The organism is Cobetia sp. BMC6, from assembly GCF_029991385.1.
In the GTDB taxonomy this organism is placed as follows: domain Bacteria; phylum Pseudomonadota; class Gammaproteobacteria; order Pseudomonadales; family Halomonadaceae; genus Cobetia.
In genome coordinates this window covers 402,273-459,679 of sequence record NZ_JAKUMF010000002.1, presented here as the reverse complement: position 1 = coordinate 459,679, position 57,407 = coordinate 402,273, and the positions used below count along the sequence as shown (strand labels likewise).

The following is a 57,407-nucleotide window of genomic DNA, read 5'->3' as shown; positions in this document are numbered from 1 at the left end:
GCAAGCACGAAGAACACAAGCACCAGCGAGCCGGACGGTTCCACCGCCGCGATCACGACGCCCAGATAGACCGTCAGACCCAGCACGATCATGTTGATCAGCTGCTGACTCGGGAAGTTGAACGCCTTCTTGAGGCGCCCATCCAGCTTGGCCCAGGCCACGATGGAACCGGAGAAGGCCACCGCACCGATCATCGCCCCGAGCACGCCCAGCCACAGCGCCAGCGAGCCGTGCTGCTCGATCAATGCCGGGTTGTCGCTCATGCGCATCAGCTCGACCGCAGCGATCGCCGCTGCCGCACCGCCACCCATGCCGTTGTAGATGGCGATCATCTGCGGCATGTCGGTCATCTCGACCTTGTTGCCGGAGTACCAGGCGATACCGCCACCGATGACGATGGCCAGCAGCATCAGACCATAACGACCATCAATCTGCGGATGCAGGAAGGTGAGCAACGTTGCCACGACCATCGCGATACCGGCCCAATGGATGCCGCTGCGTGCCGTGGAAGGATGTGACATGCGCTTGAGACCGAGGATGAAGACCACCGCCGCCGCGAAATACCCTGTTTCGACCAGCCAGTTCATCAGCGAGCCTCCTTGTCGTTGATGCCATTGGCAGCGTCTGTGCCCTTGCTGCGATCACTGGTCTTGAACATTTCCAGCATGCGCTCGGTGACCACATAACCGCCGACCGCGTTGCCGGCGCCCAGCAGCACGGCGATGAAGCCGATGAACTGCTGCATGCCGGTCTCGGCCTGACCGAGGGCGATCATCGCCCCGACCAGCACGATGCCGTGGATGAAGTTGGAACCGGACATCAGGGGCGTGTGCAGAATCACCGGCACACGCGAGATGACCTCGTAGCCGACGAAGGCCGCCAGCATCAGGATGTATACGGCAGAAAGTCCTTCGATCATGCGGCGTCCTCCGCGCGAGCGCGTACGTCATCGTGGGTGATGCGGCCGCCATCGGTCAGACGCATCGGGCCGAGCACCGCATCTTCGAAGTCCAGCGTCAGTTCGCCGTCCTTCATGAAGGGGGTCAGCAGGTTGAAGAGGTTCTTGGCGTACATCTCGCTGGCATTGACCGCCAGGCTCGAGGCCATGTCCAGCGGGCCGAGTATCGTGACGCCGGCGTGCTCGACACGCTTGCCTGGCTCGGTCAGTTCACAGTTGCCACCGCCTTCGGCGGCGAGATCGACCAGCACGGCGCCGGGCTTCATGCCCTCGACCATCTCGCGGCTGATGATGCGCGGCGACGGACGCCCAGGAATCGCGGCGGTGGAGATCACCACATGCGCATCGCCCATGTGACGTGCCAGCGCATCGGCCTGCTGGGCGCGCTCGTCATCGGTCAGCTCGCGGGCGTAGCCGCCCTCGCCGGAGGCATCGACGCCGGTATCGATCATCTTGGCGCCCAGCGATTCGACCTGCTCACGCGCGGCAGCGCGAATGTCATAGGCCCACACCTGGGCGCCGAGACGCTTGGCAGTCGCGATGGCCTGCAGACCCGCGACGCCGGCACCGACCACCACGACACGCGCCGGACGCACGGTACCGGCAGCAGTCGTGAGCATCGGGAAGAACACCGAGGACTCGTTGGCCGCCAGCAGCGCGGCGTGATAGCCCGCGACACCCGCCTGCGAGGACAGGGCGTCCATGCTCTGGGCCCGCGAGATACGCGGCACGAATTCCATGCACAGGCTGGTCAGTCCCTGACTGGCAAGCTTGCTGATCAGCTGCGGATTCTGGTACGGCGTCATCAATGCCACCACCACCGCACCCTCACGGAACTCGCTGATCTGTGACTCGCTGGGCGTGCGCACGCACAGCACGAGATCCGCCGCGGCACGCGCCGCCGCGATATCGGCCTCGGCAACGACCGCCACCCCGGCCTGGGCGGTGTAGGCCGCATCGTCGAAGTGTGCATGACGTCCGGCACCGCTCTCCACGTGCACGATGGCGTCACTGGTGTCACTGACGCTGCTGTCCAGGTGACGCGCGAGCTTGCCGGCCGTCACCGGGTCCAGCGCGACGCGGCACTCCCCGCGCGCCAGTGTGCTGCTCACGCCCTCGTCGGGTGTCACCAGGTCCGGTGCACGCATCTCGCGCACGACTAGAATATTCAGCATCGCGCACCTCGTTTCACGTCCGTGTTCATGCCTGAGGCTGCCAGCCTTGAAAGGTTCATGGCGTCGTTCCTGTTGAGCGCTGATTCGCGCCATCCTGCCTGCCGGAGGCGCTTTCAGCGACGTTATTGCCTGTCACAGGTGAGACTTGCCTGAACCGCAAGCCGTGACTCACGCATGGCCAGAAGGCCTGACATCACCCGCGACACGATGAGTGTCCAGCATCAGTCTTTTCTTGTCGGTGCATCAGGGTCAAGCGCTGCAGTGCAAAAAAAGCAATAAAATCAAGCATAAAGCTATCGTTATGACAGCCATAACAGCCACCTTATGCTGACAGGCGCCTTGCGGCACTACCAAGTGACTGATTTGCAATGAGTTTACAAAAGGCACCTCACCAAGAATAGCTCAGCTTTGTGTTATGCATCGCATAATCTCGAGCTTATGGCTGCGACAGCGGCTGCCATGAAAAATGGGATACCGCCGCAGCAGCATCCCATTTTCGTGACGATGACTTGAGTGTCAGCGCGTGTTTCCTGCATTGCACCAAGCGGATGCTCGGCCGCGGCTTGCGCTGTCAGCGATGCAGTTCAGGCCCCCTTCAGGAGATCCGCTCAGGAAGAGCAACTCATGCAGATCGGCGCTGCATTTGCCGCCGGTGGCCGTGTCCAGTCATCGACGAGTTCGGCATCGACGCCCTGCGCCTGCCCCAGCTCCTGCGCCGCCTCCAGACTACCCTCCTCGGGGCGGAAGAAGGGTGCCGTCAGACGCTGACGCAAGGCCTTTAGCGTAGCGTCATCACCCTGCTCGACCCGTGCGATCACCTCCAGCAGCAGATGCGTGCGCGGCACATAGAGCGGATTGCAGCCGAGCATGGCCAGACGACGCTGGCGCTCATTCTCGGCAGAGAGCCCAATGACCATGACGCGCGCCTGATAGCGTTCGAGCCACGCCGAGGCTTCATCGCGCGCCTGGGCCGAATTGCCATGCGGCCCACGCTCGCCGGCCAGGCGCACGACCAGCGTTTCCGGCACGGGCTGCGTGACATCCCAATGACTGAGCAGACGGTAGGCATGGGTGTGGTCGACCTTACCGGCCGCCAGCAGCTCTCGCCACTGCTGCACCAGCGTCATGTCCTCATCGCGAGCATCCGGCAACCCGAGACGCGCGCGCATCAGGCGGGCATATTCACGCTGCAACTCGCCCTCATAGGCGCCCAGCGCAGCGGAGAGCGCTTCGACATCGATCAGCGGCGACAGCGCGATCCCCAGACGCTCCAGATTCCATAGCCCGATGCCCGGCTGCTGGGCGAAACCATAGCGCCCGGCCTGATCGGTATGATTCGGCACCAGATTCTCTTCATAGCCATCGAGGAAGGCGTAGGGCCCGTAATCGAAGGTCAGCCCCAGCAGCGACATGTTGTCGGTGTTCATTACCGCATGCACGAAGCCGTAGGCCTGCCAGGCCGCGATCAGTTTTGCGGTGCGAGTGATCACTATCTCGAACATGGCCAGCGCGGCGGCGATACGTGTCGCTTCATCCAGCGGCTCGCGCCCGATCTCGCCCATGTCGGAAGCCTCATCCGGCATCTCGGGCAGGCTCTCGGGGAAGTGCTCCCGCAGGGCGTGATCGATCAGCGTCTTGAGGTCTTCATGCCGGCCGGAGTGGGCCAGCCACTCGAAATGCCCGAAGCGCAGGTGGCTCTCGCAGACGCGCAACACGGTAGCGCCGGGCTCGACGGTCTCGCGCTGGACCCGCTCGCCATTCACCGCCAGCGCCAGCGCGCGGCTGGTAGGAATGCCCAGCGCCGCCATGTACTCGCTGGCCAGGTACTCGCGCACGCTGGAGCGCACCACCGCCTGACCATCACCGAAGCGCGAGTAAGGCGTACGACCGGCGCCCTTGAGATGCAGATCGAAGGTCTTGCCGTAATCAGCCTCAAGTTCGCCGAGCAGAATGCCTCGCCCGTCGCCGAGCTGCGGATTGTAGTGACCGAACTGATGGCCAGTGTATTTCTGGGCCAATGCGTCCATGCCCGGCAACAACTGCTCACCGGCCATCAAGAGTCGCAGCTGCTCGAGCGCCTCCTCGTTGGAGGCGTCGGAGGTCAAGGGCGCCTCCAGCCCCAGCAGACGGGCGCAGTCAGGACTCACATCGGCAAGGCGCGTGCCTTGTCGCGGCTCTGGCGTGACACGCGTGAAGAAGTGCTCAGGCAGGCGGGCATAACGGTTGTTGAAGCGCAGCGCCGCCAGGTCGTGCATGTGCGCGGCGGACGTAGGGGCAAACTCACTCATCAAGAGGCTCCGTCGGGCCGCCGGGGGTCGGCGACTCGCTGGGGGAAGAAGTGGACGCGGCGGCATCACTCGGGGTCAACAGGCTGCGCAGACCGCCGGAGGGTCGCCCGGGCGGCAGCTTGCTGGCCATTTCATACAGCTTGCGCGCCGTCGTATCGGTGCGTGCCTGACGCTTGAGCGCCTGCAGGGCATCGTCGGAGCCCCGGGCATGGCCCAGGTGCTGATCATGGCCCAGGTGCTGATCATGGCTGGCAGAGTCGACCGAGGCTTGCGCCTGATCGCGCGTGCCAGCCGAGGGCGACACTGCGGCAGACGTGCTCTCAAGCGATGTCTCATGGCGGCGCAGCAGCAGTCGCTTGCGCGGTGTCAGCGCCAACTCCGACAGACGTGCCTTGCCCCACCACGGGTGGGGTGCATGCACGCCATGCGTGGACTCGCTCAGCCAGGCCTGTGGCAGTGCCTCGAGCAGAGGGAAGCGCTCACTCTCATCCTGAGCCTGCCACCAGTGGCTCAGGCGCTCATTGAGTACCAGCAGCTGGCGTGCCCGCGTGGCGGCGGTGTAGCTGAGATTGGTGACCAGCACCTGATTGGGCAATTGCTGGCGCTCGCTTGGCAATGCCAGATCATCGGCCAGCACCACGCAATCAAATTCGAGACCCTTGGCGCGGAACACCGTCCCCAGCATGACCGTGGGCAGCTCGACCGACTGTCCCCGCGCGTGAGCACTGACGATGGCGGCCTGCAGGTCGCCATCGTGCTTGCGCAACTCCCCGATCCATTGGTCGAGTGGCGCCTGGGCATACCAGGAGGCCAACTCATGCAGACTGCGCGCCTGATGATCATCGAGACGCGCCAGAGCCCCCAGTACCTGCGCCGGAGTCTGACCGAGCCGCGTCAGGGAGGGGGGCAGCAGTCGCCAGCACTCACGCTGACTGGCCCTGTCGCCCTGCTCGGCCAGCTGATGTGCGCGCCAGAGTCGCCAGTGATCCAGCAGCCCCGCCAGAGGATAGCCTTCGATGCCATCCAGCCAGGCCACCGCGATGCCGCGCTGGTGCAGTGCCAGCGCCTCCCCCAACGCCGCCACCGGGCCGGCACTGATCACCGCGTGGCGCTTGCCGGAGTGCAGCAATGCCTCACGCACTGCGGGCAGCGCCAGACGGGTCGCCGGACCGAGGCCGCTCATGGCCTGTTCACGCGCGGTGGGTGAACAGGCCGCCAACCGCGTGCCCAGCGCCGCCAATGCCGGCCCGAAGCGCCAGGCGCCGGGTAGCGAGTAGACGGTGGCATCGGCCAGCAGCGGCGAATCCAGCGAACTCATGCCTTCCACCTGGCGCGACAGGCTCTGATGCGGGTCGCCGATCAGCAGCAGGTCACAGCGCTGGCGACGCAGCATGGCCAACAGCGCTGGCGTGGCGTCCTGCGCCTCATCCAGCATCACCAGGTCGGCCTCCAGCGACTGGCCATGCTGTGACCACAGCTTGAGCAAGGCATTGAACGACAGGCTCTGCTGATGATCGGCGGGGTCCAGCAGGCACTCCCATACCAGCCGCATGCTCTCGACCAGCTGGCGCAGTTCATTGGCGCTCAACCGTTGTGCCACGCCTTCGGGCAGGTGCTCAGGCATCGGCACCGCATCGCTTTCGGCAAAGAAGGTGTTGAGGCCCTGGGCGATCAGGCTGCGCGACTGGCTGGAAAGACTGCCCAGCCAGCTGAGACTCTGCGGCGCCAGACGACGTGTGATGTCGGGCTGCCGCTTGAGCTTGTCGCCGTACTCCTCCATCAAGGCCTGGCGCGCCAGCTGATGCAGCGACAGCGACTGGACATTGGCAGGCAGCTGACTGGCAGTCCGCCCCGCCACCGCCGGGTTGAGCGAGGTATAGATGAGGGTCTCGTCGGCGTAGGTACGCGCCAGCTCGACCATCAGTACGGTCTTGCCGCTGCCGGCGCAGGCACGCACCACCACGCAATCGCTGTGCTCGGCGCTGTTGGCCGGTGTGCGATCGCGCAGGCGCGAGGGAAAGGGATGGGCGAGAATTCGCCGTTGATCATTGCTCAGATGCATGGCGGCATGATCCCCTGTGGCAGCGCGGGGGGCAAGACCTTCGCTGCGCGATCATGACTAGGACAGGGCGCCATTGGCCGCGAGGCGCTCACGCACGGTACGTATCAGGCCACGATTCCAGCGCAACAGATCATGGAGCGTGGTGAAGTAGGCGCTGCCCCGCGTCGAGTAGGTACTCAGCGTGGGGATGAGGTCTTCGGCACGCACCGGCTGGCCCGCGTTGCGCAGACGCCCGCGCAACTCACGCAGCTCGGCATAGCTACGCTGGGAGTTGAGGTTGTCGAAATAGGCGGCGATACCGGCCTCCAGGCTCTCGAAACGCCGATATTCACGTCCCGGCGGCCCGATACCGCAGCCGCGCGAGAAGCAGCGCATGCCGAACAGGTTGTTGGCCTCACGGGCATGGCCCGACGTCCCCCAGCCCGACTCCTCGATGGCCTGCACCAGCACCATATCCAGCGGCAGGGTGTCGATACGCAGCAGCAGGCGCGTCCAGCTGACGCCGATGTCCTCGCGCGTGACATCACAGGGCAGATTGGCCTCATCACATAACCCGTTGAGGCGCTCCTGCTCACGCTCGCTGTAGTCACGCCCTCCGTCACCGGCGCGCTTGCGCATCGCCAGCAACCAGTCGCGCTGCTCGGTGATGCGCTGGTTCTCGGCCACCACCAGCGGAATCATCAGCTCGAAGAATGCGACCTTGCGCTGGTTGCCCGCGGGATAGGGTCGCAGGTCCGGCATCTGATGGGTCTTGTCGCGGGCCAGCAGCTCATCATCCAGCCGCGCCGCCTGCGCCATCGAACCCAGCCCCATCACCAGCAGCAAGGCGGCGCTGACCAGACGAACAGAGCTCGGATGGACAGAGCCCGGATGGACAGAGCCCGGACGAACAGGCCTCAGGCACCACGAACACCGCGGCCAGGCCCACGCCCACGCAGCCAGGCGTGGCTGGCCACGCACTCCGCCCGTCAGCCAATCCGCAGAGAAAGGTAGGTAAGTCATGTGCTGCGCTCATCAAGAGGGATGCAGTAGCAAGACGCGAGATACCATCAGCGTATCTCATGAGGCTGCATGAAACCCTAAAAACGCGTGGGCGAGAAGATGGCGCGGTCGGCCAAGCGAGGAAAGACACGGCAAGCCCTGTCGTCTGTCACCGACAGACCGCCAGACGGTGCCCGCCTTTTCGCGCTACTGACGCGGCGCGCTCTCTGAGCTCCCTGCGCTTCCTCCCCTTTTTTCCTTTCCCCTTCCTCCCTTCCTGCCTTGCCGCCTTCCTGACCTGCACACCTTGCACCTCGCACTGGACGCTATCGCTGACGACACACCCAACGCAAAACGCCCCCGCAGCATAGGCTGCGAGGGCGTCGTTGCGGACATGCCTGATCAAGCCAGTGACTCGATCGTTCCGCCGTCTCAGGCGCTGAGCATGCTGTTCAGGCGGCGCACGTAAGCGGCCGGATCTTCCAGCGCACCGCCTTCGGCGATGATGGCCTGATCGAGCAGCACGTGCGCCAGGTCCGTGAAGTAATCGCCTTCACCGCCTTCCAGACGCGTGACCAGGGCGTGCTCCGGGTTCAGCTCGAGAATCGGCTTCACTTCTGGCAGCGGCTGACCAGCGGCTTCCATCATCTTGCGCATCTGGTAGCCCATCTCGTGCTCCGGCAGCACCACGCAGGCCGGGGAATCGGTCAGGCGGTGCGTGATGCGCACTTCCTGAACGTTCTCGGCCAGCGCTTCCTTGACGCGCTTGACCAGATCTTCCTTGGCCTTGGCAGTCTCTTCCTGGGCCTTCTTCTCTTCTTCGTTCTCGACATCGCCAAGATCGAGATCGCCCTTGGCGACATCCGCGAAGGACTTGCCATCGAATTCGGTGAGGTGGCTCATCAGCCACTCATCGATGCGGTCGGTCAGCAGCAGGACTTCGATGCCCTTCTTGCGGAAGATCTCGAGGTGCGGGCTGGACTTGGCGGCATTGAAGCTGTCGGCGACCAGGTAGTAGATCTTGCTCTGGCCTTCCTTCATGCGCTCGACGTACTGGGCCAGTGACTGGTCCTGGGTCGCGCTATCGGTCTCGGTAGTGGAGAAGCGCAGCAGCTCGGCGATCTTCTCGCGGTTGGCGAAGTCTTCCGCCGGGCCTTCCTTGAGCACGGAGCCGAACTGATTCCAGAAGGTCTGGTACTGCTCGGGGTCCTTGGCCAGCTTCTTGAGCATGTCCAGGCCACGCTTGGTCAGCGCGGACTTGAGCTTGTCGACCTGCGGGTCCTGCTGCAGCAGTTCACGCGAGACGTTCAGCGACAGGTCGTTGGTGTCCAGCACACCCTTGATGAAGCGCAGGTACAGCGGCAGGAACTGCTCGGCGTCGTCCATGATGAAGACGCGCTGCACGTAGAGCTTCAGGCCACGCGCGGCATCACGCTGGTAGAGATCGTACGGCGCACGGCCCGGCACGAACAGCAGGCTGGTGTACTCGAGCTTGCCCTCGACCTTGTTGTGACTCCAGCTGAGCGGGTCTGAGAAGTCATGCGAGACGTGCTTGTAGAAGTTCTTGTACTCCTCGTCACTGACCTCGGACTTGGAGCGCACCCACAGCGCAGTGGCGGAGTTGGCGGTTTCCCAGTGGACCTGCTCGTTGCCTTCCTCGTCCTTTTCGACGCGCTTCATGCGCACCGGCAGTTCGATGTGGTCGGAGTACTTGGTGACCAGGTTGCGCAGGCGATAATCGTCGGCGAACTCGACGGCATCTTCCTTGAGGTGCAGCACGATCTCGGTACCGCGCTCGGCACGCTCGATGTCGGCGACGCTGAACTCGCCCTCGCCACGGGACTTCCACTCGACGCCCTGATCAGCGTCCAGGTCGGCGCGACGGGTGCGCACGGTGATCTCGTCGGCGACGATGAAGCCGGAGTAGAAGCCGACCCCGAACTGACCGATCAGACGCGAATCCTTCTGCTGGTCACCCGACAGGTTCTTCATGAACTCGGCGGTACCGGAGCGTGCGATGGTACCCAGGTTGGCGACCACATCGTCACGGCTCATGCCGATGCCGTTGTCACGCAGGGTGATGGTCTTCGCCTCGGCATCGTGCTCGATCTCGATGCGCAGTTCGCTGTCGTTGCCGTAGAGGGCGTCGTTGTCCAGCGCCTGGTAGCGCAGCTTGTCGCAGGCATCCGCCGCGTTGGAGACCAGCTCGCGCAGGAAGATCTCGCGGTTGGAATACAGCGAGTGGATCATGAGGTGAAGCAGCTGCTTCACTTCTGTCTGGAAGCCATGCGTTTCGGTGTGAGTGGCGGTCGTCATCGAAAAGGACCTCTATGTCGTGGATGCCTGAAAAGAAGATTCGCGGTGGCCAGAGCGCCCCCGCAACAATGGAACCGGCTCGCCGACGCCTGCCTTTCTTGGGCGGCAGATCGAAGGAAGCACTCGTGGATCAGATATGGGGCAAGGGTGAGGGATTTCAAGGCACTAGCGACAGATGATTGCGCCATACGCGCCAAGCATGTGCCACAGAAACACCCAAGCGGCCCCCTGGGTAGCAATGAAAGGAGCCAACGGAGGGAGCCAACGAAGCGCTGGCATTCAGGAAGGCGCTCTCAGGTGTGACGTCTGCAGAGCAGATATCGCCTGTCCATCATGGGGAGGCGATTGACTCCAGCACGAAGTGCATGCGCGCGCTGGCGACCGGTTGCTTGCGGGATTTCTGCCAGGCGCTGACGCGCACATTGGTCATGCGCCGACCTTCACGCATCACTTCACAGTCGATGCGCGTCACCTGATCACCGCGCGCCGTGGCCAGATAATCGATGGAGAAATCGATCAACTTGGGCAGGCGCGCTTCACGCCCGCCGCGCCCATGCCGCCTGAGCACCTCAAGCGTGGCGGCGGTTTCCATCGCCGCGGCCAGCACGCCGCCATGCACCGCCGGCAGCATCGGGTTGCCGACATTGTCGGGCATCGCCGCCATGGAATAGCTCAACGCCTGCTCGGGATGCAGCTCGACATCACTGGCCGCGCCCGCCTGCTGCCCGTCAATGGCACACAAGCCAAGCCCGATCGCCTGCGCGTAGGGCAGACTCGCCAGCAGCGCCGCCAGATCGGCGTGAGTGCGCTGTCCTTCGACGAAACGCCGCGCACTGAGCAGGCCGCGCGGGTCCCGGGTATCGCGCGGAGCCTGCGGCTCCGCCCTCTCGCCTGCTGGCTGTGCAGCCTGTGATGGCTGCCCGTGCGGTCCCGACTCGTGCATGGAGGGGTTCGCGGGGGCTTGAGCGTTGGCCGCCGCCAGCAGCGCCTCGGCAAAGCCGCTGGGCGTATTGCGCTCGCCGAGCCTGACGAAGTTGCCGATCGCGCGACACAGGATCTTGCCCGGCTGCTGCCAGATCTGCGCCTCGGTAAACACCATCGATTCCGTGACCCGCAGCACGCGCGCCTCGCCGACCAATGCCAGACCCTCGACGCCGGGTCGGTAGTGATCGAGGCGCAGATCCAGCGTCGGGCAGACTTCCGGTGCCGACAATCCCGTGAGCACGGCGCTGCCACACAGCGTATCGGCGAACATGGTCAGCACACCGCCATGCACCAGCCTGCGATGCGGATCGCCGATCAAGGCCGGCTGCCACGGCAGCTGCATGCGGATGGCCGGCGCGGCGACCTCCTCGACCCTGACATTCAAGCGCGCCGTGTGCGGAATGAAACTCAAGAAACCGGTCAGCGCCCGCGCCCAGCTGGCGTCATCCAACACGCCACCCGCAGCCGGCACGTCAGCGGGATTGACGGCCAGCCCCAGCAGGCTCTGCGGCACTGCATGCATCACATCCACAGCGGCATCGCCATCAACGTGAGGGAGACCAGATAGCCGACGCCCCACAGCAGTGATCGCAGCAAGGCGATATTGGCCAGATAGCAGCCCCAATAGCCCAGACGCACCAGCACGAAGACCACCGCCAGCGTGGTCGCGATGGGCGCGCCCGGCGCGGTGATCACGCTGACCAGCACTCCGGCGGCAAACAGCGGAAAGGCTTCGATGGTGTTCTGGTGTGCGGCGAGCGCCCGGGCCCCGAAGCCGGTCAGCTCACGCTGCTGTGTACGCGGGTCATGGTTGTCATAGCGACCGGTTCGCTGTTGTGCCCAGGCGACCGGCATCTTGGTCAGCACCAGCATCAGTGCCGCAAACAGCAGACAGGCATAGATCAGCATGCAGAGTTTCCTTGAAAGGCGTTGTTCAGGGCTTCGCCACAGCGGCGCGCCTTACCTTGATAAAACGACGCACCACCTGGGATAAAACTGCGCACCGCCCTGTAATGAACGGCAGACCCGACACTGACGGCACACCATTCAAACTGGTGTTTGTTAGCGTGTTACGAGCATGGCAGGGTCGCCGCGTCCCTGCCATGCGGCCAATGGCCAGTACCTATATCCAGGCTGGCAGATGAATGGCGTTTCCACGCTGGACGCCTTCAGGGAGCCGGCGGATCGGAGGGATCAGGTTCGGGAATCTCGCCACGCCACAGGCGATAGTCGACCAGCGCATCATCAAGCTTGCCGAGCAACCAGGTCACGATCACCAGATCATCGAGAAGCCCCAGCCCCACCAGCAGATCCGGGATCAGATCCAGCGGCGAGACCAGATAGATGAAGGCGCCGGCCGCCAACCCCAGCGCCTTCCACGGCACCGGGCGATAACGTCCGCTCACCACGTCGCGCAGCAAGGGCCCCATGGTGCGCAAGGCGGCGCCTGCCTTGCCCAGCACATGACGGCGGCCAAACAATCGCGTCAACCATAATGCCTTGCCCATAGTGGACTCCTCACGGGTAGCACAAATTTCGTTCACTGAGCTTGCCATCTTCGCGGCAGCACATCCGCGATGTCACTCTCGGATAATTCACCAACAGTATCAGATGGTGCTGTTATTCAGCGCCGACCACTGCCACGATAGCCACTATCGTTACTGAATCGGCAACCCCTGATAGCCAATATCGGGGCACTTGTTCAACATCGGGGCACTGAACCGCCACCACAAGGTCGCAGCCAGTCCACGCCCCTTTACCGACAGTCGCAGGAGTCCCAGGTGACACCAGGCAAGCAAATTCTTCGACCCCGTGGCAGCCGTCGCTTCGCGGCGCTGCGGCACCTCACCGGCCTAGGCCTGCTGTTGGGACTGAGCCTGCCCCTGCAGGCCGCCACCCCCAGTGACCAGAGCTTCCGCGCCGCCTTCGATGATGCACGCGCCAAGCGTTTTGACGAGATTCAGCAGGTCGCCGTCAATGGCCACGTGCTGGAGGGCTACATCGAGTATCACCAGCTCAAGGCCCGCCTGCCGTACGCCACCGCCGCGGAAGTGCTGTCCTTCATCGAGCGTCATGCGGACTCGCCGTTGGCCGAGTGGATGCGGGGCCAGGCGATCTCCGCCTACGGGCGTACCGGCCGTCATGATGCCCTGCTGGAAGTCAGCGACGGTGTCCCCGCAGGTGCGCAGCGCCAGTGCTATTACTACACGGCGCAGCTGAGCAATGATGTCGCGAGCGCATCGCAAGGCGGCCTCAAGCTCTGGCATGTGCCCGGCTCACAGGACTCGGCCTGTGACCCGCTGTTCTCGGCGTTGCGCGAGCGTGGCGTGATCGACGATCAAGCCATCTGGGAGCGCGCCATGCTCGCCTGGGCTGCCGGTCAGGGTGGCATGGTCAGCTACCTCGAGCGCCAGCTGCCCAGCAACTGGCAGCGGGCCATCGCGGCACGCGAGCAGCTTGAGGGCAACTTTGCCGCCATCACGCGCCTGCCGACCAATCTCGGCCACGGCGGTCATGCCTTCGCCGCCTTGAGCGTCGCCGCCATGCATGGTTTCGTGCGTGCCGACACCGAGGCCGCACTGGAAGCCTGGCGCAAGGTGAATCCGCACATGCCGATGAGTGATGAGCAGCGCCACACGGTCGAGCGCGACCTGGCCTGGTATTCACTGGTGCGCGACATCCCCAACAACCGCGGCTGGGTCGATCAGCGCCTGACCATCCTTGATGACGAGGAGCTGTTCGATCTGCGCATGCGCAACGCGGTGCGTGCTGGCGACTGGCCGCAGGTGCGTGAATGGGTGCTGAAGATGCCGGACCGCTTCCGCAATGAAGCCCGCTACCAGTATTGGCTGGGGCGTGCCGATGACAGTCTGGGTCGCCCGCAGGAAGCACGTGCCGCCTGGGCGCGCGCCGCGACCGAGCGCAACTTCTACGGCTTCCTGGCCGCCGACCGTATCGGCCAGGCCTACTCGCTCAATCGTGATGATCAGGACTTCTCCGACGCGGAGCTGGCCGAGGTCGCCGAGACGCCGGCCGTCAAGCGCGTCAGAGCACTGATGAACATCGACGAGATCGGTCTGGCTCGCTCCGAGTGGTTCAATGCCGTCACCCAGGCGGATGACGCCGGGGCTCGCCGTCTTGCAGCCTACGCGCTCCAGCAGCAGTGGTATGACCTGACCGTCTTCGCCACCATCCGTGGCCAGCTGTGGGATGGCCTTTCCTGGCGCTTCCCCCCGGCCTGGCAGCAGGACTTCCAGCGCTTCGGTGCCGATGCCGGCGTCGACCCGTGGATGCTGATGGCACTCGCGCGTCGCGAGAGCGCCTTCAACCCCACCGCCACCTCGCCGGTGGGGGCACGTGGCCTGATGCAGCTGATGCCGGGCACCGCCGCTCAGGTCAGTCGCGGCTTGGGACTGCCCACGCCCAGCAACGCGGCGCTGGGGGACCCGGTCACCAATATCCGCCTTGGCAGCACCTACATCCGCGAGATGCTGGACCGCTACTCCGGCAACCGCCTGGCCGCCGCCGCGGCCTACAACGCCGGGCCGGGACGCGTCGATCGTTGGCTCGCCGACACCCCGGGGGAATACGACCGCTTCGTCGAGCGTATCCCCTTCAAGGAGACCCGCGAATACGTCAAGGCCGTGCTGGCCTACCGCGTAATCTTCGAAAGCCTGGCCAAGGGCACCAGCGAGGGCGTCAAGGTGGTCAGCGACCGCGAAGTCAGCCAGCGTTACACCACCGCCCTGGTGGATCGCCGCTGAGCCGAACCGCAGCATCCCGCAACGAAAACGCCAGCCCCATGGGGCTGGCGTTTTTCATATTCATGGCATCAGGACTCATGACATCAGGACTTGTGGCGTCAGAACTCATCACGCCATCCAGCCATTCCTTCAGTCAGTCATCGCGACCTGGACGAATGGCAGACGAAGGTCCGGACTGGCTCTCGCCCTTGGCTTCTCCCGGTCGCGAGGTAGCCACACCATTGCCGAACGGCGGCTTCTGCTGAGGGGTGTAACGACCCAAGGCCTCGGCATAGCTCAGGGGGCGCCCTTCATCGCTTCCCTTGCCCTTGCCACGCCAGCCCTGACGCTTGCCGGCGGCGCCCCGAGGCCGTGATGCGTCGTCATGGGACTGAGATTCCGCATAGGCCTGAGATGTCGCATGGGAGCGGGCCCCGACATGGTGCTGCCCCCCCTCTTCGCCCTCTGCCTCGCTACTCGGGCTTGCCTGTGACACCACCGGCTCCGATGCCGCTCGAGCGGAATGGGCCAGAGGCTGGGAGCGCGTGACGCGCGGTGTACGCATCAATCGCACCATCAGCCAGACCGCCAGGGCCCAGCAGAGCGTACCCAGCACGCCATAGACGATCATCGCCCAGGCATTGCCGGGGCGGTGGCCTGCATTGATGATGATCACACGCGACAGATCGATGTCAGGCCAGCGCTCGGCCAGCAGTGAGCGCTCATCGCCCGGCAGGTCCGTCTCGGCATGCAAGACGGTGCCGAACAGGCCATCGGGGAATTCGATCAGCGGCGGCACGTTTTCCAGGCTCTGCACGGAGTCGGTTCGCACCAGCACGCCCATGCGCTCGATGCGCGGCCACTCTTCCGAGGGAATGCCATCAATGCCCCCGAAGGCGCGTGACAGACCGGCCAGCTCCAGCAGATAGGGATTCGTGTCAGAGATGACGGGATAGTAAAGCGTCTCGATCCGGCGCCCCCCGTCTGCATCGGCATCGAGGCGAAAGGTCTCGGTATGCTCGCGATAGACTGCCCAGTGATTGCGCAGCGAGACGAACTGATTGACCGGCAGATTGCCCTGCTCCACCGACTCGAGATTCAGCGTTTCGGGACGCGTGGTCACGCGGCCGACCCAGCGCCCCTCATCGACGGCGAACAGCCAGGCCGCTATCCCGGCGACCACCAGCACCACGGCACTCAACCCGCCCAGACGGCGACGAAAGGTATATGAAAGACTCATCCGATTGCGTTCCCTGCCAATGCCAGCCTTGATGGGCCGGTCTTCATGTCATGAATGCAGCACTTTACCGCTGCTGTCGTTGGCTCGGGCAGGCGTCAGCACCGGCCCGGGCATCATTGTCGTTCGAGCCGTGCTGCCAATCGATTGCTCTTGTCACAGTAGCGTTGCCGCAGACGCAAAATCTCCAGTGAATTCGAGGACAGGGCATCCAGCACGTAACGGTTGCAGGCCTGCTCGGCTTCTCGATGCGCCGCTTCGAGCGCCTTGCGCGCCTTGCGCTCTGCCGGTGTCATGCCCGCATAGGGGTCGCGCCGGGGCTTGAAGGTCGCTGCGGCCTTGCAATACATGGTGCGGGTGTCGATATGCGCCGCTCGTCCCCGACGCTGCAAGGCATGGCAGGTCTCGACGAACAGTCGGCTTGCCATGCGCGAGCACTCGCGCTGCTCGACGGCGGTACCGGTCTTTTCCAGATGTGCACAGACCGACTCATCATCGATGCGCCACAGCTGGTGGCGGAAGTCGATGGTGTAGCCGTAGTAAAGCACCCGTACCTGCTGTACGCGGGAATCGTAGACATCACTGACATCCCGAGCCTCAAGGTGCGTGACGACCTTGAGAAAGGCCGCCAGCGTCAATGTCACAGGGTCCATGTGTCATCAAGGATACGAACCGTCATCCCATGCGCTCCGTTGCAATGTCGGGAGTGGCCGCTCATCCCTAGCGACCTAGCGCCAGCCGCGCCCCCAGCAGCACCATGACGGATCCGGTGATGCCCTCCATCCAGCAGGCGACTCGCGGCCTTGCCAGCCAGCGCCCTGCACCGCCGACCATCAGCGCCACGCTGATCTGCCAGAGGTTGGCGATCACGAAGTGGACACCCGCCAGCCACAATGACTTGAGCACGGCCGGGTCGGTCGGCGCGATGAACTGCGGCAGAAAGGCCATGTAGAACACCACCGTCTTGGGGTTGAGCACATTGGACAGGAAGCCCTCTCGCAACGGCTGCCAGCACGATACCTGCTGACGTGTCACCGTGACGTCGACATTCAGCCCGCGTGCGCGCCGCGCACTCTTGAGACTCTTGATGCCCAACCAGATCAGATAGCCCGCTCCGATCAGCTTCAGGGCCGAGAACGCCCATGCCGACTGCAACAGGATCAGCGAGATGCCCGCCGACGACACCAGCGCGTGCACGAAAAGACCGGCACAGATCGCGAGACTGGTGAGCACGCCGTCACGCAGGCCGCCGCGCGAGGTATTGCGAATCACCAGCAGGGTGTCGACCCCGGGCGTGACCGTCAGCAAGGTGATGGCCACCACGAAGGACCAGAAGGCAGCATCGAACTGGATGAAATCAAACATGACGAACGTCCTTGCGACAGACCCGCTTCAGTAGCCGAATTCGTGCCCCCATGGCACTGAACAGGCGACCAGTCTAGGCGAGCACGGCCAGCCTGCAAAGCCATCCACACCAAGATGACAGCCCGGTTTGCCTCTGAGTGGTGCACTTCAGTCTTTTGTCTTACGGCGTTGCGACACAACGGCGCAGGCGCTCTCATGAGCCCGCAGCTGATGGCATGCAGAAGCCATCTCGCGTCATCAAGGATACGAGCCTGGACTCCTAAAATACGCTGCGTCGCTGTTGAGCGACCAACGCAGCCTTCAACCAACCAACCAGAACCCCGTGGCGATATCCAGCAGTAGCACCAGCAAGGCCAGCAGGATGACCAGGCCATCTTCCCCGATGAGCCCCAGCCCCAGCAGCAGCAAGGCTGCCGCCGGCAAGGCCGCGGCGAAGGGCACCAGCTCCAGCGGCACCATGGCCGTGGCCAGCAGGATGGTCAGCATCGCGATACCGCGATAGGCAACGCCGCGCGTCATGAAGCTCAGGCGTGGCTTGAGCAGACGATCGAGGCGTCGCGTCCAGGGCCTTGCCCGCTCGACGCCATGGGTCAGGCGTCGATGCTCGAAACTGAAGCGCGCCAGCCGACGTGGCAACCACGGCATCTTGCGCCCCAGCAACAGTTGACCCGCGATCAGCACGATGAACAGCGCGCAGGTCGTCGGCACGCCGGGGATCGCCCCGGTCGGCAGCAGTACCAGCAAGGCAGGCAATACCAGCAAGGGGCCGAAACCCCGGGAGTTGAAATGCTCCAGAATGTCGCCCAGCGAGATATCCCCTTCGATCTCGCGGTCCAGCTCTTCCAGCAACCCCGTGAGGTTGCCTTCATTGGCGTGCTTGCTCATGCGAGCTCCCTATCGGGAAGATGACGGAGGGTGTGAAAGTCTCGAGCCGTGGCGAGTCAGCTGGTGCCGCCCCGCCACAGTGAATCGTCAGCCGACCAGGCGATCGCCCAGCATGCCGATCATGAACCCCAGCGAGGCGCCCAATGGCGGCGACCAGTGATGCGCCACCCGCGACTGGGGCGCAATATCCTGGAAGACTAGGTAGAGAATGCCGCCGGCGGCGAAAGCCATCAGTCCGCCCAGCACGCCCGGCGCATCCGCAAGCCACAGATGGCCGGCCAATGCCGCCAGCGGGCCCAGCAGTGACAGCAGCACGAAGGCCCCAAGCCCCTGACGCGCCGTCAGCCCGGCCCCTTCCAGCTCACGATAGGCATTGAAGCCTTCCGGCAGGTTCTGGACCGCGATGAACAGTGCCAGCAACATCGCCGCGGCGGGAGAGGCAGAGGCCAATGCGCCCAGCGCGATCGCCTCGGGGATGAAGTCCATCAGCATCGCCAGCAACTGGCCCTTGGCGCCGCCCCCGCGTGCCAGCCAGCGGTCCAGTTGCATGAAGATCAGCGCGCCCAGCAGGAAAAGCCCCAATAGCGTCGCGATGGACAGCGCCTGCATGGCATGCGGTACCAGCACCAGCGACACGGCGGCCAACAGAATGCCGCCACCGAGCGCGGTGATCCCCGCCAGCCAGCTGCGCTTGACGTGACTCTCGTGACTGCGCTCCAGCTGGGCGATCACGCCACCCAGCGGCATGCACAACCCGGCAGCCCAGGCGAGCGCCACCATGGTCCATGGAATCGATGCCATCATGCCGTCGCCGAGGTCGCAGGACTCGGTCGCGCGCCCAGGACACGCATCAACAGGCTGGTGCCGACGCCCCAGGCGCCATTCAGAATCAGACCACCGACAACCATCAGCGGCGCGACCTCAATTCCCTTGAGGGGAAAGACGACCAGCATGGCCACGGCCGTCGGACCGACTGCACCGAAGATGAGGCTGATCAGCCAATGGCTGACGCCCGTCCTGCGGCGCACCAGTGCCCATAGCGGCAGCCCCCACAGCCCGCCCCAGAAGGCCAGCGAGAGCACTGACGGGACGCCCAGCGGCCCGGAAGGCGTCATGTTATAGGGCGCCTTGGGCAGAATATCGGCCAGATAGAAGAGACCGAAGAGGCCCTGATGGAAGATCAGGGTCGCCAGAAAGGCGGCGATGAAGGCTTTCAACCAGATCATGTTCACTTCCTTGTCGTCATGTTGATGGAAACATCCGAGCCCCGACACATTAGAACATGCGGAAACTCGACACTGCCTTTCCTGCTACGTCACTTCCGTCCCACTGGATGCAACGCAGGCGTGATTTCTAGCGCTGGGTGGCTGGCTTCTGCTCGGCATGGCGCAGCGATATCTGTTCGTTGAGTGTCCAGAAGTCATACAGCACCCCAATGAAGAACAGCCCGCCGGTGCACAGGTAGAGCAAGCCGGTCAGCCATTTGCCCATGTACATGCGATGGATGCCGAACACGCCCAGGAAGGTGAGCAGAATCCAGCTCAGCGAGTAATTGATCGAGCCTTCGCGAAAACGGAAGTCCGCCTCGCGGTCCATCGCCGGGATCAGGAACAGGTCGATCAACCAGCCGATGCCCAGCAAACCGAAGGTGAACAGCCAGATGGTGCCGGTGACCGGCTTGCCATAGTAGAAGCGGTGCGCGCCGAGGAAACCGAAGATCCACAGCAGATAGCCCATGGTCTTGGAATGCGTGTCCTGTACAACAGGCGATGTGGTCATCAGGTAAGCCTTAGCCGCGATGCGGCAGATCATGATTGCGAATACAGTCAATGCGGTCTTGACGTCGATGAATCAAGCCTTCTGCCACCAGAGGCCACGCCCGGAAACGACGACGCCATCCGCGCACTGGCACGGATGGCGTCGGAACAACTGTTGTCTATCCAGCAGCACCGGGAGCGCAGACAGCGCTAGATGACGCCCAGCTCGCGCAGACGTTCCTTGAGGTAGGAGTCCGCCGTGTGCTTGTCAGACAGTACCACTTCGGGACGCGGATGCAGGAACAGCGGCAGTGACAGACGTGACTGGCTGGAGCCCTCGCCGGTCGGGTTGATCACGCGGTGCGTGGTCGACGGGAAGTAGCCGCCGCTAGCCTCCTGGAGCATGTCGCCGACATTGATGACCAGCTGACCCGGATCACAGGGCACGTCCATCCACTCGCCATTGACGTCCATTACCTGCAGGCCCGGCTCGTTGGCCGCCGGCAGCACGGTCAGCAGGTTGATGTCTTCATGTGCCGCGGCACGGACGGCGCCCGGCTCTTCACTGCCGGTCATCGGCGGGTAGTGAAGCACACGCAGCAGTGTCTGACCGCTGTCCTTGATCATGTTGGAGAGCGGTTCACGGTAGAGCTCAGCCACTTCAGCAGGTGAATGGACCTCTACCCAGCTCAGAAGCTCTGCCGCGAAGGCTTCGGCCTGGCGATAATACTCCATGGCATTCTCGCGCAGGCTGTCCGGAATCTTGCCCCACGGGTAGATGTGGTAATACTCCTTGAGATCACGCGCCGTATGGCCCTTGGCGGTCTCGGAGACATCTACCGGGAAGAGTCCATCCTGGGTCTTGGGGTCGAAGCGCCAATCAAGCTTGTCGGCGCTCGCGAAGAATTCGGCCCATTCGGCGTAGATCTTCTCGACCAATTCATGAGAGATCGGGTGATTGCGGATGACACCGAAGCCCGTCGTACGCAGGGATTCGACAAATTTTTCGGCGGCATCGGCCGAGCGGTAATCTACGTTCTGGACCTTCATGGCATTTCCATCTATGTTGGCTCTGTGTGAGCATCCTACTTGAGCCGGAAGGAGTCGCCAATACGACAACTTTCTGTTCGAATGGAAGCAAGCACGTGCAGCCCAGGCTGCATGCGTAGGTCAAGCAGGAAAGGATGTCGTCGCAGGACGTAACGCGTCTCTCTGGTGGAATTCCCCCTAGCCGCACCAACGCAATCCGGTCTGATGGGCAGACCACCAACATCATCTCGTAAGCAAGGAAAGAATCATGGCAACTGGCACAGTCAAGTGGTTTAACGACACCAAAGGTTTCGGCTTCATTTCTCCGGACGACGGCGGCGACGACCTGTTCGCGCACTTCTCTGAAATTCAGGCAGAAGGCTTCAAGTCCCTGCAAGACGGTCAGAAGGTTTCCTTCGACGTCACCCAGGGCAAGAAAGGCCTTCAGGCCGCAAACATCAAGCCGGTCTGATCTTCTCGATCAGCTTGGTCAGGCCGCCCTCACCGGCGCCCTGATGATGGCAGCAAGACAGTCATGGAAAAGCCCGCCTTCTGGCGGGCTTTTTTGTGGCCATGCCTTGGCCTGACTCGCGCTTGACGAAGAATCACCGATAAAAGAACGCCGCGCCCCTCCCGGGTCGCGGCGTTCTTTTATCGGCGGCCATGTCAATCGCACTCAGCCAGTGACACGGCTTGCGACAGGCGTCACGCCAGCATGCGCTGGCCAGTGATTACTGCTGCGCTTCGTCGATGGACTCGTTGGCATCCTGCTGCGCCGCGTTGATCTTCTCGTTCGCTTCGGCAGCAGCGTTGTCGCCAGTCTGCTCAGCGGAGTCGGTCAGCTCGGCAGCCTGCTCCTTGGTGGATTCATAGGCGTTCTTGGCAGCATCGGCAGTGGCGTCAGCGGCATCGTTGACACCTTCCTTGGCAGACTCATAGGTCTCGGAAGCAGCGTTCTTGGTTGCTTCAAGGGCACTTTCGCTCTCGGCGGCAGCTTCATCGCCCATGGCATCGGCAGATTCTGCAGCGTCGTCAGCCATGTTGTCGGCCTTGTCAGCAGCGTCATCCATCTCTGCGGCCGCTTCATCAGCTGCCTGGTCCATCTCTGCGGCCGCTTCGTCAGCTGCCTGGTCCATCTCCTCGGCAGCGGCGTCAGTCGCTTGGTCGGCGCTCTGTTCAGCCTTTTCGGCGCTCTGTTCGGCAGAAGTCTCGGCGTTCTGGGCAGCTTGGTCAGTATCGCCGTTATCGCAACCAGCGATGGCCAGAGACAGGCCAGCGGCCAGTGCGGGAATCATCCATTGCTTGAGTTTCATCGTCTTCTCCATGATAGGTGGGGAGTTGCCAGCCCCTGTTTCCTGCAAGTGGCATTGCAACAAAGGTCGTGTAGTCATGCAAGCGAAAGCGTTGCTTGGCGCCTGATATTCAAGACATGGTGCCAGACCGACAGCTTTTCAAGCATTTCGCTCTTTTCACAGCAGAATAGTGTTAACGAACACCATTTTACATCAGCTACCACCAACAACCGCGCCGTGATCACTCGCCGATGTCTTCGTTCCAGACGTCCGGCTGCTCGCGAATGAAGGTCGCCATCAATTCGCGGCAGCGCGCGTTGTCGACGACATCGACCTTGACTCCCAGACCACGCAGGTGGTCTTCCGCGCCCATGAAGGTGTGGTTTTCACCGACCACGACATGCGGGATACCGTAGAGCTGGATGGCACCACTGCACATCGGGCACGGTGACAGCGTGGTGTAGAGCACGGCTTCACGATAGACGCTGGCCGGCAGGCGACCGGCGTTCTCCAATGCATCCATTTCGCCATGCAATACCGTGCTGCCCTTCTGCTGGCGCTGATTGTGGCCACGACCGATGATCTTGCCATCATGGACCAGTACCGAGCCGATCGGCACGCCGCCTGCCGCATAACCCTTTTCCGCCTCTTCAATGGCGGCCTGCAGGAAGCGCTCATGATCGGTAGTCATTGCTGTCATCGTCTTGCTCCAGATGCGGTGAATATTCAGTGGAGCGGCAGCCTACTGCCACTCACTGCTCGGCACAATACACTCAGCCCAGGCCCGCTTCGCCTGTCATCATCTGACGGGCGCGTCTCAGCCCTTCATTGCTGGCGTTGGTGGGCTCGCCGACTTCAGTGGCAAGCTCGCGGAAACTGCCCATGGCACCCAGCAAGGCAGAAGCCTCATAGGGGATGAAGACGCGATCACCTTCCCTCGCCATGTCCGGCAGGACCTGCAGATATTTCTGGCCCAGCATGTAGCCGACCACCAGCTGCGGGTCTTGCGCACCGATGGCATCGCGCAGCTGATAGATGGCCTGACGCTCACCTTCGGCGCGCAGAATCGCGGCCTGCTTGTCACCCTCGGCGCGCAGCACCGAAGACTGCTTCTCGCCCTCGGCGGTCGCGATGGCGGCTTCGCGCTGGCCATTGGCCTCGGTCACCGTGGCGCGACGCTTGCGCTCGGCCGCCATCTGCAGCCGCATCGCATCCTCGACTTCCTCGGGCATGCTGATGTCCTGGATCTCGACGCGCGTCACCTTGACGCCCCACTTGTCACCGACCTCATCCATGGTGATCTGCAAGGCGTCGTTGACCTCCTTGCGACTCTCGAAGAGCTTGTCGAGCTCCATGCGACCGATCTCGGAGCGCAGGCTGGTCTTGGCCAGGACTTCGACAGCCTGGGTAAAGTTCTCGACTTCATAGACGGCGCGCTTGGGATCGACGATCTGGAAGTAGAGTGCCCCGTTGACGGTCACGGTGACGTTGTCCGTCGTCACCACGCTCTGGCCGGGGAAGTCCATTACCGTCTCACGGCGATCGATGCGCGTCTCTTCCACCACCAACGGCAGGTTGTCACCCTTGACCTCACGATAACGACGAATGGTGATGGAGCGCGGTTTGTCGATGAATGGAATCACCAGATTCACGCCGGATTCCAGTGTGCGACTGTAGCTGCCGAGGCGTTCGATGACGACGGCTTCCGACTGCTGGACAATCATCAATCCCTTGGCCAGCAGGATTACCACCAGCGCCAGTATGAAAAGAATGATGATGAGTCCCGGACTGATAATCATATTGCTCAACTCCCTTGAACTGGGCCGTATCCGCAAGCCCTTGTAAGATATCCGATCACGCTTGACCCGCTGCCACCACGACCGCGCCGTCGAGCCGCGATCTCATGGCGTCTTTGTGCAGTTTCCTTCGAGATAGACTACTTCGAGACAGACTACTTCGAGACCGATTCCTTCGAGACAGGTTCGACACAGACGGTGATGCCTTCGACGCTGACGATCCTGACCGTGTCCCCCGCTGCCGGCGGTGTCTCCCCCTCCCAGCGTAGCGGATACTCATTGCCTGACACGCGTACGGCAGGTTTGCCACCGTTGCCGATGATCACCTTGGCCAGCTGCCCAGTCTCCGCGCCGCTGCCCAGGGTGCCGTAGGGCGTCTTGGGCAACAGATAGGGATGGATCTTGCGCACGAACAGCGGCACCAGCACCAGAGCCGTGATCGCGACGCTGATCAACTGGATGTTTAGCCCCGCCCCCAGCCCTGCCGCCAGAGCGCCCCCGAGGGCACTGACACCCAGTGCCAGCAACACGAACTGCGCCCCCAGCAACTCAAGCCCCGCCAGAGCCAACGCGAGGATGACCCAGATATGCCATGCCGCCAAACCGACCATGCAATCACTCCCTGAGGTCCTGACTCCCGCCTTGCGCGGCCGAGAGATTGGAAGAACACGCTGCCACCAACGCAACGAGCGCAGCCTGAGTAAACCTCAGACTGCGCTCGTGTACCAGCCAGCTCTCATGGCTCAGCCAGCTCTCATGGCTCAGCCAGCGCTCAATGGCTCAACTGCGGGCTCATGAGTGTGTCAGCAGGGCGGCGTCCTGCGGGGCGACCAGACGCAGAGCGCCGGGAATCAGCTGGAATTCGCTGTTCTCGATCAGATAGCTCTCGCCATCGAGATTCACCGGTAGCGACCCACCACGATAGTGCAGCGAATCAGTACGCACATACCGCACGAAATGGCCGTTGTCAGGGAGCGACTCCAGCTCCTCGATCACCTCACCCACACGCGCGATGGGGAAGTCGCGAATCACCAGCACATCGAAGCAGCCATCATCGAGCAGCGCCCGAGGCGCCAGCTCCTGACCGCCGCCCGCCTGACGACCATTGCCGATCGCCAGCACGAACAACGCCAGCTCCTCCTCCACCCCGTTGAGGGTCACGCTGCCACGATAGGGACGGAAGTCCCATGCCTTGAGCACGCCCATCAGTGAATAGGCCCCGCCACCGAACAGCTTCTTGAGGCCCCCGGGCGTCGAACGCGTCACCTCGGCACCGAAGCCCGCCGAGGCCATGTTGAGGAAGTAGGCATCATCCAGCTGCACCACATCCACAGCCCGTGCTTCCCCTTCACAGGCCAGCGCCAGCGATTCCGTCACCGGCTCGGGGATGCCGAGCGAGGTCGCCAGATCATTGGCGGTGCCCAACGGCAGGATCGCGACTTCCGGGCGCCTCGCGAGTGGATGCTGCATCAATGCATTGGTGATCAGGTTGAGGGTGCCGTCACCGCCGCCAACGACCAGCCGCGTGACGCCTTCATCGACTGCCTCGCTCACCAGCCTCGCGACGTCATTTCCCTCGAAGGTCAACCGCACTTCAAGCCCTGCCATACGCTCACGCTGAGCGAAGATGGCCTCACGCAGCTCCGGCTGCTGAGCCTTGTCCCCGTTGAGTATCACGCGCACACGCGCCGCTGATTCCATGGTGCCTCCTTGGCGACATGCGGATCGAGCGACAAGCATACTCTGGTCGGGGGCCTTCAATGAACCATCTCGGCCCTGTGACCCGCCGCGATTGTCAGCCAGCAAGTCCTTCATGCCCATCAGCCGCACCGGCCAGTCCTGACGACTAGACGCCCGGCTGACGTCGCGCGCCCAACAGCAACAACGGCAGCACCATCACCACGCTGATGAGCAGCAGGCCCTGCTGAGGGGCGAGCGGCGTATTGAGCAGCGCCGTTGCCACTACTGCCGAACCGCCGAGCTGGATGCTGCCGAGCAGCGCCGCCGCAGTGCCGGCACGCTCAGCGAAGGCCTCCAGCGCCAGGCTTGATGCCGCCCCGAGTGCCAGAGAGAAGCCGACCGACAGCACTGCCACCGGCACCATGAAGGCAGCGGCAGACAGTGGCAGCCAGGCGAAGGCTGCGCCCTGCATCAGGCCGGAGAGCAGGATGATCGCCAGCCCCAGACGCACGGTGGGCTGACGGCCGAGGCGCGTGATCACGCGCGGTGCGAAGAAGAAGGTGATGATATTGATCACGGCATTGCCGCCGAACAGGGCACTGAAGACCAGCTCGGAGTGACCGAGGCGCTCGACCAGCAGTTCGGAGGACGACGACACATACAGCAGGATGGCGCTCATCGCGGCCATCGCGACCAGTGCCTGATACAGGAAGCGCCAGCTGGTCATCACGGGGCGATAGCGCGCCCAGTTGTACAGCGGACGCTCCACGACCGTCGTGGCAGGACGCGTCTCGCCAAAGCTCTTCCACGCCATCAGGCCGACGCATAGCGCGAAGGCGGCCATGAACAGGAAGTTGGAGCGCCAGCCGAACTGCACCGCCAGCAGGCCGCCCAGCACCGGCGCCAGCGCCGGAATGATGCACAGCGCACCATTGAGATAGCTGTACATTCTGGCGCCCTGCTCCGGCGTGTAGCAATCACGCACGGCCGCGAAGGCCACCGTCACCGTGGCGCATGCCCCCAGCCCCTGCAGGATACGCCCGAGATACAGCATGCTGATGTCCTGGGCCAGCACGGCGACCATCGCGCCGACGAGATAGACCGTCGCGCCACCCAAGAGCGCCGGACGCCGTCCGTAGAGGTCCGTCAACGGGCCGACCAGAATCTGCCCGACCCCCACAGCGCCCAGAAACAGCGTCACTGTCATCTGCATCACATCGGTGGGCTGAGCGAATTCACGCGCCATCGCCGGCAATGAGGGCAGATAGATATCGATCGCCAGCGGCGAGAACATCACGCAGCCGACCAGCAACAACAGCAATAGTCGTGCGTTGGGCATGGGCCTTGCGGCAGCAGAGGAGGACACGGACATGGATAATCTCGAGAGTCAGAAGCCAAGGGCGGCCCGACAGAGGGGCCATCAAGAATCCGCAGAGCCTAGCGCCTGCGACTTATGAAGAAAAATGATATTATTTCAGGCCTGATATTCCACTGGAGAAACTCATGAGCGCGACAGCTCCGCAGACACCCGCAAGGCCGGTTGCCGCCCAGTCTTCAGCCGCGTCTTCGCTGTCTGCGTCTTCGGGCTCAGCACCAGCGGCCACGCCCTTCAACACGCGCATCGACCTCAATCTGCTACAGGTGCTGCAGGTATTGCTGGAAGAGTGCAGCGTGACGCGCGCGGCGGGCCGTCTGCACCTCTCGCAGTCTGCCGTCAGCAAGAGTCTGGCACGCCTGCGCGTGATGTTTGATGACGCCCTTTTCATTCGCGAACGCCATGGTCTGCGCCCCACGGCGCGTGCTCTGTCCTTGCGTGGTGAGCTGGCCGAGCTGCTCTCGCGTCTCGAGAATCTGAGCGCCCCTGCCACCTTCACCCCCGCCACCAGCCAGCGACGCTTTCAGCTGGCGGTGCTGGAAAGCGCCTGGGCGACCCTGATGCCATCCTGCACGAGGGCACTGACCGATGCGCTGCCGCATGGCAGCCTCGAGCTCAGCCGCTGGCAGGCCGATTGCCTGAGCCTGATGGAAAAGGGCCAGCTGGATATCGGGCTTGCCGGACACGATCATAGTGCCGAGACCCCGGGCGAGCCGCCAGCCCTCCCCGCTGGCTTCCAATCACGCCTGCTGTGGCGCGACGACCATGTGATTCTGGTGCGACGTGATCATCCGCTCACGCGGCGCCAGACACCGATGACGCTGAACGAATTCGCGGCATTGAGTCATGTGCAGGCCACCTGCGAGGGGCGCTCACGCTGGTCGCTGGATGAGCGCCTGGAACAGCACGGCGCACCACGCCGCATCAGCGTGCTGGTGCCGGATTTCCGCGATGCCCTGAGCATCGTCGCGCACAGTGAGCTGGTATTCTGTGCACCCAGAAGCTTTGCCCAGGCCAGCAGCGAGCTGCATGGGCTGGCGATCCTTGAGCTACCGATGCGACTGCCCGCGCTCAGCTACCGCTTGATCTGGCATGCCAGCCACGCGCAGGACCCCGGGCACCGCTGGTTGCGACAGTCCCTGCTGACGCACATCCGCAACGCGCATGGGGAAGACGCCGAGGCCGCTGAGCTCTAGAATGGCCCCATTGTGAATTCGCCACCCGCCCTGCGGCACTGGCGTCGATACCCGCACGTCCCATGAGGTTCTGCCATGCGCTCCATCATCCGCCTGTTCTTCCGCACCCTGCGTCTGGTGCTGGCTCCCTTCATGCTGCTCAGCGAGAAGCTGACCCGCGGCAGCGCGCTCGAGCGCAGCCCCGCCCAGCAGGCCGAGGTGGACGCCGAGACGGCCAAGCTGGCGCTGTATCAATTCTCGACCTGCCCGTTCTGCATCAAGGTGCGCAAGCGCATGCATCAGCTGAACCTGAATGTCGAGCAGCGCGACACCCAGCACAATGCCACTCACCGCCAGGCCCTCGAACAGGGTGGCGGCCGCGTCAAGGTGCCGTGCCTGCTGATCACTCATGACGATGGTCGCGAAGAGTGGATATACGAATCCGACACCATCAATGCCTACCTGCAGGAGCGCTTCGGTAGCGCGGCCTGACAATACACAGGCTGATACGACACAGACCGCAAGAGGCCGCTCTCATGAGCGGCCTCTTGCGGTCTGGTGGGCGCGATCACGCGCTTGGGAGCCCCTCGTTTCGCCTCTCATCAGGCCAGCGCCTGCGAGACGGGTGCCCGCTTGCGACGAGTCGCCTGGCGCATCTGATCCAGCGCCCATACCATCGCCAGCGTCAGCGCGACGGCCCCCAGGGTATGCGCCAGCGCCAGATCCAGCGGCAACCACCACAGCACATTGGCGATTCCCAGGCCTGCCTGCACCAGCCAACACCCCAGCGCCCAGCGCCAGGGGTTGTCGTACGCTGTCGTCCGTCCCGGCAAGTGGCGGCGCTGGCGCCAATACAGCGCCAACAGCACCGCCCCCAGTAGCACGGCCCCGCCACGGTGCGCCATATGGATGGCAGTGCGCGCCTCACCATGTAGCTGCCCATGCAGATAGCTGGGGCCGACATCCTGGGTCAGGTGGAAGCCCTCTCCCCAGTCCATCGCCGGCCAGGCGGCACCATTGCAGGACGGGAAACCTTCACAGGCAAGCCCAGCATAATTGCTCGAGGTCCAGCCTCCCAGGGCCAGCTGCCCCAGCAGCAGAGCCGCAGCCAGAGTAGCCAGCCAGGGCTGACGCCGGATGTGCCTTGCATCAGCGTCCGCATTCTGTTGCTCAGCCGTCACCTTGAGGTGCGCCGCCCGCCGTCTAAGTGATAGCCACAGCAACAGCAATAGGCTCAACACGCTCAGGCCGCCCAGCAGATGCAGCGTCACCACCTGCGGCCACAGCTTCAACGTCACGGTAAAGGCCCCGAACGCGCCCTGAACCAACAACATGCCCAACAACAGCCAGCAGCCGGCCATCGGAAAACGAGTGCTTGCCTGCGTGCCCCAGTGATCAGCAGCCTTTGCCTGACCACTGCCACCCTCGAGGACCTGCGTCTGACGCACCTCGCGACGGCGAATCCGCCAGCCCAGCGCGAGCAATGCGATCGCCGCAAGCCCGAGCAGGCTCGCCGCATAGCGATGGATCATCTCCGCCCACGCCTTGTAGCCTTCGAGCGGATGATGCGGGCTGTGCAGACTCGCGGTCCGGGCATCCGGCACGACCAGAGCGCCATAACAACCCGGCCAATCGGGACACCCCAGTCCGGCGTCCACCAGCCGCGTCCAGGCTCCCAACCCGATCACCAGGATTACCAGGCCCAGCATGCTGGCGACCAGATGCTGACTGCTGCGCCACAGGCGTGCCGTTACCCATCGGCTCGCCGCCTGCCGGACGGCAGGGCCATGCACCAGATCAGATGTCAGCTCAGGCGTCCTCATCAAGAAGGCCTGCGTGGCTGAGGCTTCATCCGCGGTGACATGACGCAGAAATGACGGACGGGGCAGCAACGCCGCCCCTCGTTGGCGAACCCGCGAGGCGGCGCAGGCCCGCGGTGGATGGCGCTTCTGTATGGCGAGGCGAGACATGGCATATCTCCCTGGTGAAGCGAAAGAAGATCACTCCCGGCCTGGCTAGGCCCGACCTGGCGAGGTCTGGCTTAGCGAGGCCCGGCCTAGCGAGGCGCGACCGGATTACGCTTGAGCAGCCGGCGCACATCCTTCATCACGGCCTGCGGGGTGATCTCGGGCCCGTAGGCGACCACGACCTGCCCGTGAGGGTCGATCAGGCGCAACTGGTGCGGCGCAGAAGTGGCATCGTTTGGCGACGGCCAGTGCCCGAGCGCCCGTTGCTCGCCCGGCACCTGGGGATGCACAAAGGCCTTTTCAGCCACCACCAGACGGCCCAGGCGCGGCGCCTCCTTGCCAAGTGCGCGATGCAGGCGCCACCAGCGCTCGGCCTGCGCCGCGGCCAGCTGCGGCTGGTTCGGCTCCGGCCAGCTGAGCCAGAAACGCTGCTCATCCGCGCCTCGGGCGGCCAGCGGCGGCATGCCGGGGGCCTCCTTCGCGCCAACAGCGCTGTCAGTCGCGTTTCCTGTGGCGTTTTCAGTGACGTTGTCAGTGGCGTTTTCTGTCACGAGGTAGTCGAGCGACCAGTCCGTAAGCGGCTTGACCTTTGGCAGCAAGGCACCGTTTGCCACCCGCCCCTCGGGGATCCCGACCTGTGCGCTCAGCATGGCCCACGCCAAGGGCAGCGGGGCGGACAACAGCCCCAGCAAGGCCACGAGTTTCAGACGCTGTCGCATCACGTGTGTCATCGCTCTCCTCCTGACGACGGCTTCCCTGCTTGCCCGGGTGTGCGGACAACAGACTCAAGACACAAGCACCGGGCGCTAGGCCTGGCGCTGACGTAGCGCGGAGTGGCGTTGACGGCGCGCACCCAGAATCATGACCACCGCCGCCCCCAGGCTGAGCCCCAGCCACTGCAGCGCATAGGCGTAATGGCGCTCCGGCGTCATGTTGCTCGGCTGCCACCAGGGCAGGAATCGCCCCTCCCCGCTCGTCTGGTGCAGGACACCCGCAAAGGCCGGTGTGCCCAGCGCCTGCCAGGCGCTCAGATCGACCTGCTGCAGACGCTGCCCCTCGCGGTTGGGGCCGAACAGTGGGCCACCGCTGGTGCCCTGACCGTTCAACCACTGCCAGCGACCACTGATCACCCCGGAGCCTGTCGGGGTCGTGAACTCCGGGTCGCTACGCGGGGCCGGCGATGCCACGAAGCCACGCTCCACCAGCCACCAGCGGCCATCCAGCGTTCGGAAGGGCGTGAGCACCGCCACGCCATGGCGCTTGTCCAGCGTGCGGTTGTCCAGCAGCAGGCTGTGTTCCGCGAGCCACTCGCCGCGCAGCTCGATCAGGCTGGCACTGGCGGGCGGTGCCGTCGGCATCACCAGCTCCGGCGCGCTGGCGGTATCCTCCAGATGCTGGGCACGCGCCTGGCCACGCATCACCTGCCAGCTGCACAGGCACAGGCCGAGCACGATCAGGCATCCCCAGAACAGCCACCAGCCGCGTCCGACCTGGTGCTCCTGCGTCGCCGCCGTTGCAGACGCCTGCGCCGCTGTGGATGACACCTGCGCCGCTGGCGCTGACTTGCGCTTGTCTGCCGGATGAGCTCGACTGTCACAAGCGAGTGGCGCGCCCTGCTCGCCCGCCACTGTCTGCGCCCGGGGAGGTGACATGCTGCTCAAATCGCTGATCGCACTGGTCTTTATCGGCATGCTGGCAAGCCTGGTCGCCGGCGCCGGTTTTCTGCTGCGCGATGGCAGCCGCAGTCGACGCCTGCTGACCTCTCTCAAATGGCGGGTTGGCCTGGCAGTGTGTCTGGTGATTCTGCTGGTCATTGGCTTCTCCACCGGAATGCTGGACTGACATCACGCCGCGTGCTGTCAGAACACATAGACGAACAGGAACAGACCGATCCACACCGCATCGACGAAGTGCCAGTACCAGGCAGCCGCTTCGAAGGCGAAGTGACGTTCACTCGAGAAGTGGCCGCGTATCACGCGCACCAGCATCACGATCAGAATCAGGGTGCCGATGGTGACGTGCAGACCATGAAAACCGGTCAGCAGGAAGAAGGTACCGCCATAGACCCCCGCCTGCAGCGTCAGCCCCAGGTGGTGCCAGGCCTCGTAGTATTCGATGCCCTGCAGGGTCAGAAAGCACAGCCCCAGTACCACGGTGCCCGCCAGCCAGTTGCGCGCGGTGCGCCGAAACTCCATCTTCAGCGCTTCATGCGCCACCGTCAGCGTGACGCTGGAACTGACCAGCAACAGCGTGTTGGCCAGCGGCAGCTGCCAGGGCGACAGCAGTTCTCTGGGCCCGGCGATGCTGGCATCCGGCGGCGTCATCAGGGGCCAGCTGGCAGTGAAGTCCGGCCACAGCAGCGCCGTCACTCCCTTGGCGCCCTCACCATCGAGCCAAGGCAGCGCGAAGGTTCGCAGATAGAACAGCGCCCCGAAGAAGGCCGCGAAGAACATCAATTCCGAGAAGATGAACCAGGCCATGCCCCAGCGGAACGAGCGGTCCATCTGATCATCGTAGAGGCCGCCCATCGACTCGCGCACCACATCCCGGAACCAGCCCGCCATCACCAGCACCACGGCCAGCAGACCGATGCCTGACAACCAGGCGGCGCTGCCGTACACCATCCAGATTCCGGTGCCGATCATCATGCCGCCCACCGCCAGCACGCCGAAGATGGGCCAGGCACTATGGGCCGGGACGTAATAGCTGCCACTGCTCATGTTTCACCTCCTGCAGAATGCTCTGCACCATCGTCCCCCGCGGATGACGGCGTCGTGACCGGATAGAGCGTGTAGGCCAGGGTCAGATCACGAATGCCCTCCGGGAGGTCAGGGTCGACCTGAAAGACCAGCGGCAGCTCGCGCCGCTCGCCTGCTGCCAGCGTCTGCTCCTGGAAGCAGAAGCACATGATCTTGCGCAAATGCAGTGAGCCCTCGGCAGGGCTGACACTGGGAACCGCGCGGCCACGCACCGGATGATCGGCGTGATTGGTGAACACGAAGCGCGCGCTGTACTGGCCACCGGGATGGATGCGGAACTGTTCATCCAGCGCCTCGAGTGTCCACGGCAGATCCTGCCCCTGCTGGGTGATGAAGCGCACCGACACCCAGCGTCTCTCGTCGATCTCCATCGCCACTGCGGCCCTGGCCTGACTGGCGGCCTTGCCATTGAGGCCGGTGAGATTGCAGAAGACGTCATAGAGCGGCACCAGCGCGAAGGCGAAGCCCAGCATCGCGACCAGCGCCAGCAGCGTGCGCCGCACGGTACGTGCCACTGCCTGTTGCTGTGCTGCGTGATCGCGTGAGGGCATGTCACTCTCCTGGCCGCTGTCCATCGCTCAGCGGATGATCTGGCCATCGCGGGTCTGCGGAGGAATCTCGAAGGTATGCAGCGGCGCCGGGCTCGGCACGCTCCATTCCAGGTCCACCGCGCCCTCCCAGGCACACGCCGGCGCCCTGACGCCGCCGCGCGCGCACTTGACGATCACGACCAGGAACAGCAGCTGCGAGATACCGAACAGGAAGGCGCCGATGCTGGACAGCATGTTGAAGTCGGCGAATTGCAGCGCGTAATCCGGAATGCGGCGCGGCATACCGGCCAGCCCCGAGAAGTGCATCGGGAAGAAGGTCAGGTTGACGCCGATGACCGAGAGCCAGAAATGCCACTTGGAGAGCCCCTCGTGGGGATAGAAGCCGGTCCACTTGGGCAGCCAGTAGTAGGCTCCGGCGAGAATCGCGAACAGCGCGCCGGGCACCAGCACATAGTGGAAATGCGCCACCACGAAGTAGGTGTCGTGGTACTGGAAATCCGCCGGGGCGATGGCCAGCATCAGGCCCGAGAAGCCGCCGATGGTGAACTGGACGATGAAGGCGATCGCAAACAGCATCGGGGGCTCGAAGCTTAAGGAGCCGCGGAACATGGTGGCGATCCAGTTGAAGACCTTCACGCCGGTAGGCACCGCGATCAGCATCGTCGTGTACATGAAGAACAGCTCCGCCACCAATGGCAGGCCGACGGCGAACATGTGATGCGCCCAGACCAGGAAGGACATGATCGCGATGGAGCCGGTGGCGTAGACCATCGAGGCGTAACCGAACAGCCGCTTGCGCGAGAAGGTCGGCACGATGGCGGACACGATGCCGAAGGCCGGCAGGATCATGATGTAGACCTCGGGATGCCCGAAGAACCAGAACAGATGCTGGAACAGCACCGGGTCGCCGCCACCGGCGGCATTGAAGTAGCTGGTGCCGAAGTTGATGTCGAACAGCATCATGGTGATGGCGCCCGCCAGCACCGGCATCACCGCGATCAGCAGGAAGGCGGTGATCAGCCAGGTCCAGACGAACAGCGGCATGTCCATCAGGCGCATGCCCGGGGCACGCAGATTGAGGATGGTGGCGATGATGTTGATGGCGCCGAGAATCGAGCTGATGCCGGCGATGTGCAGCGAGAAGATGAAGAAGCTGGTCGAAGGCGGCGCATAGGTGGTGGACAGCGGCGCGTAGAAGGTCCAGCCGAAGTTGGGGCCACCGCCCTCCATCAGCAGGGTGGAGAGCAGCAACAGGAAGGCGACCGGCAACAGCCAGAAGCTGAAGTTGTTGAGGCGCGGCAGCGCCATGTCGGGCGCGCCGATCTGCAGCGGAATCATCCAGTTGGCCAGCCCGGTGAAGGCCGGCATGATGGCGCCGAACACCATGATCAACCCATGCATGGTGGTCATCTGGTTGAAGAACTCCGGCTGCACCATCTGCAGGCCGGGCTGGAACAGCTCGGTGCGGATCACCAGCGCCATGATGCCGCCGATGAACAGCATGCTCAGCGAGAAGATCAGATAGAGGGTGCCGATATCCTTGTGATTGGTGGTCAGCAGCCAGCGCAGCATGCCGCGCGGCGCGCTGCCGTGGCCCTCGCCCACATGAGCGCCGCCTGCGGTGGCCCCCTCGCTCTCGCTGGCCTGAAGTACTGCCTTGCGTGGCTGTTCACTGGCCATGACACACCTCCTGAATGCGTCGCTTGCACGCTATTGAGACAGCTGTTCCTTGATGACGGCTGGCTGCACCAGCTCGCCGGTATCGTTGCCCCAGGCGTTGCGCTCATAGGTGATGACAGCCGCCAGCTCGACCGGGCTCAGCACATCGGCGAAGGCCGCCATGGGCGTGCCCGCCTTGCCGTTGACCACGATATCGATGTGCGCCTGCATGTCCTGGGTGACGATGGCACTGCCTACCAGCGAGGGGAACGCCGGCGGCATGCCCTGGCCGTCCGGCTGATGACAGGAGGCGCAGATGGTGGCGTAGGTCTTCTCGCCCTTCTCCATCAGCTCCTCGAGACTCCAGTCACGACCGGCATCGTTGAGCGCGGCCTCGGCTTCGGCCTTGCGCGCGATCAGCCACTCATCGAACTCGTCCTCCGGCAACGCCTCTACGACCACCGGCATGAAGCCATGGTCCTTGCCGCACAGCTCGGTGCACTGGCCACGATAGGTGCCGGGGGTCTCGATACGCGTCCAGGCCTCATTGATGAAGCCGGGGATGGCGTCTTTCTTGACGCCGAAGTCCGGCACCCACCAGGAGTGGATGACATCGGCAGAGGTGGTCAGGAAGCGCACCTTGCGATTGATGGGCAACACCAGCGGGTTGTCGACTTCCAGCAGGTAATGCTCGCCCTTGGCGGCGGTATTGTTGATCTGCTCGCGTGGGGTCGCGAGGCTTGAGGTGAAGGCGACATCCTCGCCCAGATACTCGTACTGCCAGCGCCACTGATGGCCGGTGATCTTCACGTCCAGCGCCGACTCGGAGGCGTCGTACATGTCCTTGAGCGTGGCGGTGGCAGGCACCGCCATCACCACCAGGATCAACAGCGGAATGGCGGTCCACAGAATCTCGATGCGGGTATTTTCATGAAAGCTTGCCGATACCGCGCCACGTGACTTGCGGTGCTTGATCATCGCGTAGCCCATCACGCCGAACACCGCGATGCCGATGACCACACAGATCCAGAAGATGATCATGTGCAGCGAGTGGATCTCGCGGCTGACCGCGGTGACCCCGACCGGCATGTTGTACTCGACTGCCAGCACCGAAGGGGAAAGGCCTGTCAGTGACAAGGTCGTCAGTGACAGGGTCGTCACTGTACGCCGCAAGCGCAGATGCATTGGCCTGGTGACACGGGAAAGGCATTCCGCGATCCATGACATCGGCGCCTCCTTATCATTGTTATCGAGAGCCTCACCCAGATGACGGCGCTGAGCGGCTCCCCGTGCTCCGACTTGCTTCGAGTATAGAAGAGCTTGGCGGAACACAAGGTCGCGTGGATCAACCCACTGATACTCCTTGGTCGCAAGGCAGAGCAAGGCAAAAACGGCTACCCCGCGCGTGATACCGCCTGAGCACAAGGCAATGGAGCGCTTCTGCGTTCAGTCCACGCAGGAAGGCGGCGATTCAGCAATGTCCTGCCGGTTTGCTGGCGACATGTCGGCGCGCGTCGGGGCGACCAATGGCGAAGTTATATGCGCATTTATCGATGTTAGCGTCACGCCGATCTGCACCAGCGTGTTGAGAGCCCTCCGGCACGTGACCAGACACCTGACATACGCCAGCACGCCCTACTCGATCCATCACTACGCCACTCGGAATCTGCCATGAACGCCATCTGGCTTGCCCTGTTCGGTTGCGTTGCCTTCGCCATCGGCTATCGCTTCTATTCCCGCTTTCTGGCCGATCGCATCTTCCGCCTCGACCCGAATTTTGTGACGCCGGCCCATGCGCTGCGCGATGACACCGACTACCTGCCAACCAATCGCTGGGTACTGTGGGGGCACCATTTCACCTCTGTCGCTGGTGCGGCGCCCATCGTCGGGCCGGCCATCGCGGTCTACTGGGGCTGGCTGCCGGCGGTGCTGTGGGTCGTGCTGGGCAGTCTGTTCGCGGCAGGCGTGCATGATTTCGGCACCTTGACGCTGTCGGCGCGACATCGCGGCCAGTCCGTCGGCACCCTGGCGGACAAGCTGATCGGCAAGCGCGCCAAATTGCTGTTCCTGTTCATCATCCTGATCTTGGTCCTGATGCTGAACGCGGTGTTCGCCTGGGTGATCGCCAACCTGTTCATCAACTTCCCGGCCAGCGTGATGTCGGTGCTGATCCAGATTCCGCTGGCGGTATGGATCGGCCATCGCGTCTATCGTCGCGGCGGCAAGATGCTGATTCCCTCACTGCTCGCGCTGATGGTGATGTATGCCGCCGCGCTGCTGGCGGGTCAGTTCGAGTTCCTGCAGATCGACCTGGCGGGTGCCTTCACCACCATGGCCGGTGGCGAGGATGGCACTCTGCTGTTTGGCCTCTCCCCCATCGCCAGCGCCTTCCTGGTGTGGATCATCGCACTCATGGCCTATGTCTATGTCGCCTCGGTGCTGCCGGTCTGGAAGCTGCTGCAGCCACGCGACACCATCAACTCGCACCAGTTGGTGGTCGGGCTGGTACTGTTGTATCTGGGGCTGGCCGTGGGTGGCCCGCAGCTGACGGCGCCGGCCTTCAACGCCGAGGCCGAGATGTCCTTCTACCCGCTGCTGTTCATCACCATCGCCTGCGGCGCCATCTCGGGTTTCCACGGGCTGGTCGCCTCCGGCACCACCTCCAAGCAGCTGTCCCATGAACCGGATGCGCGCCTGATCGGTTACTCCGGCGCGCTGGGCGAAGGCATGCTGGCGCTGATTTCCATCATCGCGGTGGCGACCCTGTTCGCCACCCAGGCCGATTTCAGCGCGACCTATTCAAGCTTCGCTGCCGCCGGTGCCAACGGCCTCTCCAGCTTCGTGCAGGGCTCCGGTCAGTTGATCTCGCATCTCGGCCTGCCCGCCAATGTCGGCAGTACGCTGGTCGCGGTTATCGTGGTCAGCTTCGCGGCCACGACACTGGACTCCGCCGTACGGCTGATGCGCTACATCATCGCGGAACTGGGCAGCGAATACGGCATGCCGGCACTCAGCCACAAGCATGTCGCCACCAGCATCGCCGTCATCGCCAGTGCCGCGCTGGTCATCCTGCCGCAGGGGCCCAAGGGCTTCGGCTCCGGCGGTTACCTGCTGTGGCCACTGTTCGGCACCAGCAACCAGCTGCTGGCGGGCATCTCGCTGATGCTGGTGTCGGTGTGGCTCAAGCGTCAGGGCCGCCCTGTCATCTATACCCTGGCCCCGATGGTCTTCCTGATGATCATGACGCTGTGGGCGATGGTGCAACAGGTGGTGCTGGATTGGTCGGGCATGGGCAGCAACGACCCACAATGGCTGTTGTTCACCTTCGGCAGCCTTATCATGGTGTTTGCGCTGTGGATTCTGCTCGAGGCCAGCCGCAGCCTGACGTCTCCCGCCCGGGTGAGCGCTCATGAGAGCTGATGACGATACCCTGTTGGCGTCATCACCACGCCTGCCGAGTCTGACAAGGCGCCTGCTGACAGGCGCCATTCAGCTGCGGGATGGCTGGGAGGCCATGCTGCGCGTCAACCAGCAGCGCGATCTGGCGCAGCTTGCCCGTGAGGAGGAAGACATCTTCATGATGATGAGCTTCGCGGAGCTGATGGGCATCCCCAATCCGGCGCCGGCCGTCTCGCTGGAGATGCTGCCACTGATGCTGGAACGCATGCATGACTGGCACTTGCGTCAGGGGCTTGAGCATTCACCGCTGGAGGGCATCAAGTGCTGTTGAGCAGGCTCTGGAAACGCGTGGCATCCCGCACGGCGAAAGATACGGCTGTCTGGGCAGGCACTCAGCCGTCAGCGGCTCGCGAGACTTACGAGACTCACACTCCTCAGCCTGGCCGAGCGCCGGGGCAAGCCGGGAAATCGGAGCCCCCCGAGATCTGGTTCTTCGGTGGCAAGGGCGGTGTCGGCAAGACCAGCTGCGCGGCCGCGCAGGCGCTGGCACTGGCGGAGAAAGGCGAAGCGACCCTACTGATATCGACGGACCCCGCGCACAATCTCGGCGATCTGTTCGGTGCTGTCGGTGGCAAGCCCTGCAACATCGCGCTGCGACTCGACGTGATGGAACTGGACCCCGAGCGGGAATGCGAGCGCTACCTGGAGGCGGTCCGCCAGCGGACCGCCCCCCTGGTGAGTGGCGAGCGCAGTGCCACGGTGATGCGCCAGCTCGAACTGTCACGCCACGCTCCCGGCACCAGTGAAGCGGCACTCTTCGATGCGCTGGTCGGGATCATCCTTGCTCCGCCTACCCCACTGACACCGGACAGCTCATCGTATCGACACATCCTGTTCGATACGGCTCCCAGCGGGCATACCATTCGCCTGCTCAGCCTGCCCGAAGTACTGGGCGGCTGGCTGGAGGGCATGCTGGGTCAGCGCAGGCGTGCCGTCGCCGAACGCAGCCTGTGGCTGGACAGTCAGCAGGCGTCAGAGACGCCAGGCGAAGAAGCGCCGGAAGACCCGATCAGCGAGGCGCTGGAGCAACGCCGTACGCGCTACGCAGCATTGCGTGAGCGCTTGAGCGATACCCGCCGGGCGCGCGTGATTCTGGTCAGCACGCCAGAGAAGCTGCCGTGTCTGGAGACAACTCGAACACGAGAGGCGCTGGAAGCTCATGGCCTGGCCGTCGGCGGCTTGATCATCAATCAGTGCCTGCCGGAACCCGCCGCGCAAGAGGCTGGCAAGACTCTCTCAGCGACCCACGAGCCGCAGGCTGACTGGGTCGCGACCTGGCGAGAACAGCAGCAACGCTGGGCCGCCAGACTGGAGGAGGCCTTCGCTGATCGCCCCTGCCTGCGCCTGCTGCGCCAACCACAGCTGCCGGAGGACCGCGCAAGCCTTGCCCCATTGGTGGTGCAATTCACGGCGTTCCGCCCCTGGTCACCCGTCCCTGCCGCGCCCTCTTGCGGTTGCGCTGCTCGCGCCAGATGACTCGAGAGGCTGCCCTACGCTTCATCCCATAGTGCTTCAGATCCTCAGCGCTTCCGCTCTTTCACCCTCCCGCTCTCCGGGCCTCACGCTGATCCGCTGATCCGCTGATCCGCCCTGTGCTGGCAACATGCGTTTGCGCACAGGGCCGGGGAGTTCATCATTCAGACACTTCGATCTGATAACTTATTCAGAATTTGCGCATATTGATGCACCATCACTGTCCTAGCCCCACCTGACTTGCGCACGCCCCCTGTGTGAGGCGAGACATGTGCACGCCTGCGGGCATGGCAAGCGAATTGCATCGTCTTGCATCCCCCTCCATGACGTTCAGAATGCAGCTCACATGGCAACAAACTGTTGCAACAGGGTGCGCAATAACTGCACAAAACAACCATACAGTCGCCTCGCCATTCCGATAGAATAGCGGGCTAAATATCTTCCTCTTCATGACATCGTTGCTTTGACGCGCCGCACCTGCGGTGAGTCACAATGTGGCGATAATGGTGCACTTCAGCCCCTGAATTTCGTAAAGGACGCTCCATGGCCCCGACTTCCCCCAGTCAATCCCGCTTGCAGAGACACCCATTGGCTTTCAATGCCCGACGCCTCGGCCTGCTTCCGGCAAGCCTGCTGCTGGTCGGTGCCCTGCTGGCCGGCTGTAGCGGCGACAAGGAGGAGGCTGGCCAAGGCCCCGCCGCAGGCGCCAGCCAGGCCGCTCAGGTCGATGTCGTCACCGTCACTGCCCAGGATGTACCACTCACCACCGAACTTCCGGGCCGCACGCGTGCCTATCAGATCGCGGAAGTGCGTCCGCAGGTCGGCGGCATCATCGAATCGCGCGACTTCACCGAAGGCAGTGACGTCGAGGAAGGTCAGGTGCTCTATCACATCGATTCGCGCACCTATCGCGCCGATGTCGAGAGCGCCAAGGCGAGCCTGGCGCGTGCCGAGGCCAGCCTCAACACCTCGAGCCTCAAGGCCAAGCGCTTCAAGAACCTCGTCGCGCGCAAGATGGTCAGCCAGCAGGATTACGACGATGCCGTGGCCACCGTCGGCGAAGACCGTGCCGATGTCGCCTCGGCCAAGGCCGCGGTATCCAGCGCGCAGATCAACCTGGATTACACCAAGGTCACCTCACCGATCAGTGGTCGTATCGGCAAGTCCAACGTCACCAAGGGCGCGCTGGTCACGGCCAGCCAGGAAACCAGCCTGGCCACCGTCCAGCAGCTGGACCCCATCTATGTCGATCTGACCCAGTCCGCCACCGAAGTGCTGCGTCTCAAGCGTGAGCTGGGCGAGAATCGCGATGCCGCCACCGCTCCGGTCCAGACGGAAGTCGAGCTGGTGATGGAAGACGGCAGCGTCTACGGCGCCAAGGGCAAGCTGCAGTTCGCGGATGTCACTGTCGACCAGGGGACCGGCATGGTCACGCTGCGCGCACTGTTCCCCAACGAAGATGAGCTGCTGCTGCCGGGCATGTTCGTGCGTGCCCGCCTGACCGAAGCTGTCGCCAAGGATGCCATCCTGATTCCGCAGAAGGCCGTGAGCCGTGACAGCACGGGCCAGGCCAGCGTGATGACAGTCAATGCCGAGAACAAGGTCGAGGCCAAGCAGGTCGTGATCGGTCAGGCCATCGACAATCAGTGGCTGGTGACCAGCGGCCTCGACAGCAATGACAAGGTCATCGTCAGCGGTCTGCAGAAGATCAAGCCGGGTGCCACGGTCGAGATCGCCTCGGATGAGACAGGCACTGACCAGAACGCCGCACCTCAGTCGCGGACTGCTGCCAGCAGCGACTCCTCGGAAAGTGAACAGACCAGGACCGGCGATAGCCAGTAAGCCTGCCCCCGCTTTTCGCGCCACTGTCGCCAGCCAGACGAGAGACGCTTCTCGTGTGACTGGCGACCGTCCCGAACGACGTTCCAGGAGCCTCAAACGTCATGGCCAGATTTTTCATCGATCGCCCTATCTTTGCCTGGGTGCTCGCCATCATCGTGATGCTGGGGGGGATCTTCAGTATCCTCAAGCTACCGATCGAGCAGTACCCCTCGCTGGCCCCTACCAGCATCACCATTCAGGCCACCTACTCCGGTGCCTCTGCCCAGACGGTGGAAGACACGGTGACCCAGGTCATCGAGCAGCAGATGAACGGCATCGACAATCTGCTGTACATGAGCTCGACCTCGGACTCCCAGGGCAACGCCAGCATCGAGCTGAGCTTTGACACCGGCACCGACCCCGACATCGCTCAGGTTCAGGTACAGAACAAGCTGCAGCTGGCCACTCCGCGTCTGCCGCAATCCGTACAGAACCAGGGTGTCTCGGTCACCAAGTCCTCCGGCAGCTTCCTGATGGTCGCGGCCTTCGTCTCTGACGACGGCAGCATGACCAAGCAGCAATTGACCGACTATGTCGCCTCCGACATCCAGGATGAGGTCTCGCGTGTCCAGGGCGTCGGCGAAACACAGCTGTTCGGCGCGCCGGGGGCCATGCGAGTCTGGCTCGACCCGCAAAAGCTCAACAACTTCAAGCTGACCACCAGCGACGTCACCACGGCCATCAGCACGCAGAACAACCAGATTGCCTCGGGCCAGCTGGGCAATCTGCCGGCGGAAGAAGGCCAGCAGCTCAACGCCACCATCGTGGCGCAGACCCTGTTTGAAACCCCGGAGCAGTTCGGCAACATCCTGCTCAAGACCCAGGAAGATGGCTCTCAGGTCTATCTGCGTGACGTCGGCCGCGTCGAGAAAGGCGCCGAGACCTACAGCACCGTCAGCCGCTACAACGGCAAGCCTGCTGCAGGCCTGGGGATCAAGCTGGCCTCGGGCGCCAACGCGCTGGACACCGTCCAGGCCGTCAAGGACCGCCTCGATGAACTGTCCGCCTACTTCCCGCCGGGCATGAGCTTCAAGGTCCCGTACGACACCTCGCCCTTCGTCAAGATTTCCATCGAAGAAGTGGTGATGACACTACTGGAAGCCGTGGCACTGGTCTTCCTGGTGATGCTGCTGTTCCTGCAGAACTTCCGAGCCACCCTGATTCCGACCATCGCGGTACCGGTCGTGCTGCTGGGCACCTTCGGGGTGCTGGAAGTGCTGGGCTTCTCCATCAATACCTTGACGATGTTCGCCATGGTGCTCGCCATCGGGCTATTGGTCGACGATGCGATCGTGGTGGTGGAAAACGTTGAACGCGTCATGCACGAAGAGAAGCTCTCGCCACTGGAAGCGACTCGCAAGTCGATGGGCCAGATCACCGGCGCACTGGTGGGTATCGGCCTGGTGCTGTCATCCGTGTTCATTCCGATGGCCTTCTTCCCCGGCACCACCGGTGCGATCTTCCGTCAGTTCTCGGTGACCATCGTCTCGGCGATGACGCTGTCCGTACTGGTGGCATTGATCCTGACGCCGGCCCTGTGCGCTACCCTGCTCAAGCCGACCAAGGAGAAGACCACCGGCTTCTTCGGCCTCTTCAACCGGGTCTTCGATCGCTCCAACGCGCGTTACCAGAAAGGCGTTGGCGGCATGCTCAAGCGCACCGGTCGCTCGATGCTGGTCTATGCATTGATCGTCGTCGGCTGTGGCGTGGTATTCACGCGCATCTCGACCGGCTTCCTGCCGGATGAGGATCAGGGCTATCTGTTCAACCAGGTCATCCTGCCGGTGGGCTCTACTCAGGAGCAGACGCTCGAGACGCTGGAAAAGGTCGAGCATCACTTCCTGGTCGATCAGGAAGATGCGGTTCAGGAAATGTTCGACGTCGCCGGCTTCAGCTTCGCCGGTCGCGGTCAGAACATGGGCCTGGCTTTCATCAACCTGAAGCCGTGGGATGAGCGCGAGCGCGATTCCTTCAGCGTGGTCAGTGAAGCACAGAGCTACTTCAGCACCTTGAAGGAAGCCCTGGTCTTCGCCATCAACCCGCCGCCGATCATGGAGCTGGGCAACGCCAGCGGCTTCGACATGATGCTGGTCGACCGTGGCGGCATCGGCCACAAGGCATTGACCGACGCGCGCAATCAGCTGCTGGGCATGGCGGGCCAGAATCCGGCCGTGACCGGCCTGCGCCCCAATGGCCTGGAAGACAGCCCGCAGTTCACGCTCAACATCGACGAACTCAAGGCGACGGCGATGGGTGTCTCGCTGTCAGAGGTCTACTCGACGCTTTCCACGGCGTGGGGCTCGACCTACGTCAATGACTTCCTCGACAACGGCCGCACCAAGAAGGTCTATGTGCAGGCGGAAGCCAGTGCCCGCATGCAGCCGGAAGACCTCAAGAAGTGGTACGTACGCAACACCTCCGGCGAGATGGTGCCGCTGAGCGCCTTCATCAACGGCGAGTGGACCTACGGGTCGCCGCAGCTGGAACGCTACAACGGCGTCTCCTCGATGGAACTGCTGGGGCAGGCGGCACCGGGTTATTCCACCGGTGAGGCCATGCAGGCCATGGAAGAGATGGTCAGCCAGCTCAACAATGGCGTCGCGCTGGAATGGACCGGCATCTCGCTGCAGGAATCCCAGAGTGGCGGCATGGCACCGTATCTGTATGCCATCTCGCTGGTCTTCGTCTTCCTGTGTCTGGCCGCGCTGTATGAGAGCTGGAGCATTCCGTTCTCCGTCATGCTGGTGGTACCGCTGGGGGTACTGGGTGCCCTGCTCGCCACCTGGATGCGCGGACTCGACAATGACGTCTACTTCCAGGTCGGCCTGGTGACGACCATCGGGCTTTCGGCCAAGAACGCGATCCTGATCGTCGAATTCGCCAAGGACCTTGAAGTGCAGGGTCGCTCGCTGATCGATGCCACCATGGAAGCGGTGCGCATGCGTCTACGCCCGATCCTGATGACCTCGCTGGCCTTCACCCTGGGTGCCGTACCACTGGCCATCTCGACGGGTGCGGGTGCCGCCAGCCGTCACGCCATCGGCAACGGCGTGATCGGCGGGATGATCTCGGCCACGGTGCTGGCGATCTTCCTGGTGCCGGTCTGCTATGTGGTCGTGCGCCGCCTCTTCGGTGAGCCGAAGGACCTCAAGCGAGCCCACGAAGCGGCCCGCCAGGAGGATGACCTTGTCTGATCCCTGATCACGACAGAAGCCTCATTGCTGTCACATTGCGTGACGGCCCTGCACGCCGCCCTCTCCGGGCGGCGTGCCTGTTTATGGCCTGGCAAGAAAGGCGCGCTCACGCGGCAAGCATTGAGTGCCATCAGCCTTTTGCGGCATCATGCTACTCTCGAACACTGTTTGCCTGTGCAGGCCTGGTGCTTTCACAGCTCCTATATCTTCGCAGATCCGCGTGTGCATGAGGCCAGACCAGCTGACGGCGCATTCCCGAGAGCGCTTCCCCAAGAGCGCAGCCGCAGGCGTGTTCGAGCCGCGGCTGACAAAGCCTCTACGCATGGCCCGAACACGCACGGCACAGCTATACACCACCCGATCCCGCTGGAGCGACATGCCTCGTCCCCTTGCTGCCCTGCGCCGCTACACCCGGCGTACCTTTGAAACCCGTGATCCGCCACAGGTGTTCGCGCCTGTCACATCAGGCGTATCACGGCGGCGAATGCGTGCCTGCGAGTGCTGCGACCTCGTCGTGGCATTGCCGGCGCTCAAGGCCGGCGAGCGCGCCCGCTGCCCGCGTTGCGATCATCTGTTCGCCCAGCGCCACGCCCATGCCGTGCAACGCACACTGGCACTGGCGATGGCGTGCCTGGTGATGCTGGTGCTGACGCTGCCCTTCGAGTTCATCGCCTTTGCCACCAGTGGCATCTCGGCAAGTCTAAGCCTGATCGATACACCAGCCGCCCTGACGGCCGAGTCCTATCCTTCTCTGGCCGTGCTGCTGATCCTGACCATCGTGATGTTGCCGGCGCTCTACCTGCTTGGCGTCATCTACACCCATGCGGCCATCGGGCTGAAACTGCCCTTGCCGGGCATTCGCGGCATTGCGCGCACCCTGAGCCACCTGCGCCCGTGGATGATGGCAGATGTGTTTCTGGTCGGCGTGATGGTGAGCCTGGTCAAGATCGCCGGCATGGCCGATATCAGCTTCGGGCCCTCCTTCTGGGCATTCTGCGCCTTCGCCCTGCTGATGACCAAGACGCTGGCCAGCATCGATGGGGACCGCATGTGGTTCGCGCTGGCGGGCGAGCCAGCCGCCCCCAGCGGCACGCTGCCGGGAATCGGTGCCGCCTTGCAGGGACTGGCCAGTTGCCATAGCTGCGGTCTGATCAACGCCTGCGGCGAACGGGAGTCGCACACCCACTGTCGCCGCTGTGGCGACCCTGTCCATCAGCGCAAGACGCAGAGCCTTCAGCGCACCTGGGCGTGGCTGATCGCGGCGGCGATTCTGTACATCCCCGCCAATGTCTTCCCGATCATGACCACGGTCAGCCTCGGGGAAAACGACCCACAGACGATCGCCGGTGGCATCGTGGTGCTCTGGTCACATGGCGACTGGCCCATCGCGATGGTCATCTTCATCGCCAGCATCCTGGTGCCGGCCTCGAAGATGATCGCCATCGCCTGGTTGTGCATCAGCGCCCAGCGCCCCGAGGTGCAACATGCGCGAGCGCGGGTGACCCTGTACCGCATCACCGAATATATCGGGCGCTGGTCGATGGTCGATGTCTTCGTGGTGGCGCTGCTGGCCGCGTTGATCCAGCTGGGTGCGCTGATGTCGGTGCACCCCGGGCCTGCGGCATTGTCCTTTGCCTGCGTGGTGGTGCTGACGATGCTGTCGGCGTTGAGCTTCGACCCGCGCCTTGTCTGGGACACCGAGACGGAGAAGAAAATGATGGCGAACACGCTGTTCGGTGATCTGCCGCTGACACCGCTGACGGGCTCCGCGTCTCTTGCCTCATCCTCGCAGGCCACGCCTCCGTTCACGACGCCATTCACGACCCCGAATGCCTCCCGCAATCCCCCTTCTGCTGCCGACTCACAGGATGACTTATGAGTGATGATTCTCGCGCACGTCGTGAAAGTCGACGCCGCCTTTCTCCGATCTGGATAGTCCCGATCGTGGCTCTTCTGATCGGCGCCTGGATGGTGTGGCACAACTACGCCAGCCGTGGCCCGCTGATCACGATCGAAATGGAGACGGCGGAAGGCATCGAAGCGGGCAAGACACTGATCAAGACCCGCAACGTCGAAGTCGGCAAGGTCGAATCCGTGCGCCTGTCGGACAACCTCGACAAGACCATCGTCACCGCGCGCATGTCCAAGGACAGCGAGCGCATGCTCAATGCCGACTCGCGGCTCTGGGTCGTGAAACCGCGCATCGGTCGCGAGGGGATCAGTGGCCTCAACACCGTGCTGTCAGGTGCCTATATCCAGCTCCAGCCTGGTGACAGTCGTGATGAGGAGGACTACTTCGTGGCGCTGGAGCAACCGCCGGTGACGACGCAGGACGCCAAGGGGCTGCGTATCGACCTCACCAGCAACGATGGCAGCGTGCTCTCGGACGGCGACCCCGTCACCTACGAAGGCTTCGTGGTCGGGCGCGTGGAATCCAGCGAGTTCCGCCCCAGCGAGAAGGAGATGCACTACACCCTCTACATCGACTCGCCTTACAACGAGCTGGTGACCTCCACCACGCGCTTCTGGTCCACCAGCGGGGTCAGCCTGCGCCTGGATTCCCAGGGCTTGCAGGTCGATGTCGGGTCACTGGAAAGCGTACTGAGCGGTGGCGTCGCCTTCGGCATTCCCGAAGACCTGCCGCGTGGCCGCCCTGTGGTGGAGAACACGTCCTTCACGCTGTATTCCGACCAGGAAGAGGCCCGTGAAGGCAGCTTCCATCAGGCCATCGACTACGTGATCATGGTCGACGATACCGTGCGTGGCCTGTCGCGCGGCGCGCCGGTGGAATACCGCGGCGTACGCCTCGGCACCGTGGTCAGCGTGCCCTATCGCCTGACCCACCAGCGCGTGCGGACGCTGTCGAGCTTCGAGATTCCGGTGCTGATTCGCATCGAACCCGAACGCCTTGAGGGGCAAGTGGATGATGAAGGCGTGGTGCAGTGGAAGAAGCGCCTCGAGCGCCTCTTCAAGCGGGGCATGCGCGCGACGCTGAAATCCGGCAACCTGCTGACCGGCGCGCTGTTCGTCGATCTCGACTTCTATGACAGTCCGCCGCCCTACAAGGCCGATACCTTCGATGATATCGAGGTCATGCCGAGTGTCTCCGGCGGTCTAGCTCAGATGGAAGCCAAGCTCAATGCGCTGCTCGACAAGCTCAATGGCCTGGACATCGAGCCGGTTCTGGGCAATCTCAACAAGACCCTGTCGGCCTCAGAGAGCCTGGTGAAGCGTCTCGACAAGACCGCCGGCCATGTCGATGCCCTGTTGGGTTCCGACGAGGTGCAGAAGCTGCCGAGCGATATCAGCACCAGCATCGACAACCTCAATCGCACCCTGGATGGCCTGACGCCGGATTCTTCCGCCTACCGCAAGCTGGAAGGCGATCTCGAACGACTGGACCGTGTGCTCAAGAAGGCAGAACCGCTGCTCGATACGCTGGAGAAGAATCCCTCCAGCCTGATCTTCGACAAGCCGACCACTCGCGATCCGATTCCAAGGGCCCAATGATGACGACAGCCATGAGTCTCTCGACCCGAACGGCAGCCATGCCACAAGCCTGCAGCGCGTCTGCCTCGCCGCGCACTTCAATGTCGCACAAGGGCCGCTTCGGCGGCCTGGTGGCAGGTCTGTTGATGCTCGGCACACTGGCGGGTTGCACGACCGCCGCCACTGGTGGCGCTTACCTGCTGCCACAAACGACCCAAGCGAGTGCCGCCCAGCGCAGTGTTGCCGCAGATGCCCCCCTGCTGGAAGTGATGCCGGTGCAACTGGCCAGCTACCTGGAAGGCGGCAGTCTGGTCTATCAGACAGACGACATCACGCTGGTACAGGCCAGCCAGAACCTGTGGGCCGATGATCTGCAGGACATGCTGACCCGCCAGCTGCTGACGCAGCTCAAGGCCAGCCCCGCCCAGCCGCTGAGCCAGTACCGTATCGCGGATACCAGCCTGAGCGGCCTCAAGGGCGCACGCCTGAGCGTAAGCCTGGATCGCTTCATCGGCCGCCATGATGGCCAGTCCGTCATCACCGGTCGCTGGCGCCTGCGCGGCGTGGATGGCAGCGTACTGGAGGAAGGCGACATCCAGACGCTGACTCCCCTGACGGATGACGGCTATCCAGCGCTGGTCAATAGTCTGGGCGAAGGCTGGCGTGTGACCGGCGAGCAGTTGGCGCGTGAGATCGCCAAGGCACTGCCCGCCACGGCGGATGCCAGCTGACGACCCGACGGTCTAAGAGAAAAGAGCACGGTAAGATACCCAGAAAGCTGGATGTCCAAAAAGAAGCCCCCCGGCGGATTCCGTCGGGGGGCTTCGTGTCTGGGGGCTATCTGGCCTCAGCCTTGCTGGGGCAGCACCAGCTCACCATCACGGATCTCGAAGCGCTTCACGTCCGGCTTGTCCTCGAGACGCACGGTGCGGGTCTCGTCCCCCATGTCGACCTTGACGTCGTAGCCGACCACCTTGTCTGACGCGTCCTGCACCGTTTCGCAGCGCTGCTCGGTCGTGGTGTAGGTATCGCCCTTCTTCATCTGGCTCTGTATCTGGTTGCCGGCATAACCGCCGCCCACGGCACCCGCGGCTGTCAACACCTTCTTGCCATTGCCACCGCCAAACTGATTGCCCACCACACCGCCGACGATCGCACCGACGGCCGTGCCGACGACATTATGGGTGTCCTTGCTGGGCGCCTGATGCGTCACGGTCTCGTTGTGACAGACCTCGCGCGGAGTGCTCACGGTTTCCGTCACGGCATCCACCGCCACGATATCGGCATATTCAGGGCCTGAGTTGCTGGCCGTATAGCTGCCGATCGCCACTCCACCGCCAATGCCCAGTGCAGCAACGATCGCGCCAATCAGGATGGACTTGTTCATGCGTGTTCTCCTCACCGAATAGTGTTGCAGCCTGGCTCGTCGGCCAGTCAGCCATGCCCCTGGATGACACCTGGGGGGCTTGCCGCTGCGTTCGGAGAGTAATCTAACACTGTTCGATAAACTCGGTAATGTGGCAACTTCACCACCCGGTCGTCGCCATTTCGCAACATCGGACGTGGAAAATCCGGTTTTTACGCTAGATCATGCCTTATATTAGCAATTTCTTTACAAGTAGGCATGCGGCGAGAAAACCCCGCTCACCGCCTTGGCGCTGACTCGGACTATACGAGTCGGACAGAACGAACAGGGCTATGTGAGGGGGACGGAACGAACAGGGCCCAGACCGCAAGTCACTCAGTCCCGCTGATTGGCCGTGATGGACACGGCTTCATCGTTGCAGAACTGCACACGGACATCTTCCCACCAATTCAGCAGACGGCAGGACGTGTCATCGGCGATCGTCTCGCTGATATCACTGGGCTTGCCCAGCAACGAGATGGCCTGAGCCTCGCTCATGCCCTGCACCAGATAGCCATCATCCAGCGCTGAACGGATGCGGTACTGACGCTGACTCTCCTCACGTGCAGCCAGGGCACGCTCCTTCTCACGCGCCAGGCGCTGTGCGGCCGGGTCTTCGCCTGAAGTCTCTTCTACCACGTCAGCGGCGGGCACCACCGTCAGCGAATCATCCAGCGTGACGGGGGCATCGCCCTGCTGACAAGGCTGCTGCTGCCAGGTGGGCACCCCCGCCTGCATACAACGAAAGATGCTGTTGCTGGCCTTGGCGGCAGGCGGCAGAGAGGGCGTCGCCGGGTCGGCAATCACTTGCGCCCGGGGCGCCTGACCGTCACTCGAAGACGCTGCAGCATTCGACGACTCCTCCGCCTGAACCGCCGCAAGCGGCATACCGCTTATCAACGCCGTCACCAGCAGTCCCCGCAAGAGCCGGCGCGACACCCGGCGTGAAACGCTGCCACAGGAATCCATCATCAACTTGTTTCTCCGCTTGGTGAGAGCGTGGATCACTCACGGATATCACGCCCAATGAGGTGAAATGGCAAAGCCATCAGCCTTGCGTCAGCGCTTCCACTGATAGACCTCATCGGCGGCCTGCACATCGTCATGGTGACTGTCATCAGGACGGCTGGAGGTCGAGTCCGCTTCGCCTGCCCCATCGCCCGGAGTGTCCAGTGGCGGCATGTCAGGCATGGCCAGCCTGTCGAGGTTGTGGCCGTGGTCGGGGCGGTAGTCATGATCAGACGACTCGACCTGATCGAGACTGGCTGCGCCGTGATCGGACGCATCCCAGGCGGTGACCACCCGATCGCGCCCTTCGCGCTTGGCGCGGTACATGGCCTGATCGGCACGCTGCAGCAGATCCGGCAACAGTGATTCCGCGCAAGCGGCCGGTCCGCCCTGGGCCACCCCGATACTGATGGTGACCCGCAGCAGCTGGCCGTTGCTCAGCGTGAAGGCACGACTGTTGATCGAGAGCAGCAAGCGTTCGGCTGCGTGCTCGAGCCCTTCTCTGTCCTCCGTCGGACACAGGGCCACGAACTCCTCTCCCCCCTGGCGGCACAACTGATCACTGCCGCGCAGGTGGTGACGCAGCCGTTGCGTCAGCTCTATCAGCACCTCATCACCAATCGCATGCCCTTGGGTATCATTGATGGCCTTGAAGTGATCGACATCGATCATCAGCACTCCCAGACCACCACGACTCAGCAGACGCGGCCCCTCTTCCAGCAAGGCAAAACGAGACAGCGCCCCCGTCAACTGGTCGTGGCGCAAGTCACGGCGGTAGCGCTTCTCGCGCTGCTCAGCTTCCCACCCGATCTGCACGGCCACCACCGCGATGAAGGTGACGGAAATCACCAGATTGACGATGCTGGCCAACGACATGAACTCGTAAGAGACGATATAGACCGGGCTGGTGAGGTATTGGGCACCGATATAGAACAGCAGCAGGACACCACTGAACAATAGCCGTTGAATGCGTGACAGGGACGCGATACAGATGAAGAAGATGGCGACGATATGGAAATACTCGAAGCCTCCCTCGGCGCCGAACTGGTATTCCCACCATGCCGCCTTGGCTGACATCGGCACCACCAGCAACAGCAACGCGGAATTCATGTGCCCCTTGCGGTGGAACATGATGGCCAAGACATTGAGCAGGACGCCGATGACATTGATCACCACCGGCTGCGGATAAGGCTGCAGGCCCAGCAGAGCGAAATAGCCCAGCTGGCAGCCGAGCGCACTGATATAGATCCACATGAACAACTGATAAAGCACGAGGTGCCGCTCAGCCAGCCCCGCTGGAGCTGGCCATCGCCACTTCATGTTTACCGTGCGCAATACACCCTGCCGACTTCCCGGTTTGCGACGGCGATCTGCTTTCGCCATGATTCCTTCCTCATTTACGGCACTTCCCGTGTGCCTCCGCTGCGCGCTACCTGATGATTTTACCTGCCTATTCTATCTCACGCTGCTGTATGAAACGTGACGGTCACATTCATTGCGCACCCCTCAAGGCATGCAGCGCAGTCAGGCATGTGATCCACGTGTACCAGACGACGTCGCCTGCGAGACTGGCAATCCCATCACGGCGGCGTGGCTCACGTAGCAGGAGCCTGAGCGTGAAGCATCAGCAATCTCGAGGATCAGCAGTCGAAGATTCTCACAATGTGGGCCTTGTGGGTGACTTGCAGAGTAGTTCAGAGAGGATTTAAGCCCTAGATTCAGTCGTGATGATGACCGGACTGGAAAAAGTCCGTGACCAGTGAATGGTACTCTTGAGCATGGCAATGCTGACATCTCGCCGCCAGCCTGCATGACCCGGACCACCTGGCACTCGGGCCCTCCTCGACGTCTGAGACAAGAACCGGGCAGACAATCGCCCGCCTTCGTGACACCATCAGCGCCTGGACATGGCAGTAGCCGTCACCCACTTTTCCCCGCCGTTTTTAGAGAAGAGAGACTGTAATGGACGCGACCACTCTGACACGCGACTTCCACCTGTGGCAGCGTTTCTCCAAGCAAGACCGCCTGGAACGTGAACATCGTGCTGCCCGCCGCAAGATCGCCGAAGCTGGCACCATGGCGACGCGCATGATCAAGGCCTATGAAAGCATGGCCGCCAAGGGCGTTTCCGAGAATGCATGTTATCGCACCATCTACAAGCAACGCGATGCACAGGGTGAGATCATGGTGCGCGAAGGCTGGCTCAAGGTGCGTCGCGTGGTCGCCGAAGGCGGCACCACGCGTCTTCGCGGCACGCTGATGACGACGTTCAGCCTGATGGATGGCGAGCAGGAGCCCGCCGATGCCAGCGTCGAGAAACTCACGCTCGAGGTGTATGACGAAATCGTCGCCGGCACCAAGATGAAGCTGGCCTGCAAGGTGGACCGTTGCGACACCGATGGCCAGACGGACTTCATCACCTTCCTGGATGCCGTACGCGGCGACCTCAAGCAGTGGGTGTAATGCGCCCGGGCGTGTCGCCAGCCCCCTGATGAAGGGATAACTCCCTGAATCGGCTCAATGATGTCCACTCGCCTCGTGCAGTGGGCATCATTGCTGTCAGCGGCAAGGAAACTGCTGGCTCATGCCAGTGCCGGCCTGCCGGGGCCTTTGTTTCCGAAATGGAATCCATCCATTTCCTATCTCGCACAGATAGCATCGAAAATTGACCTGATAGATCAAGATCCGCGTCACTGTTGCGGCAGTAGCAACCTGAGGTTACCCATCGTGCAGGAAACTCCTGGCCTTCACCTGACTCACAGTACCCAGAACATGCTCGTCATCTGGTTACAGGAGTCAGTCCATGAATGCCATTGCACCGTCGGCTTACCACACCCTCGACGTCGAAACGCTCTCTCATGTCACCTCCGCTCGTCTGCCCTTGCAGCCGATCGGCGACATCACCATGGATAGCCCAGCCAGTGAGCTGGTGACGGACTTTGCCATCACCGCCGGTCGCAGCATTCAGGGCAGCGCCTCCATCGGCCAGGCACTGGCGACCATGAAGCAGGCGGGGGTACGCCTGCTGCTGGTCCACGATCATGATGGCACCTTCACCGGCGTGGTGACTTCGCGTGAGCTGCAGGGTGGCCGAGTCGTGATGCGCGCCATGACCCGCTTCAATGTCCAGCGCGACGAAGTCACTACCGACATGGTGCAGATACCTCGCGCGGAGCTGCAGGGCATTCCTCTCGCCGTGCTCAAGCGCGCCCGCGTCGGGGACCTGGTCGAGACACTGCGTCAGAGCGGCGAATCCCACCTGCTGGTGACCGAGCAGGGCGACGATGGCAAGCCCAGCGTGCGCGGTCTGGTCGCCGCCTCCCGCGTCGGCAAGGCCCTGGGGCTCGATCTGGAACACCCGCCGGAAGCACGCAATTTCGCTGATATCTGCCGGGCTGTGCTGGGCAAGTACGAGTGACTCGACAAGAGTAGGTAGCGTCCTCAGTCATCTGGCTGATAGAGGCGTCATCAAGCCGCGCCTTGACAAGATGGTTTATCCCCAGACTGGTGCTTGATTCGGGAAAAATACTCACAAACGGCGTATGATGTGACTATCAGCGCGAGATATCACTTGGCAGGCAGCAGGGAAGCGCCTGTCGGTCAGAGAGATGACTCGGGCTCTGACGGATATACTCAGCCAACGGATGGTGTAGACGAGGATTTCAGCCATGCCATTACGCTCACTGCGTGATCATCTTTTCAAGCAGCGCCACGTCGAGGTCCTCGTCATCAAACAGATTGATGGCGAGCTCGTACATGTGTGTGGTGCCGGCATCGTGGAAGGCAACGGCAGCGTCAGTCACAAGCGGCGTGAGCTGCAGCGCGACAACCATGCCTTCCCGGTTCGCATGCATGATGGCAATCAGGTACTTCAGCCGGACGACTTCAATCGTCTGGTGCTGCTGGAGGAAGTGACTCTGCACCCCCTTGGCTGCCAGCCGAAGGAAGCCATCTCGCTGGAGGTGGCCGGCCATCGCTATCGTGTCGCGCATACCCCCATGCGCTGCTGGCATTTCCGCGGCCACCTCGTGCTTGAGCGCACGCCCCAGGGCATGCTGCTGAGCACCGAGGACATGACCCTGATTCGCGCCAAGGCGAGTCGCCAGCCAGTCTCCAATACGGCACGCGCCAATGCCGAGCGCCGGCAGAAGACGCCCGCATGGCGCAATGTCGCCCCCCGCGGTCACGACGTGCATGCCGATGCCGCCACGACGCGTCAACGCGCGGCAGCACGCAGGGGCGATAGCGCGACACGCGAGCTGGAGCTGGAGCCCAAGTACTGAGAACCAAAATACTGAGAACCAAAGTACTGAGAACCAATGCACTGACAAGCGCCACGTCGAAACCAGAACATTGAGCCAAGACAGATGCATCTAGAAAGATGCATCGAGATAGAACGCTCGGCAATTGCCGGGCGTTCTGCTGTCCAGGGCCCGGCTCGAGGAAAACCTACTGGAGGAAGACCTGCTGGAGGAACACCGGTTCGAGGCAAGTCGGCTCGCGGCAAGACAGCTTGAGCATATGCCGGTATTCTCACAGACTTGTCCTCTCGTTCAGGTTTCCTCATGCGCCGAATGCCAGCATCCCTTTTCCTGCTCATCCTGATTCTGGTCGCCCTGAACCTGCGTCCGGCGCTGTCATCCCTGGCCCCCCTGCTGGATCGCATCACCCAGGACCTGGGCCTGAGCACGCTGGCAGCGGGCCTTCTCACCACCCTGCCCGTCGTCTGCCTGGGGCTGTTCGCCCCACTGGCACCGCGCCTGGCCCGCCGCCTGGGAGTAGAGCGCACCCTCAGCCTTGCCCTGGTCACTCTCGGCATCGCCCTGTGGATGCGAGCCAGTGACATGGCACTGCTGCTGTATCTCGGCACCCTGTTATGTGGCGGCAGCATCGGCGTCGCCGGCACCCTGCTGCCTGCCATCGTCAAGCGTGAGCATCCTGAGCGAGCCGACCTGTTCACCGGCGTGTACACCATGGCGCTATGCCTTGGTGCTGCGCTGGCCGCAGGACTCAGCGTGCCACTGGCCAATCTTCTCGACAGCTGGCAAGCCTCATTGGCCTGCTGGGCACTGCTTGTGGTGATCGCGCTTCCCGCCTGGCGCCTGAGCATGCCCCATCCGTGGCCAGAGAAGATGACCCGCCATCAGCAGGCCACCCCTCGCCTGTGGCACCTGCCGTTGGCCCGTCAGGTCACCTTCTTCATGGGCTGCCAGTCCTCCCTGGCCTATATCGTCTTTGGCTGGTTACCTTTCCTGCTCCAGCAACGCGGTCTGAGCGATATCGAATCCGGCTGGCTGATGGCCGCCTCGGTGATGGCACAGGTGCTTACCGCCCTGCTGGCCCCCGTGATCGGCCGCATGGGGCGCGACCAGCGCCCCGCCATCCTGCTGCTGCTGTCCTGTACCGCCATCGGCCTGCTGGGACTGATGATCGGGCCGCTGTCACTGCGCTGGCTGTTCGCCGTGCTGCTCGGTTTCGGCCAGGGGGGCAGCTTCTCGATGGCATTGACGCTGCTGGTGCTGCGCACCTCCGATGCACGCCTGGCGGGTGCCCTCTCCGGCATGGCACAAGGCACCGGCTACATGCTGGCGGCCCTCGGGCCACTCGCCGTCGGCATCCTGCTGGAAATCACGGCCGATCTGCGCGTGATCGCGTCGCTGTTCGCGCTGATCCTGCTGAGCGCCGCCATGCTTGGCTTCCAGGTCGGCAGATGCCGCCGTATCTGCCTGCGCGAGGATGGCAGCACTGCAGTGGTCGACGGCTGACATCTTCTCCTCATGGAGTGAAGCAAGCCCCACGAAGGCATCAATATTATCTGTCATGCATATCTGAATGATAGATTTTCTCGATACTACTTGTCGTTGAAATTTATATATTCCGAATGTCTCATTTGGATTCCTCTGGTGTCGCTCTACCCTTTGAGCTCTCTTTGTAAAGCAACGAACATTGCGCCCCGCCATGTTCGAACAGCTCGCCATGTCGAACTGCTCGGCAATGGTCAACCGGCCAGGCAATGTTCGACCCGCTTCGCAACGAGCCCCGCATAACAACAAGCTCACACCCAGAGGCACAGGCTCATGTCCTTCGAAAGGATCCGATTGTCCTCCCCCTGCTCGGGAGACACCTCATGCTGTCATTGATCGGCGTTGCCATCATCGTCATCGGCCTGGCACTGCGCCTCAATGCGCTGCTGGTGGTGCTGGTGGCAGGCTTCTCCTCCGGCCTGGTGGCCGGCATGTCACCGACTGAAATTCTTGCCGCGCTCGGTCAGGCCTTTACCGACAACCGCGCCGTCTCGCTGTTCATCATCACCCTGCCGGTGATCGGGCTGCTCGAGCGCAATGGCCTGCGCGATCAGGCCGAGCACCTGGTCCAGAAACTGCGGGCCGCCAGCGCCGGGCGCATCTCCTTCAGCTACCTGGTGCTGCGCAAGGCGACCAACGCCTTCGGCCTGCAGCTCGGTG

General features: G+C 63.1%; 52 protein-coding genes (2 of these 52 cut by a window edge). 18 read left to right on the top strand and 34 right to left on the bottom strand.

The genetic code is table 11. The annotated features are described in order from the left end of the window. From MKZ40_RS06210 to MKZ40_RS06165, 10 genes are all read right to left on the bottom strand, one after another. On the bottom strand, positions 1–587 hold the 5' end (the start) of the coding sequence (locus tag MKZ40_RS06210; RefSeq protein ID WP_175088123.1) for an NAD(P)(+) transhydrogenase (Re/Si-specific) subunit beta. Its footprint begins 802 nt before the window's first position; only the first 587 of its 1,389 coding nucleotides appear in the window; its start codon is at positions 585–587; its stop codon lies beyond the left edge, outside the window. After that, positions 587–919: an NAD(P) transhydrogenase subunit alpha gene (locus tag MKZ40_RS06205; RefSeq protein WP_043335532.1), complete on the bottom strand. Its 333-nt coding sequence runs from the start codon at positions 917–919 to the stop codon at positions 587–589. Before MKZ40_RS06205 ends, MKZ40_RS06210 begins: the two co-directional genes overlap by 1 nt. After that, on the bottom strand, positions 916–2,133 hold the full coding sequence (locus MKZ40_RS06200; RefSeq protein WP_217485766.1) for an NAD(P) transhydrogenase subunit alpha: 1,218 nt from the start codon (positions 2,131–2,133) through the stop codon (positions 916–918). The genes MKZ40_RS06205 and MKZ40_RS06200 overlap by 4 nt, the downstream gene beginning before the upstream one ends. Before the next feature lie 608 nt (positions 2,134–2,741). Beyond that, positions 2,742–4,421, bottom strand: a complete 1,680-nt coding sequence (locus MKZ40_RS06195) for a protein adenylyltransferase SelO (RefSeq protein ID WP_175088124.1) — start codon at positions 4,419–4,421, stop codon at positions 2,742–2,744. Beyond that, positions 4,414–6,483 carry an ATP-dependent helicase gene (locus tag MKZ40_RS06190; protein ID WP_175088125.1) on the bottom strand — a complete coding sequence of 690 codons (2,070 nt, stop codon included), beginning with the start codon at positions 6,481–6,483 and terminating at the stop codon, positions 4,414–4,416. Before MKZ40_RS06190 ends, MKZ40_RS06195 begins: the two co-directional genes overlap by 8 nt. A 57-nt stretch (positions 6,484–6,540) precedes the next feature. Continuing rightward, entirely contained in the window at positions 6,541–7,485 is a 945-nt protein-coding gene (locus MKZ40_RS06185) for a glucosaminidase domain-containing protein (protein WP_175088126.1), read from the bottom strand. A gap of 411 nt (positions 7,486–7,896) precedes the next feature. Next, on the bottom strand, positions 7,897–9,780 hold the full coding sequence (gene htpG / locus MKZ40_RS06180; RefSeq protein WP_175088127.1) for a molecular chaperone HtpG: 1,884 nt from the start codon (positions 9,778–9,780) through the stop codon (positions 7,897–7,899). Between the two features lie 331 nt (positions 9,781–10,111). Beyond that, the gene (locus MKZ40_RS06175; protein ID WP_254626957.1) at positions 10,112–11,287 is read right to left on the bottom strand and encodes a PaaI family thioesterase; all 1,176 of its coding nucleotides are present in this window, start codon (positions 11,285–11,287) and stop codon (positions 10,112–10,114) included. Further along, positions 11,287–11,673: an MAPEG family protein gene (locus MKZ40_RS06170; RefSeq protein ID WP_175088128.1), complete on the bottom strand. Its 387-nt coding sequence runs from the start codon at positions 11,671–11,673 to the stop codon at positions 11,287–11,289. The genes MKZ40_RS06175 and MKZ40_RS06170 overlap by 1 nt, the downstream gene beginning before the upstream one ends. Before the next feature lie 260 nt (positions 11,674–11,933). Next, positions 11,934–12,272 (bottom strand): DUF1232 domain-containing protein, encoded by a 339-nt coding sequence (locus MKZ40_RS06165; RefSeq protein WP_175088129.1) that lies wholly within the window; start codon positions 12,270–12,272, stop codon positions 11,934–11,936. Positions 12,273–12,545: 273 nt separating this feature from the next. Here MKZ40_RS06165 and MKZ40_RS06160 point away from each other — a divergent pair, with 273 nt between their 5' ends. After that, the gene (locus MKZ40_RS06160; RefSeq protein WP_282627812.1) at positions 12,546–14,528 is read left to right on the top strand and encodes a transglycosylase SLT domain-containing protein; all 1,983 of its coding nucleotides are present in this window, start codon (positions 12,546–12,548) and stop codon (positions 14,526–14,528) included. Positions 14,529–14,661: 133 nt separating this feature from the next. On the opposite strand, the gene MKZ40_RS06155 is transcribed toward MKZ40_RS06160, so the two are convergent. The 8 genes from MKZ40_RS06155 to MKZ40_RS06120 form a co-directional block, all read right to left on the bottom strand. Beyond that, complete coding sequence (locus tag MKZ40_RS06155) at positions 14,662–15,747, bottom strand: hypothetical protein (RefSeq protein WP_175088130.1); 1,086 nt, start codon at positions 15,745–15,747, stop codon at positions 14,662–14,664. Between the two features lie 113 nt (positions 15,748–15,860). Beyond that, complete coding sequence (locus tag MKZ40_RS06150; protein WP_175088131.1) at positions 15,861–16,397, bottom strand: hypothetical protein; 537 nt, start codon at positions 16,395–16,397, stop codon at positions 15,861–15,863. 67 nt (positions 16,398–16,464) lie between these two features. Then, entirely contained in the window at positions 16,465–17,109 is a 645-nt protein-coding gene (locus MKZ40_RS06145) for a LysE family translocator (RefSeq protein WP_175088132.1), read from the bottom strand. A gap of 300 nt (positions 17,110–17,409) precedes the next feature. Continuing rightward, positions 17,410–17,994, bottom strand: a complete 585-nt coding sequence (locus MKZ40_RS06140) for an exopolysaccharide biosynthesis protein (protein WP_175088133.1) — start codon at positions 17,992–17,994, stop codon at positions 17,410–17,412. An 87-nt stretch (positions 17,995–18,081) separates the two neighbouring features. Further along, positions 18,082–18,795 carry a divalent cation transporter gene (locus tag MKZ40_RS06135; RefSeq protein WP_217485767.1) on the bottom strand — a complete coding sequence of 238 codons (714 nt, stop codon included), beginning with the start codon at positions 18,793–18,795 and terminating at the stop codon, positions 18,082–18,084. Further along, positions 18,795–19,220: a hypothetical protein gene (locus MKZ40_RS06130; RefSeq protein ID WP_175088135.1), complete on the bottom strand. Its 426-nt coding sequence runs from the start codon at positions 19,218–19,220 to the stop codon at positions 18,795–18,797. The genes MKZ40_RS06135 and MKZ40_RS06130 overlap by 1 nt, the downstream gene beginning before the upstream one ends. 127 nt (positions 19,221–19,347) lie before the next feature. Beyond that, positions 19,348–19,773: a TM2 domain-containing protein gene (locus tag MKZ40_RS06125; RefSeq protein ID WP_175088136.1), complete on the bottom strand. Its 426-nt coding sequence runs from the start codon at positions 19,771–19,773 to the stop codon at positions 19,348–19,350. Positions 19,774–19,961: 188 nt separating this feature from the next. Further along, positions 19,962–20,801 (bottom strand): isopenicillin N synthase family oxygenase, encoded by an 840-nt coding sequence (locus tag MKZ40_RS06120; protein ID WP_175088137.1) that lies wholly within the window; start codon positions 20,799–20,801, stop codon positions 19,962–19,964. A 247-nt stretch (positions 20,802–21,048) separates the two neighbouring features. Here MKZ40_RS06120 and MKZ40_RS06115 point away from each other — a divergent pair, with 247 nt between their 5' ends. Further along, complete coding sequence (locus MKZ40_RS06115; RefSeq protein WP_043335501.1) at positions 21,049–21,252, top strand: cold-shock protein; 204 nt, start codon at positions 21,049–21,051, stop codon at positions 21,250–21,252. 259 nt (positions 21,253–21,511) lie between these two features. Here MKZ40_RS06115 and MKZ40_RS06110 read toward each other — a convergent pair whose 3' ends face one another. The 6 genes from MKZ40_RS06110 to MKZ40_RS06085 all read right to left on the bottom strand — a co-directional run bounded on the left by MKZ40_RS06110 (position 21,512) and on the right by MKZ40_RS06085 (position 26,887). Then, positions 21,512–22,093 (bottom strand): hypothetical protein, encoded by a 582-nt coding sequence (locus MKZ40_RS06110; RefSeq protein ID WP_175088138.1) that lies wholly within the window; start codon positions 22,091–22,093, stop codon positions 21,512–21,514. Positions 22,094–22,313: 220 nt separating this feature from the next. After that, positions 22,314–22,763, bottom strand: coding sequence for a nucleoside deaminase (locus MKZ40_RS06105; RefSeq protein WP_175088371.1), 450 nt, complete (start codon positions 22,761–22,763; stop codon positions 22,314–22,316). Positions 22,764–22,845: 82 nt separating this feature from the next. Continuing rightward, positions 22,846–23,871: an SPFH domain-containing protein gene (locus MKZ40_RS06100; RefSeq protein ID WP_175088139.1), complete on the bottom strand. Its 1,026-nt coding sequence runs from the start codon at positions 23,869–23,871 to the stop codon at positions 22,846–22,848. Positions 23,872–24,023: 152 nt separating this feature from the next. Next, positions 24,024–24,479, bottom strand: a complete 456-nt coding sequence (locus MKZ40_RS06095; RefSeq protein ID WP_175088140.1) for an NfeD family protein — start codon at positions 24,477–24,479, stop codon at positions 24,024–24,026. Between the two features lie 181 nt (positions 24,480–24,660). Beyond that, positions 24,661–25,569, bottom strand: a complete 909-nt coding sequence (gene yegS / locus MKZ40_RS06090; RefSeq protein ID WP_175088141.1) for a lipid kinase YegS — start codon at positions 25,567–25,569, stop codon at positions 24,661–24,663. A gap of 145 nt (positions 25,570–25,714) precedes the next feature. Further along, positions 25,715–26,887 (bottom strand): multidrug effflux MFS transporter, encoded by a 1,173-nt coding sequence (locus MKZ40_RS06085; RefSeq protein ID WP_175088142.1) that lies wholly within the window; start codon positions 26,885–26,887, stop codon positions 25,715–25,717. A gap of 164 nt (positions 26,888–27,051) precedes the next feature. Here MKZ40_RS06085 and MKZ40_RS06080 point away from each other — a divergent pair, with 164 nt between their 5' ends. Next, positions 27,052–28,119 carry a LysR family transcriptional regulator gene (locus MKZ40_RS06080; protein ID WP_175088143.1) on the top strand — a complete coding sequence of 356 codons (1,068 nt, stop codon included), beginning with the start codon at positions 27,052–27,054 and terminating at the stop codon, positions 28,117–28,119. A gap of 75 nt (positions 28,120–28,194) precedes the next feature. After that, positions 28,195–28,590 (top strand): glutathione S-transferase N-terminal domain-containing protein, encoded by a 396-nt coding sequence (locus tag MKZ40_RS06075; RefSeq protein ID WP_175088144.1) that lies wholly within the window; start codon positions 28,195–28,197, stop codon positions 28,588–28,590. 110 nt (positions 28,591–28,700) lie between these two features. On the opposite strand, the gene MKZ40_RS06070 is transcribed toward MKZ40_RS06075, so the two are convergent. From MKZ40_RS06070 to MKZ40_RS06060, 3 genes are all read right to left on the bottom strand, one after another. Continuing rightward, positions 28,701–30,068, bottom strand: coding sequence for a COX15/CtaA family protein (locus tag MKZ40_RS06070; protein ID WP_348994689.1), 1,368 nt, complete (start codon positions 30,066–30,068; stop codon positions 28,701–28,703). 86 nt (positions 30,069–30,154) lie between these two features. Further along, positions 30,155–30,796 (bottom strand): hypothetical protein, encoded by a 642-nt coding sequence (locus MKZ40_RS06065; protein ID WP_175088145.1) that lies wholly within the window; start codon positions 30,794–30,796, stop codon positions 30,155–30,157. A 75-nt stretch (positions 30,797–30,871) separates the two neighbouring features. Continuing rightward, complete coding sequence (locus tag MKZ40_RS06060) at positions 30,872–31,717, bottom strand: SURF1 family protein (protein WP_175088146.1); 846 nt, start codon at positions 31,715–31,717, stop codon at positions 30,872–30,874. On the opposite strand from MKZ40_RS06060, the gene MKZ40_RS06055 reads away from it, so the two are divergent. Beyond that, complete coding sequence (locus MKZ40_RS06055; protein WP_043337068.1) at positions 31,716–31,907, top strand: DUF2909 domain-containing protein; 192 nt, start codon at positions 31,716–31,718, stop codon at positions 31,905–31,907. The genes MKZ40_RS06060 and MKZ40_RS06055 overlap by 2 nt on opposite strands. A 17-nt stretch (positions 31,908–31,924) precedes the next feature. Here MKZ40_RS06055 and MKZ40_RS06050 read toward each other — a convergent pair whose 3' ends face one another. The 4 genes from MKZ40_RS06050 to coxB are packed head-to-tail and all read right to left on the bottom strand — an operon-like array spanning position 31,925 to position 36,261. Next, positions 31,925–32,785 (bottom strand): cytochrome c oxidase subunit 3, encoded by an 861-nt coding sequence (locus MKZ40_RS06050; RefSeq protein WP_175088147.1) that lies wholly within the window; start codon positions 32,783–32,785, stop codon positions 31,925–31,927. Continuing rightward, positions 32,782–33,375, bottom strand: a complete 594-nt coding sequence (locus tag MKZ40_RS06045; RefSeq protein ID WP_175088148.1) for a cytochrome c oxidase assembly protein — start codon at positions 33,373–33,375, stop codon at positions 32,782–32,784. The genes MKZ40_RS06050 and MKZ40_RS06045 overlap by 4 nt, the downstream gene beginning before the upstream one ends. Before the next feature lie 27 nt (positions 33,376–33,402). Then, positions 33,403–35,055, bottom strand: a complete 1,653-nt coding sequence (gene ctaD / locus MKZ40_RS06040; RefSeq protein WP_175088149.1) for a cytochrome c oxidase subunit I — start codon at positions 35,053–35,055, stop codon at positions 33,403–33,405. Positions 35,056–35,085: 30 nt separating this feature from the next. After that, a complete protein-coding gene (gene coxB / locus MKZ40_RS06035; protein WP_254626936.1) occupies positions 35,086–36,261 on the bottom strand; it encodes a cytochrome c oxidase subunit II in 1,176 nt (391 codons plus the stop codon). A 444-nt stretch (positions 36,262–36,705) separates the two neighbouring features. Between coxB and MKZ40_RS06030 the strand changes: the two genes are divergently transcribed. The 8 genes from MKZ40_RS06030 to MKZ40_RS05995 all read left to right on the top strand — a co-directional run bounded on the left by MKZ40_RS06030 (position 36,706) and on the right by MKZ40_RS05995 (position 49,261). After that, positions 36,706–38,454: a carbon starvation protein A gene (locus MKZ40_RS06030; protein WP_175088150.1), complete on the top strand. Its 1,749-nt coding sequence runs from the start codon at positions 36,706–36,708 to the stop codon at positions 38,452–38,454. After that, positions 38,444–38,764 carry a cory-CC-star protein gene (locus MKZ40_RS06025; RefSeq protein WP_217485768.1) on the top strand — a complete coding sequence of 107 codons (321 nt, stop codon included), beginning with the start codon at positions 38,444–38,446 and terminating at the stop codon, positions 38,762–38,764. Before MKZ40_RS06030 ends, MKZ40_RS06025 begins: the two co-directional genes overlap by 11 nt. A gap of 17 nt (positions 38,765–38,781) precedes the next feature. Next, the gene (locus tag MKZ40_RS06020) at positions 38,782–39,969 is read left to right on the top strand and encodes a TRC40/GET3/ArsA family transport-energizing ATPase (RefSeq protein WP_175088151.1); all 1,188 of its coding nucleotides are present in this window, start codon (positions 38,782–38,784) and stop codon (positions 39,967–39,969) included. Positions 39,970–40,509: 540 nt separating this feature from the next. Further along, positions 40,510–41,808, top strand: a complete 1,299-nt coding sequence (locus MKZ40_RS06015) for an efflux RND transporter periplasmic adaptor subunit (protein ID WP_175088152.1) — start codon at positions 40,510–40,512, stop codon at positions 41,806–41,808. Positions 41,809–41,909: 101 nt separating this feature from the next. Further along, complete coding sequence (locus MKZ40_RS06010) at positions 41,910–45,041, top strand: efflux RND transporter permease subunit (RefSeq protein WP_175088153.1); 3,132 nt, start codon at positions 41,910–41,912, stop codon at positions 45,039–45,041. Between the two features lie 376 nt (positions 45,042–45,417). Beyond that, positions 45,418–46,920, top strand: coding sequence for a paraquat-inducible protein A (locus MKZ40_RS06005; protein ID WP_175088154.1), 1,503 nt, complete (start codon positions 45,418–45,420; stop codon positions 46,918–46,920). A gap of 65 nt (positions 46,921–46,985) precedes the next feature. Beyond that, a complete protein-coding gene (gene pqiB, locus MKZ40_RS06000) occupies positions 46,986–48,551 on the top strand; it encodes an intermembrane transport protein PqiB (protein ID WP_348994688.1) in 1,566 nt (521 codons plus the stop codon). Positions 48,552–48,562: 11 nt separating this feature from the next. Beyond that, positions 48,563–49,261 (top strand): ABC-type transport auxiliary lipoprotein family protein, encoded by a 699-nt coding sequence (locus MKZ40_RS05995; RefSeq protein WP_175088156.1) that lies wholly within the window; start codon positions 48,563–48,565, stop codon positions 49,259–49,261. 116 nt (positions 49,262–49,377) lie between these two features. Here the strand turns inward: MKZ40_RS05995 and MKZ40_RS05990 are convergent, their stop codons facing one another. The 3 genes from MKZ40_RS05990 to MKZ40_RS05980 all read right to left on the bottom strand — a co-directional run bounded on the left by MKZ40_RS05990 (position 49,378) and on the right by MKZ40_RS05980 (position 52,197). Continuing rightward, the gene (locus MKZ40_RS05990; protein WP_175088157.1) at positions 49,378–49,917 is read right to left on the bottom strand and encodes a glycine zipper 2TM domain-containing protein; all 540 of its coding nucleotides are present in this window, start codon (positions 49,915–49,917) and stop codon (positions 49,378–49,380) included. Positions 49,918–50,271: 354 nt separating this feature from the next. Then, the gene (locus MKZ40_RS05985) at positions 50,272–50,907 is read right to left on the bottom strand and encodes a hypothetical protein (RefSeq protein ID WP_282627810.1); all 636 of its coding nucleotides are present in this window, start codon (positions 50,905–50,907) and stop codon (positions 50,272–50,274) included. Positions 50,908–50,994: 87 nt separating this feature from the next. Next, the gene (locus MKZ40_RS05980) at positions 50,995–52,197 is read right to left on the bottom strand and encodes a GGDEF domain-containing protein (RefSeq protein WP_175088159.1); all 1,203 of its coding nucleotides are present in this window, start codon (positions 52,195–52,197) and stop codon (positions 50,995–50,997) included. 708 nt (positions 52,198–52,905) lie between these two features. Here MKZ40_RS05980 and MKZ40_RS05975 point away from each other — a divergent pair. The 5 genes from MKZ40_RS05975 to MKZ40_RS05955 all read left to right on the top strand — a co-directional run. Next, a complete protein-coding gene (locus tag MKZ40_RS05975) occupies positions 52,906–53,406 on the top strand; it encodes a hypothetical protein (protein ID WP_175088160.1) in 501 nt (166 codons plus the stop codon). 340 nt (positions 53,407–53,746) lie between these two features. After that, a complete protein-coding gene (locus MKZ40_RS05970) occupies positions 53,747–54,361 on the top strand; it encodes a CBS domain-containing protein (protein WP_175088161.1) in 615 nt (204 codons plus the stop codon). Between the two features lie 250 nt (positions 54,362–54,611). Beyond that, a complete protein-coding gene (locus tag MKZ40_RS05965) occupies positions 54,612–55,226 on the top strand; it encodes a hypothetical protein (RefSeq protein ID WP_175088162.1) in 615 nt (204 codons plus the stop codon). Positions 55,227–55,517: 291 nt separating this feature from the next. Continuing rightward, positions 55,518–56,708 (top strand): MFS transporter, encoded by a 1,191-nt coding sequence (locus tag MKZ40_RS05960; RefSeq protein ID WP_254626937.1) that lies wholly within the window; start codon positions 55,518–55,520, stop codon positions 56,706–56,708. A 362-nt stretch (positions 56,709–57,070) separates the two neighbouring features. Next, a protein-coding gene (locus MKZ40_RS05955) for a DUF969 domain-containing protein (RefSeq protein WP_166019316.1) crosses the window boundary here: on the top strand, positions 57,071–57,407 show its start. Its footprint extends 437 nt past the window's final position; 337 of the gene's 774 nt are visible here — the first part of the coding sequence; the start codon lies at positions 57,071–57,073; its stop codon lies beyond the right edge, outside the window.

Bases quoted from the DNA above. Each gene is read 5' to 3' on its own strand.
- MKZ40_RS06205 (WP_043335532.1), bottom strand. From the start codon at position 919: ATGATCGAAGGACTTTCTGCCGTATACATCCTGATGCTGGCGGCCTTC.
- MKZ40_RS06200 (WP_217485766.1), bottom strand. From the start codon at position 2,133: ATGCTGAATATTCTAGTCGTGCGCGAGATGCGTGCACCGGACCTGGTG.
- MKZ40_RS06195 (WP_175088124.1), bottom strand. From the start codon at position 4,421: ATGAGTGAGTTTGCCCCTACGTCCGCCGCGCACATGCACGACCTGGCG.
- MKZ40_RS06190 (WP_175088125.1), bottom strand. From the start codon at position 6,483: ATGCATCTGAGCAATGATCAACGGCGAATTCTCGCCCATCCCTTTCCC.
- MKZ40_RS06185 (WP_175088126.1), bottom strand. From the start codon at position 7,485: ATGACTTACCTACCTTTCTCTGCGGATTGGCTGACGGGCGGAGTGCGT.
- htpG (WP_175088127.1), bottom strand. From the start codon at position 9,780: ATGACGACCGCCACTCACACCGAAACGCATGGCTTCCAGACAGAAGTG.
- MKZ40_RS06175 (WP_254626957.1), bottom strand. From the start codon at position 11,287: ATGCATGCAGTGCCGCAGAGCCTGCTGGGGCTGGCCGTCAATCCCGCT.
- MKZ40_RS06170 (WP_175088128.1), bottom strand. From the start codon at position 11,673: ATGCTGATCTATGCCTGTCTGCTGTTTGCGGCACTGATGCTGGTGCTG.
- MKZ40_RS06165 (WP_175088129.1), bottom strand. From the start codon at position 12,272: ATGGGCAAGGCATTATGGTTGACGCGATTGTTTGGCCGCCGTCATGTG.
- MKZ40_RS06155 (WP_175088130.1), bottom strand. From the start codon at position 15,747: ATGAGTCTTTCATATACCTTTCGTCGCCGTCTGGGCGGGTTGAGTGCC.
- MKZ40_RS06150 (WP_175088131.1), bottom strand. From the start codon at position 16,397: ATGGACCCTGTGACATTGACGCTGGCGGCCTTTCTCAAGGTCGTCACG.
- MKZ40_RS06145 (WP_175088132.1), bottom strand. From the start codon at position 17,109: ATGTTTGATTTCATCCAGTTCGATGCTGCCTTCTGGTCCTTCGTGGTG.
- MKZ40_RS06140 (WP_175088133.1), bottom strand. From the start codon at position 17,994: ATGAGCAAGCACGCCAATGAAGGCAACCTCACGGGGTTGCTGGAAGAG.
- MKZ40_RS06135 (WP_217485767.1), bottom strand. From the start codon at position 18,795: ATGGCATCGATTCCATGGACCATGGTGGCGCTCGCCTGGGCTGCCGGG.
- MKZ40_RS06130 (WP_175088135.1), bottom strand. From the start codon at position 19,220: ATGATCTGGTTGAAAGCCTTCATCGCCGCCTTTCTGGCGACCCTGATC.
- MKZ40_RS06125 (WP_175088136.1), bottom strand. From the start codon at position 19,773: ATGACCACATCGCCTGTTGTACAGGACACGCATTCCAAGACCATGGGC.
- MKZ40_RS06120 (WP_175088137.1), bottom strand. From the start codon at position 20,801: ATGAAGGTCCAGAACGTAGATTACCGCTCGGCCGATGCCGCCGAAAAA.
- MKZ40_RS06115 (WP_043335501.1), top strand. From the start codon at position 21,049: ATGGCAACTGGCACAGTCAAGTGGTTTAACGACACCAAAGGTTTCGGC.
- MKZ40_RS06110 (WP_175088138.1), bottom strand. From the start codon at position 22,093: ATGAAACTCAAGCAATGGATGATTCCCGCACTGGCCGCTGGCCTGTCT.
- MKZ40_RS06105 (WP_175088371.1), bottom strand. From the start codon at position 22,763: ATGACTACCGATCATGAGCGCTTCCTGCAGGCCGCCATTGAAGAGGCG.
- MKZ40_RS06100 (WP_175088139.1), bottom strand. From the start codon at position 23,871: ATGATTATCAGTCCGGGACTCATCATCATTCTTTTCATACTGGCGCTG.
- MKZ40_RS06095 (WP_175088140.1), bottom strand. From the start codon at position 24,479: ATGGTCGGTTTGGCGGCATGGCATATCTGGGTCATCCTCGCGTTGGCT.
- yegS (WP_175088141.1), bottom strand. From the start codon at position 25,569: ATGGAATCAGCGGCGCGTGTGCGCGTGATACTCAACGGGGACAAGGCT.
- MKZ40_RS06085 (WP_175088142.1), bottom strand. From the start codon at position 26,887: ATGCCCAACGCACGACTATTGCTGTTGTTGCTGGTCGGCTGCGTGATG.
- MKZ40_RS06080 (WP_175088143.1), top strand. From the start codon at position 27,052: ATGAGCGCGACAGCTCCGCAGACACCCGCAAGGCCGGTTGCCGCCCAG.
- MKZ40_RS06075 (WP_175088144.1), top strand. From the start codon at position 28,195: ATGCGCTCCATCATCCGCCTGTTCTTCCGCACCCTGCGTCTGGTGCTG.
- MKZ40_RS06070 (WP_348994689.1), bottom strand. From the start codon at position 30,068: ATGTCTCGCCTCGCCATACAGAAGCGCCATCCACCGCGGGCCTGCGCC.
- MKZ40_RS06065 (WP_175088145.1), bottom strand. From the start codon at position 30,796: ATGACACACGTGATGCGACAGCGTCTGAAACTCGTGGCCTTGCTGGGG.
- MKZ40_RS06055 (WP_043337068.1), top strand. From the start codon at position 31,716: ATGCTGCTCAAATCGCTGATCGCACTGGTCTTTATCGGCATGCTGGCA.
- MKZ40_RS06060 (WP_175088146.1), bottom strand. From the start codon at position 31,717: ATGTCACCTCCCCGGGCGCAGACAGTGGCGGGCGAGCAGGGCGCGCCA.
- MKZ40_RS06050 (WP_175088147.1), bottom strand. From the start codon at position 32,785: ATGAGCAGTGGCAGCTATTACGTCCCGGCCCATAGTGCCTGGCCCATC.
- MKZ40_RS06045 (WP_175088148.1), bottom strand. From the start codon at position 33,375: ATGCCCTCACGCGATCACGCAGCACAGCAACAGGCAGTGGCACGTACC.
- ctaD (WP_175088149.1), bottom strand. From the start codon at position 35,055: ATGGCCAGTGAACAGCCACGCAAGGCAGTACTTCAGGCCAGCGAGAGC.
- coxB (WP_254626936.1), bottom strand. From the start codon at position 36,261: ATGTCATGGATCGCGGAATGCCTTTCCCGTGTCACCAGGCCAATGCAT.
- MKZ40_RS06030 (WP_175088150.1), top strand. From the start codon at position 36,706: ATGAACGCCATCTGGCTTGCCCTGTTCGGTTGCGTTGCCTTCGCCATC.
- MKZ40_RS06025 (WP_217485768.1), top strand. From the start codon at position 38,444: ATGAGAGCTGATGACGATACCCTGTTGGCGTCATCACCACGCCTGCCG.
- MKZ40_RS06015 (WP_175088152.1), top strand. From the start codon at position 40,510: ATGGCCCCGACTTCCCCCAGTCAATCCCGCTTGCAGAGACACCCATTG.
- MKZ40_RS06010 (WP_175088153.1), top strand. From the start codon at position 41,910: ATGGCCAGATTTTTCATCGATCGCCCTATCTTTGCCTGGGTGCTCGCC.
- MKZ40_RS06005 (WP_175088154.1), top strand. From the start codon at position 45,418: ATGCCTCGTCCCCTTGCTGCCCTGCGCCGCTACACCCGGCGTACCTTT.
- MKZ40_RS05995 (WP_175088156.1), top strand. From the start codon at position 48,563: ATGAGTCTCTCGACCCGAACGGCAGCCATGCCACAAGCCTGCAGCGCG.
- MKZ40_RS05990 (WP_175088157.1), bottom strand. From the start codon at position 49,917: ATGAACAAGTCCATCCTGATTGGCGCGATCGTTGCTGCACTGGGCATT.
- MKZ40_RS05985 (WP_282627810.1), bottom strand. From the start codon at position 50,907: ATGATGGATTCCTGTGGCAGCGTTTCACGCCGGGTGTCGCGCCGGCTC.
- MKZ40_RS05980 (WP_175088159.1), bottom strand. From the start codon at position 52,197: ATGTGGATCTATATCAGTGCGCTCGGCTGCCAGCTGGGCTATTTCGCT.
- MKZ40_RS05975 (WP_175088160.1), top strand. From the start codon at position 52,906: ATGGACGCGACCACTCTGACACGCGACTTCCACCTGTGGCAGCGTTTC.
- MKZ40_RS05970 (WP_175088161.1), top strand. From the start codon at position 53,747: ATGAATGCCATTGCACCGTCGGCTTACCACACCCTCGACGTCGAAACG.
- MKZ40_RS05965 (WP_175088162.1), top strand. From the start codon at position 54,612: ATGCCATTACGCTCACTGCGTGATCATCTTTTCAAGCAGCGCCACGTC.
- MKZ40_RS05960 (WP_254626937.1), top strand. From the start codon at position 55,518: ATGCCAGCATCCCTTTTCCTGCTCATCCTGATTCTGGTCGCCCTGAAC.